The following is a 57,029-nucleotide window of genomic DNA, read 5'->3' as shown; positions in this document are numbered from 1 at the left end:
AGACCAGGCATGCCACGGTCGAGCACGAACGAGAGGATCTTGCGCTCCTCGGGCGGGTTGCCCTCGTCGAGCTTACAGATGAACACGATCGTGTCCGCGTAGGGACCGTTGGTGATGAACGTCTTCGAACCGTTCAACACGTACTCCGAGCCGTCGCGGCGGGCGGTCGACTTCATCGAACCGAACGCGTCCGAACCGGAGTTGGGCTCCGTGATCGCCCAGGCGCCCACCTTCTCCAGCGTGAGCAGCTCGGGCACCCAGCGCTCCTTCTGGCGGATGGTGCCCCGGCTGCTGATAGCTGCCGCGGTGAGACCCATCGACACCCCCATGGCCGTGACCATGCCGGGTGAGTAGCGGCACAGCTCGATGATCGGGATCATGGTGAACGACGGGTCGGTGCCCCCGTCGCGCGCCGGCTTCTCCGGCACCGGCTCGCCCTTGGCCCGGGCCTCCTCGACCCGGCGCTCGAAGTCGATCCGTTTCTTGAAGTTCTCGCGAGCGACGACGTCCATCCCGAAGGTGGAGAACAGCTTGCGGAGGATGGCGTAGGGCGGGAGGTCACCATGTTCGAGCTGATCGTGCACGGGCACGATCTCCTTCTCGATGAACTGGCGGACCGCATCGCGCAGCATCAGCTGCTCGTCGCTCCACTCGAACACGCTGCCCCCTTCCTCGGTCTCTGGCCGAGACCCTCCGATCGATGTGCCGTGCACGCGGACCGCCAACACCGTAGGGGACGAGCTGGACGGCTCCAATCCGACAGCTCGAGCCGGCAGGTCACGTCCACCAGACGCGTCCGGGCCGACCCCCACCATGCGTCCCCGGCCGGCGGGACCCCACTGCTAGCGTCCTGGTTCCCATGGCGCCGCCCACGGCAACGGCCACCGCCACCGACCGGACGTCGATCGTCCGATCCCGACGTCGGTCCCTGGACCGCCGGATCGTACGTGCGGTCACCGCGGCTGCGGCGCTCGCCGCGGTCGCCGCCGGTGGCGAGGCCACCGGGCTCGCGGTGGTCGACGCGCTGTGGCGGGCCGCCCTGGCAGCGGTGGTCACCGCCGCTGCGTCCCGATCACGCCGGTGGTCCTGGTTGTGGATGGCCGGGCTCGCCAGTGCCGCCGCGGTCGGCTCCCCTGCCCTGATCCCCAGCTCGGCCGCGCTCCTCCTGGCACTCCTCGGGGTCTTCCAGGATCGCCGCAACCGGGTGCTCGGAGCATGCATCGGGGCGCTCACGATCCAAGCCCTGCTCCGGCTCCCCGACCTCGGCTTCCACGGCCTGACCGCACTGGTGACGGCGTCGGCCGTCGCGCCAGCGCTGTGGTCGGGCTACGACCGCAGCCAGCTGTCGGCGCAACAGCGGATCCTCCGAGCCCTCGCCGGGAGCGCGCTGGTGGTGTTCGTGCTCCTCGTCGGCCTGGCGATCGCCACGATCAGCGCCCGCAACGAGCTCCAGCGCGGGGTGTCCTCGGCACGGACAGGCCTGGAGATGATCCGTGCCGGTGATCACGAGCAGGCCGCCGCCCGCTTCGAGCGCGCCGCCTCCGCGTTCACGTCCGCGCACGACGCCCTCTCCTCGCCATGGAGCCAGCCCGCCCGAGCGCTCCCGCTCGTCTCCCAGCAGGTCGACGCCCTGGTCGGGATGTCCGAAGCAGGTGGCGAGCTGGCGCGCTCGGCCTCGCGGATGGCCACCAGCGCCCCATACCACCAGCTACGCGCCAAACGGGGCACCATCGACCTGGAGCTCGTGCGGGCCATGCAGCAGCCCGTCGAGGACTCGACCGAGGCGCTGCGGTCGGCCCGAGAGCGGGTGGCGTCGGTGCGATCCCCGTGGCTGGTCCCGCCGATCGGCTCCGAGCTCGACGAGTTCGCCTCGGACCTCGACCGGTCGTTGCCGCAAGCCGAGCTGGCGTCGGAGGGCCTGCGGGTCGCGCCGCGCCTGCTCGGCGGGGAGGGGCGCCGGCGGTATCTCCTCCTGTTCACCAGCCCGGCCGAGACCCGGTTCCTCGGGGGCTTCGTGGGCTCCTACGGCGTGCTCACCGCGCTCGATGGGGAGTTGACCCTCGAGCGCTCGGGTGCGTCGGCGGAGCTGAGCGCCGGGCCCGGCGACGAGTTCCATCTGGAGGGCTTCGAGGAGACCCTCGTCCGGTACGGCAGGTACCAGCCACAACGGTTCGTGCAGAACCTCACCGTGTCGCCCGACCTGCCGACCGACGCCGCTCTCGCCCGCGCCGTGTTCCCCCAGACACCCGGAGGGGAGCCCATCGATGGGGTGATCGTGGCCGACCCGTTCGCGATCGCCGCGCTCCTCGAGCTCACCGGTCCGGTTCCGGTGGAGGGACTCGACACCCCCCTCGATCCGACCAACGCCGCCCGCTACCTGCTCGAAGGCCAGTACCAGCGCTTCGAAGGCGATCTCGACGCGCGCCGCGATCGCTTGGCCGCCGCGGCCCGAGCGACCTTCGACGCCCTCCTCGAAGCCGATCTCCCCGGACCCCGCCGACTCGGCGACGTGCTCGGCCCGATGGTCGAGCAGAAGCGGCTGCTGGTGTGGACCTTCGACGATGCCGAGCAGGCGTTCCTCGAGCACCTGGGTGCCGCCGGGCGTTTCAGCCCCCCCGACCAGAGCGACTACCTGTCGGTACGGGTCGCGAACGCCAACGCCAACAAGATCGACGCGTACCTGCACCGGATCATCGACTACGACGTGAGATTCGATCCCGGCACGGGCCAGCTCTCGGCGACGCTGACGGTGGAGCTGGTCAACGACTCACCGGGCTCGGGCCTGCCCCCATACGTCATCGGCAACCATCGAGGTGAACCACCCGGAACCAACACCACCTACCTGTCCCTCTACACCCCGTCCCTGGTGGTCGGGGCCACCATCGATGGCCGGCCGCTGGCCCTCGAACCGCAGAGGGAGCTGGGGGGAACGGTCTGGTCGGCATTGGTCTCGGTGCCCCCGCAGAGCCGGACGACCCTCCGGTTCCAGCTCGAGGGCCAGCTGCCCGGCGGGACGACCTACCATCTCGCGGCGCTCAGCCAGCCGCTCGCCCACCCCGATCTCCTGCGCGTTCGGGTCAGCTCTGCCGACGGAGCCTTCGGGGTCCGGGAGGGGGAAGGCCTGGAGATCCGCGATGGCTCCGCCTCGGGCGAGCTGACCTGGTCGGCGGATCACTGGTTGCGGGCCGGCTTCCGCCGGCGTTGACCGGGTGAGGCGCAGAGCCCCCGGTGAAGGCGGGGTGCTCGTCCCAGGTGTCAGACTGGGCTGCCCGTACGGGCTGCCCCACACCACGAGTTCGCACTGCACCGCTGCGGAGGATCTGCACACGATGAGTCGGGATAGCCGTGGCGCTCGCTGAGGTCGAGGCCCCGCCAGAGCGACCACGACCGGGGCGTGAACCCGCCACCGGCGCGGCACCGAGGCGAGCACAGCTCCCCTACTTCCCCGCGCTCGACGGGCTCCGAGGGTTGGCCGTCGCCGCGGTGCTGGCCTTCCACGGAGGCTTCAGCTGGATGGTCGGCGGCTTCCTCGGGGTGTCGACGTTCTTCACCCTCTCGGGGTTCCTGATCACCTCGCTGCTGCTGGCGGAGCGCGGCGGCCGCGGCGTGCTCGACCTCCGGGCCTTCTGGGCCCGCCGCTTCCGCCGGTTGATGCCAGCTGCGCTGGCCTGCCTCGCGTTCGTCATCCTCTTCGGTGTCTTCGCCGCAGACGCTACGCAGCGGCGCAACCTCGCAGGCGACGAGTTGTCGGCGTTGGCGTACGTCGCGAACTGGCGATTCATCCTCGCGGACAGCTCCTATGCCGACCTGTTCGCCGCGCCCTCCCCGGTGCTGCACTTCTGGAGCATCGCGATCGAGGAGCAGTTCTACCTGGTCCTGCCCGTGCTGTTGGGTGGGCTGTACACGCTCGGAGCGATGGCCAAGACCTCCGAGGACCCCAGACGCCGTTACTGGCTGATGAGGATCCGGCACTACTACCGAGGGCTCACGGCGGGGGTCATCGGCGCACTCGCCGTGGTGTCGTTCTGCCTGGTCCGCTTCGGCGGCTTCAGTGTCGACCGGATCTACTTCGGGACCGACACCCGGGCCAGCGAGCTGCTGGTCGGTGGCCTTCTCGCCGCGGTGCTGTTCCACGCCCCGGTCACCGCCCGCCTGGCTCGGCCAGGCGCGGTGCGCTCGGCGGCGGCCGGCTTCGGGATCCTGGCACTCATCGCCATGGCCGTGCTGTGGGTCCGTACACCTCAGACCAGCAGCTGGCTGTACGAGGGCGGCTTCACCCTCTACGCGGGGATCTCGGCGTTGGTGGTCCTGGCTGCGATCCTCCCGGCGGGACCCGTCCCGAAGCTGCTCGCGATCGCGCCGATCCGGCACCTCGGTCGCATCTCCTACGGCGTGTACCTCTACCACTGGCCGGTCTTCCTCTGGGTCCGGCAGGAGACGACCCTCGGGCTCTGGCCCCGGTTCGCGTTGAGCGTGGCCATCACGCTGGTGATGGCCGAGCTGTCGTTCCGCTATCTCGAGACCCCGATCCGCGAAGGACGGGGGCTGCTCGATGTACGGCCGGTCCGGCTGGTGCCCTACTTGGTGCCCATGATCGTGGTCGTGGTCCTCACCGTGAGCCTCACGGCCCCCAAGTCGACCCTCGACTTCGGGACCGTCCCGTTCGACTACGACACCGCCGCGGCGCGCGACGGGCGGCACCCGGCAGCAACGACGCCACCACTGCCCAGCGTGGCCTTCTTCGGTGACTCGACCGCCATCACGACCGGGTGGGGAGTCGGCGCCTATCTCCAGGCGACCGGGGCCGGCAGCAACGTCGAAGGCTACGCGGGGCTCGGCTGCAGTGTGATCCGCACCGACGAGCGGCGCATCGAAGGCGTCGTCGACCGCTCGAGGCCGAACTGCCTCGACTGGGAGCATCTCTGGGGCGAGAAGATCGCTCAGGGCAAGCCCGACGTCGCTGTCGTGCAGATCGGACCCTGGGACATCGCCGATCGCAAGGTGCCCGGTGCCGACGGCTGGCGATCCCCGGGTGATCCCCGCTTCGACGAGTTCGCGCTCTCCGAGATGGCGCATGCCGTTGACGTCCTCTCAGGGCAGGGAGCGTTGGTGGTCTGGCTCACCAGCCCGCTGCCCGGGCGGGCGGCGACCATCGATGACAAGCCCGGATGGGACGCGACCGCGCGTATGAAGGCGTTGAACGCGATCATCGACCGGTTGCCGGACCGGCGGCCCGGCAAGGTCAGGGTGGTCGACCTGGCCGACTGGTTTGGCTCGCTGAGCGAGGAGGAGGACGCCCGGCTCCGGCCGGACGGGATCCACCTCACGATGGACACCTCCCGGGAGGCCGCTGACTCGTTCATCGCCGGCGCGATCATCGACGCCTGGCGAGGCTGGTGGGAAGCACGCCAGGAGAGCGAGGCCCAACCATCTCCCGAGACCACGCAGACCCCCACACCGGCCGCCGCCGTCTCGGTGGTCGTGGTCGGCGACGGAACCGCCGAGCAGATCGCGGGGGGTCTGAGCGGCTGGGCGGAGGCCAACGGTGGCATCACGGTGCGCTACTCGGGTGCCCCGACCTGCGGCATCGGCCGGCAAGGAACCCGGCGCGATCCGGTGACCAACGCCGAGGAGGCGCTACCGGCCGACTGCACCAACTGGGAAGACCGCTTCCCCCTGGTGCTCGCCGGCACCCCTGCGGACGTCGTCGTCGCGCACACAGGACTGTGGGACGTGGTCGACCGCAGCCTCGACCCCGGCGTGTGGCGGACGATCAACGACGACACCTACGACCTCTACCTGCTCGGTGAGCTGCTCGCCGCGTCGGATCGCCTGCACGTGAACGGAGCCCGTGTCGTCTGGCTCCTCACCCCGCACGTCGATCCGGGCCGGGCGGCAGATGGCACGCCGGGCGCGCGACCGGCCTCGGAGCCGGAGCGGATCGACCGTCTCAACGACCTCCTACGCGAGGTGGCGGCCAAACGCGACTTCGTGACCGTGCTCGACTACGCGGAGCAGGCACGGTCGTGGCCCGGCGGCGAGTTCGACGCCCGGATGCGCGCGGACGGTGTGGGCCTCACTCCCGACGGGGGGCGTGCCATCGCCGACTGGCTCGCGCCACACCTCATCGACCTGGTGTGGCCAGCCGCCGGAGCACGCTGAACGTGCACGTCCAGGCCTACGACTTCGTCGCCCGCCACGCGGCGGGGACGGCGGGCGCACGGGTCCTCGAGCTCGGCAGCCTCGACGTCAATGGAAGTGTGCGTCCCCTCTTCGCCGGTGCCCACAGCTACCACGGCGTGGACCTCGCCCCGGGCGCGGGGGTCGACGAGGTGGCAGACGCCGCGGACTGGCGGGCTCCAGGACGCTTCGACGTGGTCGTGACCACCGAGGTGCTCGAGCACGCAGCTCGCTGGCGCGACATCCTGTCGAACGCGTGGGAAGCGCTCGCCGCCGGCGGGAGGCTGATCGTCACCTGCGCGACGGACCCCCGCCCGCCTCACAGCGCGATCGACGGCTGGGCGCTGCGGGAGGGCGAGTGGTACGAGAACGTCTCGCCGGCCCAACTGCGGGCGCTGCTCGACACGTGGCGGACGAGCCGCTGGTCCCTCGAAGTGGCGCTCGATCGCGGCGATCTCTACCTGCGCGCCGACAAGCCCTGACATCCCCAGTCCCGCCAGGGCTCCTCAGCGCTCGCCGGTGAGCTCGGTGAGCACGACCTCCGCGATGCGCTCGGCGGCATGCCCGTCCCACAACGCCGGGCATCGTGCCGGCACCCCGTGGCGCAGCACCCGGTCCACCTCGGCCACGATCACCTGTGGTCCACGCCCGATGACCCGGTTGGTGCCCTCCTCGACCGTGATCGGCCGCTCGGTGCTGTCTCGCAGGGTGAGGCATGGCACACCGAGCACCGTCGTCTCCTCCTGCACCCCGCCCGAGTCCGTGAGGACCACTGCGGCACCCGCCTCGAGGGCCACGAAATCCAGGTAGCCGAGCGGGTCGAGGACCCGGATGCCGGGGCCCACCCCGAGCGCGTCGACCACCGAACGGGCCCGGGGATGGACCGGGAACACGACAGGCAGCTGCCTCGACACGCTCGCCAACGCGGCGAGGAGCCCGCGCAGCACGTCCGGGTCGTCGACGTTCGCCGGGCGGTGCAGCGTGACCAGCGCGTAGCCCCCGCGGTCCAGGCGAAGCCGGTCGAGCACCGGCCGGTCGAGCGCGCGATCGAGATTCCCGAGCAGGGTATCGATCATCACGTTGCCGACCAGATGGATCTGCGCTGGCGGGTGACCCTCGGCGCGGAGGTTGTCGACCGCATCGGGAGAGGGCGCGAACAGCACGTCGCTCAACCGGTCGGTGACGATCCGGTTGATCTCCTCGGGCATCGATCGATCGCCGCTGCGCAAGCCGGCTTCGACGTGTGCCAGACGCACCCTCGCCTTGGCCGAGACGAGCGCCGCGGCCATGGTGGAGTTCACGTCGCCGACCACGACCATCATCTCCGGCGCCAGCTCCGCCACCACCGGCTCCAGGGCCACCATCACCCCCGCGGTCTGCTGCGCATGGGTACCCGAGCCGACGCCGAGGTGCAGATCCGGCGCCCGCAGACCCAGCTCCTCGAAGAAGACGTCGCTCAGCAAGGGGTCATAGTGCTGCCCCGTGTGGACCAGGTGCACACCGATGCCGCGAGCTTCGAGCGCGTCGAGCACCGGCTTGACCTTCATGAAGTTCGGGCGCGCCGCGGCGACGCACAGGACCTTCACGTCAACCGAACCGCAACCACGTGCCGTCGATCGGCACTTGACCGACGCCGGGGTGACTCCAGTCGCACACCCCATCGGGGAAGATGACCTCCAGCCTCCGGCGCTGGCCTTCGCTGAGCGTGACGCCGTAGGAGCCGGGATCGATGGGTACGAGGCGGCACTTCCCGATGTCGTTGACCAGCGGTGCACCCGCAGCACGCCGTGGATCACCCTTGACCGGATAGGCACGGGTGCACGCGTTGTCCTCGTCGTTGACGCCAGGACCGCTGAGTCGCTCGCCATCTGGCAGCACGCAGCTGTCCACCGCGCCGGTCGGCCGGTTGGCGGCCAGCTTCTCGGACCACGATCGTCCGGAGGTGTCGCCCGCCGCCTTCGTCAGCCACTCATCCAACACACCGACCGCGTCGGCACCCTGACTGACGGCTCCGATCAGCGTCTGGGCCAACGCGCCCATGCCGGGCACGGTCCAGAGCACCAGGTTGGGGTCCAAGGCACCGTCGGGACCACGGAGCCGCTCCCGGATGGCGAAGAGCCGCTGCCGGTCGTGGATGTCGCCCTGGTCGTCGGTGTAGACGTCGGTGAGGATGATCGGCACGCCCCACAGGCCCTGGCCGTGCAACACCTGACCGGTCGCGTAGGCGACTCGCATGTCTTCCTCGGTCGCGGCCATGCGCTGAGGCACGATCCGACCATCGATGTCGTAGCCTCCGATGTACTCGTTGAGGTCGATGAACTCATCGACGGTTATCGCTCCGTCACGCAGGGCCTCGAGGCCGTACTGGACGCCGGTGTTGTCGAGCGGGCGGCGGGCGAAGCCGGTGACGGGATCGCGGCCGTAGATGTTGACGTTGCTGTCCTGGAAGGTGCAGCGGACCCCGCCGGGGTTGCGGTCGCGGTCGTAGATCTTGCTCGGATCCAGCTCGGCCGAGCAGCCACGGGTGGGGTCGAGGAGCTGGAGGAACGTGTTCACCCACAGCTCGCAGGTTCCGGTCGTTCGGTGACCGTTGATCGCGGCGCGCTGCGTCTCGCTGAGGCGAGCACCTTCGGCCGTGCGGTAGTAGCGGTCGAGCAACCCGCAGTCCGTGACCCCCGGCGCGATGCTCGCGGCATCCGGGAACGGGACGGTGGGCGCGAGCGCATCGAGGATTCCGGGATAGTTCTGCGCGATCTGGAGTTGCTGGATCGCGCCACCGGATCCTCCCTCGCCGATCGTGAACCGCGGCAAGCCGTAACGCTCGATGAAGTGCTCTTTCACCATCAGCGCCACCTCCGCGGACACCACCGAGTTGCAGAGGTTCTGGAAGGTGTTGAGGCTCGACGTCACCACCGCATAGCCCCTGGACAGCAGGCTCGGATCTGTCGCCTCGACCAGCGAGCGACCCTGGCTGTAGGTGCTCCCGCAACCCCCGCCGAAGCGGTAGACCAGCCTGCGGTTCCAGCCCTCACGGGGAACCGCGATCGTGTAAGCGGAGCGCCCGAGGACGCCCCGCTCGACAGTGGTGGCCACCCCACCGACCTCCTCCTGGGTCACCTGAGCCGGCGCCGAGCAGGCGGCGTCGGTGGGTGGCCCGAGCCCGTTCTGCACGGTCGTGCATACGAAGGGTTCGAGCAACGGCCCCGAGAACAACGGCCCAGTGGTGGAATGGCTGGTCACCACCAGTTCGGCGCGATCACGCCCGCGAGTGGCACGGATCGTGCTGTCGCCTTCGGGTAGGCCGGCGACCAGCCCGACGAGCTGGTCACCGTCGAAGGCGAAGGCGGCGGTCACGTCACGGCCGTCCACCTCGACGGCGACGCCGCCGAGATCCTCATCGCCTGCCCGGACGGCGACCAGGACGTCACCGCCGGTCACGTACTCAGGTCGGGTCGAGAGGGCCTCGATCCGCAGCGGGCTCGAGTCGGCGACATCGGCGCCCACCGATCCCGCGCCACCTGACCCGCTCGTGCAACCGGCGAGGGCCAGCGCGGACACCACGACCGCCGGCCAGCGGCGGTCTCGGCGGCGGTCACCCATCGGTCGTCTGCCGATCGAGCCGCTCCCTGGCCTCCATCCAGCCCTGGACCATGGTCGCGAAGTGCGCCGGGTTGTAGACGTCTTCCTCGTAGGACCACTTGCCGTGCCCCGCGTACTTCAGCAGCGTGAAGTTGTACGCCTGGTGCAGGGATCCGTCACCCGGGTCGGCCATGCGGTTCCACACCTGGCACACCACCCAACCCCGCTCCTCGTCGATCACGTACCACTCGACCGGGAAGTGAGGCATCTCCCGGCCGGGGAACGACGACATGGTCTCGGTGATCCATCGCCGGATCGCCTCCCTCCCACCCATCGTGCCGTAGTGGTGCTCGACGTAGGTGGCGTCCTCGGTGAACAGGTCCGCCCAACCGTTCCAGTCACCTGTGGTGCCGGCGACGAGTGCTGCCCGCTGGTACTCCTCGAACGCCTGCTCGATCTCGTCCCGGCTCCATCGACCCATGTCGAGGAGTCTTGCGCAGGCATGCAGAGGCCGCTACCTGCCCGTGAGGTCCAGCTCGGCGAGCACGTCGCGCAGGAGGAGGCCGGTCCCCGTCGCGCGGTCATCGAGCGTCGTGGCGTCACCCACGATCTCCACCCCTGACAGGTCGAGTACGAGGCGTTCGCCTCGCCGCGCCACTCGCCAGGCCTGCGAGCCCAGTCCGTTGCGGACCTGCCAGAGCAGCGTACGAAGTCGGTGGTTGCGCCGCGTGGGTGCGGCTGCGGGCCAGAGCGCCTCGGCCAGCACCCTCGCCTCCACCCCCCGCTCCCCCGCAAGGGCGAGCGCTTGGACCGAGACCTCGGCGTGCCTGGTCAGGAAGACCACCCGCTGACCGCCGAGGTGCACCGAGGGCCGGCCGGTGAGCTCGATGCGCAGCGTGTCGCTCGGGCGGAGGAAGTCGTAGGCGGGGTCAGCGTCGCTGCATGCCCGGGCCCGGGCGATCCACCGTTGTCCCCGGTCTCGCTCCGCTGCGGCCAGACCCGCGCACACCCTCGCGACCCAGTAGCGGGCGTCCGCGGGTTCGACGAGGCCCAACGCCTCCTCGAACGCCGCCCGTGCCGCAGGACGGTCGCCCGATCGCAGATGGGTCTCCCCCATCCCGACCAGGGCTCGCGCCCGTTCGAGGGGGTTCGAGAGGTCCTCGGCCGCGTGGCCGTACCGCTCGATCGCCTCTTCGAAGCGTGCGAGCTCACGCAAGGCGGATGCCTCGGCCAGCACGCTGAGGCTGGTCCACCAGCGGTCACCGATCGCCAGGGCCTCCTCACGGGCCCGGTGACCGTCAGCGAGCGAGCGCTCGGGCTCCCATGCAGCGGTGAACTCGCCACGCATGCACCGGGCCATCACCGCGTACCAGGGGGCCGACAGCTCGTCAGCCCTTGCCAGCGCCTGCGCGAACGCGGCGTCCGACTCCCCCCGGTGACCTCGGAGCGCCTCGAGGACTCCTCGCAGCGCACTCAGCAGCGGACCGTCGTTGCGTACTCCTACGCTCGCGATCTCCTTCCAGATGCCGTCGGCTCGATCGAGCTCTATCTCGGCTCGGGCGAAATCGCCGAGGTTGAGGTCGTACAGCACGAGATAGACGAGCGGGACGAGCTGCGCCGGCCGGTCGCCCGCAGCCATCAGCTTCGACCTGGCTTCCTCAGCCCGGGCGATGGCGCCATGGAGGTCACCCCTGCGGTACGCCTCCACGGAGAGGTGTGCGAGCGCGGTCGCGCCCAGCGGCACGCCGCCATCGAGCAGATCCAGGCACCGCCTCCACCAGGCCAGTGCCTCGTCCAGGTCACCGCGAGCGAAGGCGATGTTGGCTCGCACGTTGGCAGCCACTCCGAGGCCCTGCTCGTCTTGCTGGCGGAGCAACTGCTCCCAGGCTGCCTCCACGAGCTCGACGACCCGGGGGTGACCCCGGTAGACGTCGTGGTAGGCGGCAGCGACGAGCAGGCCGGCGAAGGGTCGCTCCTCGAGTTCCAGACCCAGCAGCTCGTCGAGCTGTGGTGCGAGCGACCGGGGAGCGCCGGTGGTCAGCACCTCGACTGCCATCTGCTCGAGGACCATCGCCGGTTCGTCGGACCCTCCGGCCGTGGTCGCGGACGGCACCTTCGCCATGTCGTGATCCCGTCTCCTCCGTCGAGGCGCGTGCCACCTCGTTTCCCCGATGACTACCGCGCACTGTCCACGGGCCCCACGGTGCGCTGCCAGCCGGCCCTGGACGTCGCCGGAGCCGCTGGTTGAACGACGTTTTATAACCCCGCCAACCTTCATGACGCAACCATCATGAGGCATCAAGCACCGGGGCGCGCCTCAGCGGCCGGAGAGGGCGGAGCAGTCTCAGGGCACGTCCATGAAGCTCGTGAAGCCGTACTTCTCGTGAGGACCGAGGAACAAGTACTCGTGCAGGCCGTACCCAACCTCGCCGGTCGACGACTCGAAGCGGGCCACGCAGTCCACGATCCCGAAGAAGCGATCGCGATCAGCCTCCACGTCGAGCGAGACCCCCTGCACGACGAGGGGCCCCTGCCACATGCCGTGGCGCCAGTCGGCGTCGAAGCCGTACCCGGTCCCGATGCCGATGTGTGCCTCGAGCAAGTGGGTGACGCGGACATCGAACGCTCCCCCTGGTGCCTGAGGGAAGGAGATGACCGCGGAGTCGACCTCCCGGGTGCCGGGCCTGATCGACAGCTCGTGCTCCGGGCGACCCAACCACTCCGGCTCCCGAGCAGGATCGGCCCACACCCGAACCGCCTCGTCCATGACGCGCTGGCCGTCGGCCCACTCCTGCACGATGTAGAGGATCGAGTGGTCGTCGAACTGCATGGGCGCGTAGTTCCAGAGGTTGAAGAACAGCGGCTGGTCAGCACGGATGCCCGCTGGCTCGGGCTCACCGACCGGGCGCACTCCCCATGAGCGATCCCTGGTGCCCTTCCACCGGTCAGGGGTCACCGGGATGTCCTCCCCGTCGACGTGGAGGATGCCGCTCCAGCGTCCCGTCTGTGCCAGGCGCATGGTGTCGAACAGGACGCGGCCGTGGAGCCTGATGTGATGGCGCGGCTCCTCGAAGGCCGGAATGGCGCCCTCCCAGATGAGATCGGCGGCGAGACCCCACTCGTTCGGTTCGAGCACGAAGCGCAGCCGGTGCAGCGGTTCGAGCACCTCGATCCGGAAGGGCCCGACCGTGGTGTCCATGCGATCGCCGAGCTCCCTCGACGCCCGCACGACCCGGTGCTCGGTGCCCCGTCGCAGCAGGCAGAACGCGTCCTGCACCGCGAGGTTGGGATACTGCCCCATCCCCATCACCATGAACAGCTCTCCGCTCGAGGCGTGGAGGTTGAAGTAGTAGCGGTCGTAGAAGTTGCGGTCGCTGGTGCCCGCGTAGCGGACCGGCTCGGCGATCTGGTGGATCGGATAGTCGTCGGCGGCTGAGAGCATCGGGTCTCCTCGGGCGATGGCGCGTCCTCAGCGTGCAGCGACAAGTCGACCAGGAACCGGAGCCGGGTCGCAAGGAGTGCACCGGGACGGCGACAACCCCGCGATCGGCACCCTCGTGTTCGACGGTGTGCGACGGACAGGAAAGAATGGGCGGACGGCGGGAAGATCCCACATCCCCGCCCGCCGGGGTGCAAGGCTGGCGCCCGCCTGCAACACAGCACGACGGAGGTCCAATGAATCGCAGGGAACTCGTGCTCGCACTCGCCGAGCGCAACGACACCGACCGCAAGACCGCAGAGGCGTTCCTCGCTTCCTTCGTCGATGTGGTCACCGAGACGGTCGCGACCGGCGAGCCGGTCTCCATCCCGGGCTTCGCGAAGTTCGCTCGGGTCGACCGCCCCGCCCGCATGGGTCGCAACCCCGCGACCGGCGAGACGATCCGCATCAAGGCCTCCCGCAAAGCGCGGATCACGCCTCTGAAGGCCTTCAAGGACGCCGTCAACACCGGCAAGGTGGTGAAGAAGGCCGCCAAGAAGGCACCAGCGAAGCGGGCGGCGGCCAAGAAGGCACCTGCCAAGAAGGCACCTGCCAAGAAGGCACCCGCCAAGAAGACCGCAGCTCGCCGCCGCTGACCAGGCCGGTAGGGGGCCGTCTCTCAGAGCGCTCGAAACGGCCGCCCCGCACGGTCATCCGTCGTCCTCGCCGGCTGCAAACCGCTTGCAGCCGGCGAGGACGACGATCACGGCGGCATCCCGGCGGCGAATGAAGGGGGCATGCGGCGCATGGGTACGCAGAGCACGCCGTGGGTGGCGTCGTCCGCCGAGGAGCTCCTCACCGGCGCGACACGACGCACTCCTCTCGATCCGAGCGACGGCAAGTCCGGGTCGCGCTTCGAGCGGGTGGTGATCGATGGCCGGCCCTACTTCGTGAAGTCGCTCTCCCACGAGCGCGACTGGATCATGCGGGTCACCGGTGATCGCGACCACCGTCCACTGCTCATCTGGCGACACGGGATCATGGCCGCGGCCCCTGCGAGCATCGACCACACCGTGGTGGGCATGGCGATCGACGGCGAAGGCGAGGCGTGCGAGCTCACGATCCTCATGCACGACGTCGGTCGATGGCTCGTGCCGGAGGGCGACGGTCCAGTGGCGCTCACCCAGCACCTCGGGTTCCTGCATCACCTCGCCGAGTTCTCGGCGACCTTCTGGGGCTGGCAGGACCACATCGGGCTGACGCCGCTGGAGCACCGCTTCCGCTTCTTCGCACCGGACAACATCGCCCCTGAGCTGACACGGCCGCAGGTCCCGGTCCCGCTCCGGGTCGCTGCACAGGGCTGGGAGCAGCTCCGTCGGCGGGCGCCGCAGCTCCACGAGCTGGTGCGAGCGATCCACGACGATCCCGGGCCGCTCGCCGCGGCCTTGCGGCAGACGCCCTCGACCTTCCTGCACGGGGACTGGAAGATGGGCAACCTCGGTTCCCATCCCGACGGTCGGACGATCCTGCTCGATTGGGCCTATCCGGGCTCGGGCCCGGCCTGCTACGACCTTGCCTGGTACCTGGCGCTCAACCGAGCGCGTCTTCCTCAGACCAAGGACGAAGCGATCAGCGTCTTCCGGGACGCACTCGAGCGGCAGGGCATCGTGACGGCGGGATGGTTCGACGCACAGCTCGACCTGAGCCTCCTGGCCATCATGGCGACATTCGCGTGGGAGAAGGCCGTCGGGGAGGAAGCCGAGCTGCGCTGGTGGGAGGCGGCCGCCCGCCGGGGTACCCGGTGGCTACGGTGACCGGTTTGGGCCTCCGCCCCGATCACTACGGGAGCGTCGCGGCCCGGGCATGGTCGGAAGGCGCCTCGCTGGTCTATCGCCCACTCGCCGAGGCCCTCGTGACCCGATGCCCCGACCCGCTCGTCGACCGCCTGGTCGCCGATGTGGGCACCGGCACCGGCGCGTGCACCGACGTGCTCCTCTCCTCAGGAGCGAGGGTGATCGCGACCGACTTCAGCGAAGACATGCTCCGCATCGCGCCGAGCCGGCGGCCGCCTGCCACGGTTGCCGACGTGCGAGCGCTGCCCATCCGGTCACGGGCCCTCGACGCGGTGTTCGCGGCCTTCGTGCTCAACCACCTCGACGACCCGCAGGCCGGCCTCGTCGAGCTGCGGCGAGCCGTACGGCCGGGCGGTGCCGTGCTGGCCGACGTGTTCTCCTCCCGATCACACCACGAGGCACGGGATGCCATCGACGCCGTCGCGGTGGCGGCGGGATGGGAACCTCCCCGCTGGTACGTGGCCCTCAAGGAGTCGGCAGCCCCCTTGCTCGGCTCTGCCGGTCACATGGAGCAGGCCGCTCGGGATGCCGGCCTCGACGTGCTCGGGGTCGAGGACACCGAGGTCGACATCGGTCTGGAAGAGCCCGAGCGATTGGTCGCCTACCGACTCGGCCAGGCACATCTCGCCCCCTTCGTCGCCGGGCTGCCACGCTCCTCCAGGCATCGTCTGGTGGCTGAGGCCACCGCCGCCGCGAGGGAGGTCATGTCCCCGTACCGCCCCCTCGTGGTGTTCCTGGTCGCCCGAGCGCCGGGATGAGTGCGGGGAGACACCGGGGCGCGTCGAAGGCCGGAGCCCGACGGCACCCGACCCTCTCGCCTCGAGGCGAGATCCACCCCGATGCGGGGGCCACAGAACACCCCACCATCACCTAGTGTCCGTGACGATCCCGCGACCCGAGGCTGACGATGACCACACCGAGCACTGCCGGAGCTGGCTACGACACGTTTCGGACACTGCGCTTCGAGCGCCCCGTCGACGGGGTCCTGCGCATCGTCCTCGATGCCCCGAACCTCAACGCGGTCGGCCCCGCCATGCATCGGGAGCTCGCCGACGTCTGGATCACCGTCGATCGCGACCCCGACACCAGGGTCGTGCTCGTCGAGGGTGCCGGGCGGGCCTTCTCCGCCGGGGGGAGCTTCGACCTCGTCGAGTCGTTGCTCGAGGACTACGCCGCGCGGACTCGGGTCCTGCGCGAGGCCCGGGACATCGTGTTCAACGTGATCAACTGCTCGAAACCGATCGTCTCGGCGATCCAGGGGCCCGCAGTCGGCGCGGGCCTGGTCGTGGCGTTGCTCGCCGACATCAGCGTGGCCGCCCGCACTGCCAAGATCATCGACGGGCACACCCGGCTGGGCGTTGCCGCCGGTGATCACGCCGCGATCTGCTGGCCACTGCTGTGCGGCATGGCGAAGGCGAAGTACCACCTCCTGACGTGCGAACCGCTGACCGGTGAAGAGGCCGAGCGCATCGGGTTGGTGTCACTGTGCGTCGACGACGAGAAGCTCCACGATCGGGCGATCGAGATCGCGACCTCGATGGCTCTGGGTGCGCAGAGCGCGATCCGTTGGACGAAGCACACGCTGAATCACTGGTACCGGATGCTCGGCCCAGTCTTCGACGCATCGCTCGCGTACGAGTTCTACGGCTTCGCCGGTCCAGACGCAGCTGAAGGCCTCGCGGCCCATCGTGAGAAGCGGGCTCCGCGGTTCACGGGACCGACCAGCGAATGACGATCAGTCACCACCCGAGCGCGGCAGACGATGTTCCCGTCGCTCGAACTCCGCCAGCTCGTCGACGACCATCTGCCGCGAGCGTGTGCTGGGTGTGTGGTACGCAGCCCGGCCGACCATGTGGACGCCGACCGGCGCGGTGAGGAACTGCAGCGCGACGACGAGCAGGAGCCGAGCGGCGTCGGAGAGATCCGACACCACCAGCGCCGCGCCACCAGCAACGAGCACCAGGCCGAGGGTCGCCGGCTTCGTGGCCGCATGCATCCGGGAGAACAGGTCACCCAACCGTACGACGCCGATCGCGGCGATCAGGGCGAGCACCGAACCGAGGACCATCGCTACCCCGGCAACGATCTCGATCATCTCAGGCTCCTCGCCGTTCGATGAATCGCGCCACGGTGGTCGTACCCAGGAAGCCGAGCACCGCCACGACCAGCATCACCGAGAGGAACGCGCCCGAATTGGTGCGAGCTGCTTCGACGGCCAAGCCGAGCGCCAGGATGGTGATCAGCAGGTCCGTCGCGACGATGCGGTCCGCGAGGCTGGGGCCGCGCACCAGCCGTACCATGGCCAGCGAGGCCGCCAGCGTGAGCAGACCGAACGAGAGGTTCGCCGCCAACGTCATCGCTCCTCCCCCACGGCTCGCCTGACCAGGTGCTCGAATCGCTGCACACGCGCCCGCACGTCGATCGTCTCCCGAGCGGTCAACGCGTGGACGAACAGCGTGGCAGACGGCTCGTCGACATCGACGGTGAGAGTTCCGGGCGTGAGGCTCGTGATGTTCGCCACGATGAACAGCACCACCGAGGACCTGGTGCGCAGTGGAACGGCCACGACGCCTTGGTGCGCGGGGCCGGGCCGGAGCACGAGGAGCGCGACCTCCAGCGTGGAGACCACCAGTGCCCAGGCGAACGCCGCAGCCAGCTTGGCCGTCGCCAGCGGACGGATGTGGACCGGCGCCAGTCTGCTCCCGAGCGGAAGGGCGATCAGCAGTCCCGCTGCCACCAGGACCCCCGACAGGAGGTTCGCGAGACTGACCTCGCCCCAGAGTGCGAGCCAGACGAGGACGAGCCACGCCACGACGCCAGCGGCCCCCATCCACGTCGGTGTCCGCCTGAGCCCACCGCCGGCCGAGGGCCTCATCGCTCCATCACCACCGCCACGTAGCCGTCGGGGTCGAGGAGCTGCGCTCCGGCGCGAACGCTGAGGTCCCACAGGGGCCCCGCGCACAGCGCGATCAGCAGGGTGACCGCCACCAGCCCTGCGCTCGACACGTACAGCAGCCGTGGCACGGGCCCGCCGTCGGTGGCCTCAGGGTCGTCAGGAACGCCCCAGAACACGCCGCTCCAGATCTTCACCATCGAGAACAGCGTGAGCACGCTGACGACGAGGCTCACGGCGACGATCGCCCACGCGCTGGCGTCGAAGCCTGCCTCGACGAGGGCCAGCTTGCCCACGAAGCCGGAGAACGGCGGCAGCCCGGCCAGGCTGAGTGCAGCCAGGCCGAAGAGGGCGGCGATCAGCGGGGCCTTGTGGACCATGCCACCCACCCGGTCGAGAGCCGTGGTGCCGGTGCGCTGCTCGATCAGCCCGCCCACGAGGAACAGGCTGGTCTTCACCGGGATCTGGTGCAGCATGAACAGCACGGTTGCCGCCGCGCCCGCGACGGTGAACAGCGCGAAGCCGAAGAGCATGTAGCCGATCTGGCTGATGATGTGGAAGCTGAGGATGCGCTTCATGTCGTTCTGTGCGATGGCACCCAGCACTCCCACGATCATCGTCGCCGCCGCGATGGCGAGCAGCACCCAGGTCGGCGTCTGGCCCGGGAAGAGCAGCATCTGTGTGCGGACGATCGCGTACACACCGACCTTCGTGAGCAGACCGGCGAAGATCGCGGTGACGGATGTCCGCGCGGTCGGATAGGAGTCGGGCAACCAGAAGAACAGCGGAAAGATCGCCGCTTTGATGCCGAACACGAGCAGGGTGAGCAGGGACAGGGTCGTGCGCACCCCGTCGGGCACCTGTGCCATGCGGTTCGCCAACTCAGCCAGGTTGACGGTGCCCGTCGCCGCGTAGGCGAACCCGATGGCGGCGACGAACAGGGACGACGCGAGCAGGTTGATGACCACGTAGGTCATGCCTGTGCGGATCTGTTCCTGCCTGCCGCCGAGCGTGATGAGCACGTAGCTGGAGACCAGCATGATCTCGAAGGCGACGAAGAGATTGAACAGGTCGCCGGTCACGAAGGCCAGAGCGACCCCCGCCGTGAGCACCAGGTAGACAGGATGGAAGACCGGTGTGTCGTCGTCGGTCGCCGGATGGCCGATGGCGAAAAGCAGGACGGCGAGGATCGTGATGAGTCCGATCACCAGCATCAGGGCGCTGAAGAGGTCGGCGACCAGCGTGATGCCGATCGGCGCTGGCCACCCGCCCACGTCGGTCGCGCCCGCACCGTCACGCTCCACGCGGGCGAGGAGCAACGACGCGGCACCCAGCGCGGCCACGACCGCGAGAACGGCCACCGCCCGCTGTGCAACTATGGAGCGCCACGCGAGCAAGGCGATCGCGGCCCCCACCAGCGGGATGACGACGGGCAGCGTGAGCGTCGCGGCCATCACCCTGTCTCCCGACTCGACGCGCCCCACTCGGTCTGCTGATCGATGACCACCTGATCCTTGCCGCCGTGGGCATGGTCGTGCCGGTGACGCTCGTCTGCCGCCAGCCGTGCGATCCGGCGATCCTCGACGTCGTCTTCGACCTCGTCGTCGCCGGTGAGCTTCCAGCTCCGGTACGCGAGGGCCAGCAGGAACACGGTCATGCCGAAGCTGATGACGACCGCGGTCAGAGCGAGTGCCTGCGGAAGCGGGTCTGACATCTCCGCTTCGTCGGTCGTTCCGATGAGGGCCGGTGCGCCGGGCGGCCCGCCCGCCTCCAGCAGCAGCAGGTTCGCGGCGTGCGCTATCAGCGCCAATCCGAGCACGACGCGCGTGAGTGCCCGCTGCAACAGCAGATAGGTCCCCGCGCCGAAGAGCACGGCGATGGTGGCGGCCATGATGACGCTCACCCCACGACCTCCCGGTCAGACCCGCCGTCGTCGGGTTCACCGAGTGCCCGGAGCATCAGCAGGACCAAACCGACGACCACCAGGTACACACCGGCGTCGAAGACGAGCGAGCTGCTCAGATGGACCGATCCGACGACTGGGAGGTCGACGGTCGCCTTCGCCGATCGGAGGAGCTGGTCGCCTATGGCGAGGGGCACCAGCGCGGTCGCTGCTCCCAGGAGCAGACCGGCGCCGATGATCGCGAACGGATGGAAGCGGGCGGCCTGCTGGACCTCGTCGATCCCGCCGGCCAGGAAGCGCAATCCGAGCGCGGCACCTGCGACGAGCCCGCCCACGAAGCCGCCTCCCGGCTGGTTGTGCCCTGCGAACAGCAGGAAGAGCGAGATGAGCACCAGCGTGTGGAACTCGGCTCTCACGCACCGGTCGAGGATCACGCTGCGTTTCACGGCTGCCCCACGTCCTCGTGGCGACGACCGCGGACCAGCATCACCACGCCCACGGCGGCGACGGCCAGCACCGTGATCTCCCCCAAGGTGTCGAGTCCGCGGAAGTCGACGAGCACCACGTTGACCACGTTGCGGCCTCCCGCTTCGGGTTGAGCGCGCTCGAGGTAGGCGTCGGACACCGGCGGGGTGCTGCGTGAAGCGGTCGACAGCAGGCTGAACACGAACACGAAGGCCGCGACGACCAGCGCCACGCTCGCGGCGACGAGCGAGCTGTGGCGGTTGCGGGGCGGGAACTCGTCCGGCAGCCGGCGCAGGACCAGCATGAACACCACCACGAGCAGGGTCTCGATCACGAGCTGGGTGAGCGCGAGGTCGGGGGCACCGTGAATGACGAAGAGCCCAGCCATCGCGTAGCCGACGACCCCCAGGAGCAGGACGGCGGAGAACCTCCGCCCCTGGCGGCAGGCGACGATCGCGGCGACCGCCGCGACGGCGCCGACGAAGCCCTGGAGCGGGGTGTGGGCCAGGGCCAGCGCCTGCGGCCATCGGGGATCCAGGAGCAGTGCCGCGGCGGGCACCGTCACGACCGTGAGCAGGATCACTGCCAGGTACACCGGCAGCGAGCCGTTCTGCATCAGCCCGGTGGCGTCCGCGGCACGGCGAAGCAGCCCATCGACGAGGCCGTCGTAGGCCCGATCGGCGCTCGGGACGGTCGGCATCGCGTCCTGCGCGGCCTCGAGCCGCGCCCGCACGGCGATCAGGACCGCGCCCCCCGCGAGGGAGACCGCCGAGAGCAGGAGGGGGAGGTTCACGCCGTGCCAGAGCGCGAGGTAGGAGTCGGGCACGGCACCCAGCGATCCGGCCGCCGCCTGTACGAGCCAGTCGAGCGTGGCGGGGAAGAGTCCGCACACGACCGTGATGGCCGCGAGGATCGCCACCGGGGCCACGAATGGTCGCGGCGGTCGATCGACAGGACGGTCCGGTCCCGGTCGGCCGCGGCCGAACGCCCCTAGCTGGAAGCGTGCGCTGTAGGCGACGGTGAGCATCGCCCCCACGACCACCAGAGCCCCAATCAGCACCCGCTGAGGCGCATCGGGCGCCACCACACCTTCCAGGGCGAGCTCTTTGGCCACGAACCCCAACAAGGGCGGGACGCCGGCCATGGATGCCGCACAGATCCCCGCGGCCACCGACAGGGCGGGCATCTTACGGGCCATTCCGTCGAGCAGGCGCAGGTCACGGGTCTTCGCCTGATGGTCGACCACACCTACCGTGAGGAAGAGCCCGGCTTTGAAGGCGGCATGGGCCAGCAGCAACGCGCAACCCGCGAACGTGGCCTGTGGAGTCCCGAGGCCGAACAGCACCACCAACAGCCCCAGCTGGCTCACTGTCCCGAAAGCGAGCAGGAGCTTCAGGTCGTGCTGGCGGAGCGCTCGGTACCCGCCCACGAACATGCTGGCCAGCCCGGCAGTGACGACGATCGGTCGCCACACCGCCACCTCCCCGAACACCGGCGCGAACCGGGCGATCACGAAGACCCCCGCCTTCACCATCGTCGCGGAGTGCAGGTATGCGCTCACCGGTGTGGGTGCCGCCATGGCCCGCGGCAACCAGCTGTGGAACGGCACCTGGGCCGACTTGGTGAGCGCTCCCGCCAGCACAAGGACCAGCGCCACGCTCGTCACCACCCCAGACGGTGGCTTCGCCAGCAGCTCGGAGAGCGTGAAGGTCCCGGCCTGCAAGCCGAGCAGGATGAAGCCCGCCAGCATCGCCAACCCACCCACCCCTGTCGTGAGCAGTGCCTGCAGGGCCGCAGAGCGCGCATCTGCATCGGTGTCCTGGCTGCCGATGAGGAGGAACGAGGTGACGGTGGTGAGCTCCCAGAAGACGAACAGGGCCAGCAGGTTGTCCGAGACGACCAACCCGATCATCGCTCCCGCGAAGGCGAGGAGTGTGGCCGCGAGCCGGCCGTTCGCAGGATCGGTCCGCATATACCACCGGCTGTACACGAAGACCGCCAGCCCGATCCCCGAGATCAGGAAGACGAAGAGCAGCGCGAAGCCGTCCAGCCGCAGCCGGAGGTCGAGGCCGAGACCGGGGACCCACTCGACAGCCTGCACCAGCGATCCGCCGTCCGCGATGGACGGTGCCTGCACCGCAGCCCAGACCAGCACAGCTGCGGGGACGATCGCTCCCGCGAGGAACACTCGGGAGCCGAGGCGGCGGGCCACCGCCGGAAGCACGGCGACGCCGAGCAGATGGGCGGCGAGAAGCACGAACAGTGGTGGGCCTCCTCAGTCGCGGCGAGCTGACGCCGACCAGGCTTCCCGGCTCACCCCTCAGCAGTGTAGGTGCGCCACCGGAACCACCGGCGTCTCACGCCCGTCCTCGACGCGCCCCATCCCATCACCGCCGGGACGGTCTGACGCGACCCTGCCGGGCGTGCGGGCCGGCTACTACTTCGAACCCGACGGGGTAAGTGCCTCCGCACAGGTGTCCGGTCCGTGACAGACCCGATGCACCGGCCTGGTCGAGGGAGCGTGAGATGGGCGAGTTGCGTGAGATGGGCGAGCTGGAGGACCTGGACGTCAGCGCCGAGCTGCTCGTGCGGATCACCGCCACCCGAGAGACCCTCGCCCCGTACAACCCCGTCGAGCCCGTCGTCGACCTCCTGCTCGACCTGCGGACAGCACGTGGCAGCCACCGGATCGTCGAGATCGTCGATGAGCACTTGGCCGCCGTGAGCCACCGCCGCCTGCTCGCTGCCGGTGAGATCCTCCCGATGCTCGCCCACCTCGAACGGCACCTGCACGACCGGCTGCCCGGCTGAGGTTCGATTCAGCACGCGGGGATGTCCGGTTCCCCGGACGCGGTCCGGGGAACGCGGAGACGGAGTTCCAGGCCGTCGCCCCCGGCTGGGTGATCACCCTCCGGATCGATGCCCTCCGGATCGACGCCCGCGCGGGCTCGGCGCTCGAGGGCGAACAGCTGATCCCGGTCGAGCTTGCGCCACAACCGTGGGTACACCTCGGCGTTCATGATGTCGACGTGCTGGCGCAGCGCTGCGACCACATGACCCATGCTGGCACCCTCGTCGTGCTCGCTCTGCCGGGCCAGGAGCGCCGAGCGGATCTCGTGATGTCGTTCGCGAGCCCAGCGCGCCTGCTCCCGACCGAAGGGGACCGAACGCTCGTGCGCGCTCAACACTGCTCGCTCTTCCACCTGCAGGTACCGCTCCACCGCCGCGCTGACCTCATGCCACTCGTCATCAGTGGGCGGGTCCTCGCTGCACGCCACGGCCAGGCGCGCCAACGCGTCGTCCTGGAGCCGGCGCAGCTCCCCGAAGGGCTCGGCTCTCACACCTGCCCGGACCGTCACGGCCGGGACGACCGGCGCCAGTCGATCTGGCGCCACCAGTTGCCGAGACCGAAGCGCCGCCGCCGCTCGAGCTCCACCACGGTGTCGGCCAGCAGGATCGCGCCGAGCAGCATCACCAGATAGCCGACGAAGGCCGCGGCCACGGCGATCGGCAGGAGTCCGACCGTCATCGGGGCCCCCGCCAGCACCGCGCTCGCCCCCGCCACCAGCCGCCGTGCCGCGGTGCGCCGCTCCGTGACGGTGAGTGGGTCCGGGTCGTCCTGCAGGTGGGCCGCGATGTCATCGAGGAGCCGCTCCTCCTCATGGGACAGCCGCAAGCACTCGTGCTCCATGCAACACCTCCCCCAACGCGATGCCGCCTGCCTACCCAGCTCATACCGGGACCATGCCGGCCTGCCCCGGAACGGCGAGGAAGCCGGGCCGGTTCAGATCGCGGCAGGTTGGGGTGGATCACGTGCTCGCATGAGCCCCGACGAGCAGGATGCCGCCGAACAGCTCGACGATGAGGCCTTCGACGCGGCCGACTACGGGCATCGGCTTCTTAGACTCACGGTGGTGACCGGCTCCGACGACCTGGCCGACCTGGCTACGGCGTCGCGGGCGATCGCCGAGACCGGGACGCCCGACGAGCTGCTCGGTGTCCTCGCCGAGCTGGCCCGGGAGCTCATCGGTTCCCGCGAGGCCGAGGTCCGGCACCTCACCGGCGGCTCGAACCTCTGGCGGTCCTCCTCCGTCGTGTCCCGAGAACCCGAAGGGGAGCCCGTTCTTGAAGCACCGCTGTTGCGGGGAGACGGCACGTGCATGGGGGTGATCCGCCTCGCCGGCAAGCGGGATCGGTCAGCGTGGTTCTCTCCGGATGACGAGCGCCTGCTCACCATGCTGGGGCAGATCGCGTCGGCCACGATCAGTCACGTGAGCTGCTCGAACGTGAGCGCCGGACGCGTCGGGAGCTCGAACGCGAGCGGTGCATCGTCGAGTCGCTCTGGGCGGTCGGGCAGGCCATCAGCCGCCAGCTCGATCTCCACGAGATCATCCAGATGGCCACCGACGCCGCCACGACCCTCACGGGCACGGCGTCCGGTGCCTTCTTCTTCCGCGGAGACGACGCGCCGCCCGAGCCGACCCTCTCGACAGGCGCAGCCGCGGTGGTCGGGGCGCCCGACCCGGCCTGGATGACCCCGCTGCTCGCCGAGGTCTTCACCACCGATGAGCTGGTCTGCCACGAGGACGTCACGACCTCCCCGCCGAACGGCTCGATGGCACCCCACCGGGAATCGTCCGGGGACCCACCGGTTCGGAGCTTTCTCGGCGTGCCCGTCAGCCTCGCGGACGGGACCGTCGTGGGGGCGGTCGTGCTCTGGCACGTCGAGCCCGGCCGATTCACGCGCGACGACCAGCGACTCGCGATCGGGATCAGCCGCCAGGCGGCGGTCGCCATCGCCAACGCTCGGTCCCTCGAGGCCGAACGGGTCCTCGCGAGCGAGCTCCGGCGGGCCCACACCCATCTCGAGGTCGCGCTCGCCGCCGCGAAGGCCGGGAACTGGACCTGGAACATGGCCACCGGTGAGGTCTCGTGGTCGCCGGCGCTGGACGATCTACGGATTCGAGCCAGGCTCGTTCCCCGGGACCTTCGAGACCTACGTGGAGCGGATCCATCCGGACCACCGCGCTGCGGCCATCGAAGCGATCGAGCGCGCGGTGGCGGAGCCGCGCACCTTCGAGTACCGGTACCCGATCGTTCGCCTCGACGGGCACCTCCGCTGGCTCGAAGGGGCAGGGCAGCCGATCCTCGACGAGTCCGGAGCGCTCATCGGCATGGCTGGCGTCTGCTCGGACATCACCGACCGGGTGCACAGCGAGCGCCGGACGCGAGCCGAGCTGGCGGTGACCAAGGTCCTCGCCGAGAAGCCACCGATCGTCGACACGCTGCCGCTCATCCTCGAAGCCATCGGTGAGCATCTCGGGTGGGACCTCACCCAGCTCTGGCTCGAAGGCGAGGGGGGCTCGCTGGTCCGCGAGCACGGCTGGACCTCCTCCCCGAGTGCGTACGCCTCTTTCGTGAAGGCCTCCGAGCAGGTCCACTTCACCCGAGGGACGGGCCTCCCGGGACAGGTGTGGGAATCCGGCCGCATGGAGACCGTGACCGATGCCAGCCACGATCCCACCTTCCTCCGCGCACCCGCAGCGCTGGCAGCCGGGCTCCGTGGCGGCGTCGCCCACCCCATCCATGTCGCCGGCGAGCTGGTGGGAGTCCTGGAGTGCTACCGCCGAGCCCCGCTCGACGAGGCGCTGGAGCTGCTCCCTCCCCGGTTGCCCGAGATCCCAGGGCTGTCGCTCGCAGCGCGCTACCGGCCGGGGAGCGAGGAGGTCGGTGGGGACTTCTACGACCTGTTCCCGCTGGCCGAGGACGAATGGGGTCTGTCCATCGGCGACGTCTGCGGAAAGGGGCCCGAGGCCGCGACCCTCACGGCTCTGGCCCGCCATGGCATGCACACCGCGTCGATCATGAACCGCTCCCCGGCGAGCGTACTGATGGCGTTGAACGACTCCCTGCGGAGCAGCGACCCCACCGGCCGGTTCTGCTCGGTAGTGCTGGCTCGGCTGGCCGTGGGATCGGGCGGGGTGCGGGTTCGCTGGGCGTCGGCCGGCCACCCACCGCTCTTGGTCTCCCAGGGCGGCGGCCCCCTCCGTGCGCTGAGGGCCAAGGGAACGCTTCTCGGCGTCTTCGAGGACATCCGCCTCGACGAGCGCGAGCTCCTCCTCGGGCCCGGTGATCTCATGGTCCTCTACACCGATGGCATCACCGAAGCCCGGCGGGGTGTCGAGTTCTTCGGTCTCGAGGGGCTGCGGGAGGCCGTCGAGGCGAGCAGGGGTGAGAGCGTGGAGGCGATCGCGGAAGGCGTCATCGCCGCGGTGGAGGCGTTCGACGCCTCAGCGGATCGGGACGACCTCGCTCTCGTCGTGGTCGGCGTGCCTGAGTGAGCTCCCCACCGTCGATCGGCGGGGAGCCCCGCCGGGACCGTAGCCCGGTCGGGACCGGCCCCGGCACGACGGGCCAACCAGGCCCGGGGCGGGTCCCTGGTCACATCCGGGTTCCGAGGCGACGGCACCACCGAGACGAACCTAGAGTGCGCGTCCGGAGCTGGCCCTCGGCAGGCACCCGTGGGACCAGAGCCCAGAAGGACACGAAGCGGGTGCGATCGACATGACCACGACACCGAGGCGGTTCGAAGCCGATTTTCCGCCCGACCTCGGTAGCGCGCGGGCTGCGCGCCGTTTCGTGCTCTCGGTCGTGGGTCTCGACCATGGCAGCGAGAACGAGGTCGAGTTGATGGTGTCTGAGCTGGCCTCGAACGTGATCCTCCACGCCTGTACGCCGTTCACGATCCGGGTCGATCACGATGAGGCCAACCACGTTCTCCGGGTCGAATGTCATGACGGAGCGCGAACGTTGCCCGTCCTGAAGGACTACGGCCCGCAGGCGGTGACCGGGCGGGGTCTGCAGATCATCGACCATCTCGCCGACCGGTGGGGCGTCGAGGTGGACCACGACGGCAAGACCGTGTGGTTCGAGGTCGGCTTCGACGGACGCCCCGGACCACGTGCCGGCGATCCGATCCACAACGGAGATCGCGCCTGACCCCGCACGCTTCCGTCGCACATCTCGCCACCTCACTCGCTCTCCGTAGCCGTCCTCGGCACCACCGCCCGAAACCCCAGCGCCCTGCCCGGCAGGGCGCGTCAGGCCACAGATCCCTGGGTAGGACCGACGACGTGGAAGCGGGCTCGGCCATCGAGCGGGTGCAACGGACCTACGTCGCCGCGGCGGCGGTGCTCGTCGTGCTGAACGTGGCTGACGTGGTGCTGACACGGGCAGCGATCGCGGCCGGCGCCTCGGAGCTCAACCCGATCTCCCGATCGTTCATCGAGCACGGTGCTCTCGCCTACGGCATCAAGTTCTCGGTTCCGACGCTGGTGCTGCTGGCCGCGTTGCGTCGCCGGACACGAGCTCGCATCGACGTCATCCACGTGGCCGCGATCTGGACGATCGTCGGGGTCTACCTGATGGTCGTCTTCGTCAATGCCGTCACGTGGGCTCACCTGCGCTGAGCGCCCCCGAACGGAGAAGGATCGCCCTCGGCCGCCATGACGATCGTCAGGCGAAGTACCGGTACAGGAGCGCCCCGGCCCGGGCCGCGATCTCATCGGGCACCCCTGGAGCGGTGAACAGTCCGGTGAGCTCCGCCAACAGCTCCTCCTCGGCCATGTCGATCGAGCGGTCGCGATCGGCGGGCACGTACTGCAGCCGGACGATCTCTCGCTCGTCCGTGCCGAAGGAACGCTTGAACCGCACCAGGCCGGGTTGGTCGTCATCGCTGGCCCCGAAGTCGAGGAGCCGACAACCGAGCTCGCAGCCCAGGCGCACGCCCTCCCAGATCAGCAGGTTGTTCGGTCGTAGCGGCAACGCATCCGGGCGCGACGCATTGAACTTGTAGTACAGCGCATCACCGTGGCGAAGGTAGATGGTGGCCGCGATCGGCTCACCGTCGTAGAGCGCGAGGAGCGGGTACCAGCCCTCGATGGCCCGGAACTGATCTCTCATCGACTCGATGAATCGGTCGGGTTGGGCGAGCAGGCCGTACTTGTGCCGGCGAACGCCCCGGTGCATCCCCATGAACGCCGGAATGAACACCTCGTCGGCGACCTGTTTCACCGTCACCCCCAAGCCGACGGCCTTGCGGATCGCACGCCGCACCGACGGCGCGAACGCGTCGAAGTGCTTGTGCGGCCCGTCCGTCAAGGTGAGCCCGTGCCACCGGGCACGGCTCGACACGACGAATGCCGGGTCCGTGACGACCATCGGTGTCCCCAGGGTGCGGATCGTGATGGGCAGGCCTCGAGCCATGAGCGCGTCACGCAGCGGAGGCCAGGCGCGCGGGTCGACGAGCAGGGGCGGGCAGACGTCCGAGAACGGCAGCGAGACCAGGCGCGACGACCGCAGGCCGTCCACCTGGACCCAAGGCACGCTGCCGATGACCTCACCCGACTCGTCGGTCGCCAGTGTCGCCCTGATCTCCAACCCGTAGGTGTCCACCAGGACCCGCCCCCATTCCGGTGTGTGGAACAGCATGGCGCCCGCGCGCCCCATCAGATCACGCCACCGCGAATCCGTGAACGGGTCCACTCCCTCGATCAGCATCTGCGCTTGCGGTACCCAGCTCCCCCCCACGGCATACAGTTCGCGCGGAAACCGTCACATGAGCTCCGCGGCGAGACCCGAGGGGGCACCGGCACGCCGGCGGCAAGCGAGCGTTCTGCGCTGGCCCACCACGGGTAGTGAGCGGACTCGATGGTGCTGACCTGCTCACCGAAGGCGGGATCCCGCTCGCGGCCCGGCCCGTGACGGCGATCGCGCCCCGCAGAGAACGTTGACCGATGCGCTACGGGGTCGTCTCGGACATTCACGGCAACCTCCATGCGCTCCGCGCCGCCGTGGCCACCCTGGAGGGTCGCGGCGTCGACGGCTGGCTGTGCCCCGGCGACATCGTCGGGTACGGGGATCCCACCCGGCGACCGGGTACTGGTGAACCCCGGGAGCGTCGGCCAGTCCCGCCAGCGCGAGCCGCGACCGCTGGCCCGGTTCGCCTTGATCGACACCGGCGACCGCTCGGTCGAGCTCTTCGCCGTCCGTTACGACGTCGAGGGATGCCTCGAAGCACTCACTCATCACGGCCTGCCCCCCGCCAGCATCCACCTCGAGCCCCGGCTCTCGCGGGTCTGGTCGCAGCAGGCCCGCCGTTGGTGGCGGGGTGGCCCAGCGTGAGGCGGCAGCCGGCCTCGCCTGCCGTGGTGCTGGGGGCCGGCGTCAACCTCATCGAGGTCGTGCGGTCGCTCTCCCTGGCGGGGATCGACGCCGCCATCGTCGCCCCCCCGTGTGATCCCACGAGCCGCTCCCGGCACGCCGCGAGCATCACGACCTGGGACTGGCCAGCGCGGCGATCGGTGATGGAGGAGACTCCTCTCGTCGAGGCCCTCCTGGCCTTCGCGGCGCGGCAGCCCACGCCCCCACCGTTGCTCTCCACCAGCGACGAGGCGTTGCTCTTCTGCTCCCGCCACCGCGACCCGCTGGCCGGCGGCTTCGAGCTCAACCTCCCTCCGGTCGAGCTGGTCGAGGCACTCGTCGACAAGGCCAGGTTCACCACCGTCGCCGAGCGATTCGACCTTCCCGTACCGAGGACCGTGGTCATCGAGCCATCCGCCGGTCCACCTCCGGATGTGTCGTGCCTCCGCTTCCCGGTGGTCGTGAAGCCTCACTGGCGCAGTCCGAGCTGGCACGAGGTGATCGATGCCAAAGCGTGTGTGATCGAGGACGACGCAGCACTGCGGTCACTGTGGTCACGGATCACGGGGGCCTGCACGGCGCTCGTGATCCAGGAGCACATCCCAGGGCCCGAGAGCCGGGTGGAGAGCTACCACGTCTACCGGGATCGGCAGGGCGCGACCCTGGCGGAGATGACAGGACGCAAGATCCGGACGTTGCCGCTCGTCAACGGGCACACCACCTCGCTGGTGGTGACCGCCCGCCAGGACGTCTCGTGCTGTGGTCGGGCCATCGTGGAACGACTCGACCTGCGGGGGATGGCGAAGCTCGACTTCAAGCGAGCACCTGACGGCCGGCTCGTCCTGCTCGAGGTGAACGCCCGCTGCAGCCTCTGGCACCATCCTGCGGCCCGTGCCGGGGTCAACTTCCCGGCCGTCATGCACGCCGATCTCGCCGGTGCCCCCGGTCCGCCCACGACCTCCCGGCCGGGGCTGCGATGGGTGCATCCACTCGACGCGGTCGCGGCACGCCGGTCCGGCCAACCCCTGCGCACCTGGGCCCGATGGGCCCGTACGTGTGACGCGTGGGCCTTCTGGGATCGGGACGACCCGCTCCCCCTGCTCCACGCACTCGCCGCCACGACCGGAGCCCGGCTACGTCAGGTCGCCGGGCGCCGGCCCTCCCGCGAGAAGACCCGCGGCACGCGGTAGGAGGGCCCCCGGTCGCGCGCACCGCGCCGGGAGGTCCAGCGCCACTGCACCGACACCCGACCAGCCACCAGACCAGGCACCCGGGGCACCGAGTGCTCCCAAGCCACCTGGCAACGCCCGCCCATCACGATCAGGTCCCCGGCACCCGGAGCGAGGTCGTGGGTCGCCCCACCACCCGGTGCGTGCTGCCCCCATCGCTCGGTGCGAGGCCGCAACAGGAACGGCCGCCGCGCCCCCAGGGTCAGGACCGCGATGATCGTCTCGTCGAGCCAGCGCATCTCGCGATCGCGATGGAACGCGACCCCGTCACCGCCGTCCCGGTACCAGGCGAGTGCGCAGCCGTCGAACCGGACCCGGTAGCGGTGCTGGAGCCAGTCCCGCGCCTCGTCCAGCACCGCATGAGGCGGTGCTCCGGCCGGGTACCAGGCGCCGAGCCGGGGCTCGTCCAGGTAGCGCTCGTAGCGGAAGACCCGGCCCTGTGACCACGGGACCTGCGCGGTGAGCATCTCGAAGAGCGCGCTGGCCCCCTGCAGCCAGCCTCGAGCCAGGTCCACCCAACACTGCTCGTCGAGCTCGATGCGCTGCACCTCGACCTGCGGAGCGAGGCGAGGCGGGCACTCGGCGGGAACGGCTGTCACGAGGATGGGATCCGCCATCTCAGAGCGGGGCGTGCTCGCCGTCGAACTCTTGCGAATGCTGCCAGAGGTGGGCGTCGATCCGCTCCACCAGTTCCATCACCTGCGCGAAGCGGTCGTCCTCCCAGAAGCTGCCGGTCACGTCGACGGTGACCACCACGTCGGAGGTCGGCAGGTAGAGAGCCAGCGTGTGCCCACCGGCGTACCCCATGCCGAACCAGTGGGCCCCACCGTCTGGATCCGTACGGCACGGGCAGAACCCGTTCACCCCTGCGCCCATGGCGGAGTCGCGGTCGATGTCGGTCATCGCCCGGTAGGACGCATCACTGATGCCGACGTGGTCCCGGAGCAGCGCGAGCACCCCCCGGCCGAGGTCGGCGAGATCCGTGACGATCCCAGCAGCACCGGTGCGGGGCAACCCGGCCTGGGGCGGCAGGATCGCGGCCGACTCGAGGCCCAAGGGCCGGAGCAGCTGCTCGTCCACCAGCACGTCGAACGGCTGGCCGGTGACCTGCTCCAGGAGCACTCCGAGGACGATGTAGTTCGTGCTCGAGTAGCGGCTCTCGGAGCCCGGTTCGAACTGCAGGGGCGACGCCGCGGCGATGGCGAGCGCGTCGAGCGGGGAGGTCAGCGACTCGGGATCGGCGACGTACTGCTCCGATTCCCAGTAGTTCAGCAACCCGGATCGATGGGTCAGCAGCTCCCGGACCGTGATCGGGCGTGGCAGCGCCGGGTAGGCGCCGAGCCCGGGCAGCGGCTCGTCGAGCTCCAGCAGGCCTGCTTCCGCCGCGCGGAACACGAGGTTCGCGGTGAACAGCTTGGTGATCGACATCACGTCGATGCGATCAGCCGCGTCACGAGCACGGCCCTCTTCGTCGACCCCGAGGGCCGTGACCCATGCAGGCCCATCCGGGAAGGCCAACCCCACGGCCACACCGGGAACGCCGTGCTCGAGGGCCCAGACGGCCACCAGCTGGTGCACGCCATCCTCGTCGAGCGCCTGGCCGAGCGCCACGGGGGCACGAGCGGTGCCGCTCTCGCCCGCCACCATCTCGTAGCGGGCGTCGACGGGGTCGAACGTCGGCTTGGGAGGCGCCTGGGAGGGCACCCCGGGACGGAACGATCGCTCCTCCGAGGTCGGGTCTCCAGCCCGGGGCATCACCACCCAGACCGTGAGGACGGTGACCAGCAGCGCCGACGCCACAGCCACCGGAGCATGTCGGCGCCGGGCAGGGGCGGTCGGCAGCGGCCAGAGCTTGGGAGGTCGTTTCGCACCGAGGTCTTCGATCCACCCGAACAGCACGCATGCCACCACCACACCGCCGGCGATGAGCACGACGTAGCTCAACCCCCACCCCAGGCGCGGGGACCGGCCCTGGTGGTCGAGGATCCACAGAGCTACGACGATCGCCGACGTGTGCCAGAGGTAGACGGTGAGGGACCGCTGCCCGAGGAACCGCACGACCGGTCGGGCCAGGTGGTGGTCCGCCAGCCGGCGCAGAGCGGGGACGGACGCGAGGGCCAGGGCGAGCCAGACCGTACCGACGAGCAGGTGCATCGGGTGCGAGTTGTTGACCACGCCTGAGGGGACGGGCTGGGTCAGCCACCAGGCGACGGCGCCAATCGTGGCCACCGACGCGACCAGCGCCCAGTTGCGTGGGCGGACCCGGTCGAACGAACCGTCCGCGACGCGGACGCCGAAGAGGAAGAAGGTGCCGTAGAGCGCGAGGTCGCCGAGCTGCCAGACGAGACGGTCGGCGAACGCGGGCCGGAGCCAGCCGGCCCGATCGGCGAGGTCGAGCGCCACGACCGCGAGCCCGGACACGGCGAAGGTTCGCACCGGCCAGCGACGCACCGCCCTGATGGCGAGCGGCGCGAGCAGGAAGATCCACAGGAGGGTCCGCAGGTACCACAGCGGGGTCGCCAGCCAGCCGCCTTCCCACGGCGAGCCTGCGGGGTCCGAGATGGGGACGATCCACAGCACCACGTGTCGCCAGTCGAGGCCTGTGCCACTCCGGCTGGCACCCACCCACATCGCCGTCCACGCGACTGCCGCGAACACCCAAAGCGACGGCGCGATCCGCCGGAGCCGGTCCGCGATCGTGGTTCGGGCTCCGTGCCGGTCCGCCGACCGCGCGAAGAGCGAGCCGGTGACGAAGAACATGGCTGGCATCGCCGCGATGACGTAGGTGATCACGGCCGCACCGAACGCGTGCCACACGATCACCCGCAGCGTCGCCACCGCCCGGATCAGGTCGAGGAACCCGTCCCGCCCCGACGGGGTCAGCCCGGGTCCCTCCTGGTGGACGGTGTCGGCCGCGTCAGGTGGCATGGCCTCGTAGACGATAACGGTCGCTGACGCCGGTCCAGGATCGCTCCGGTGGGAGCGGTGGGCCGGATCCGTGGCCCGCGAGCGTGTAGCGTGGCGGCTTTACAACGTTCAGCGAGGTCAGCCTGTGACGCCAGCACGTGTCCCCCCGGCCCATCCCCTCGTCGCCCACGTCCAGTGGGACCGCCGCCAGTTCATCGAGCGGGTCGCCGCTGCCGCCCTCGCCCTCGGTGGCGCACCGTCGCTCCTGGCCGCCTGCTCCTCTTCGCCGCGATCGACCGACCCGGCCATCTCGCCGAGCACGTCCCCACCCCCGACCCTGCCCTACGACCCGGCACTCCCCTACTGGATGCAAGGCGGGTTCGCTCCTGTCCACGATCAGGTGGAGGCGTTCGATCTCGAGGTCTCTGGAGCTCTGCCCCCCGAGCTCGACGGCCTGTACGTCCGCAACGGCTCCAACCCGGCGAGCGGACCGTCACCTCACTGGTTCCTCGGCGACGGGATGGTGCACGGTGTCCGACTGGCGGCTGGCAGGGCGCAGTGGTACCGAAACCGCTACGTCGACACCCCACTGCTGCGGGAAGGCACCGGCCTCCTCGGGAGCTCGGCTCCCGGCGGGGCGCGCAACCAGAGCAACGTGAGCGTCTTCCACCACGCCGGTCGGCTCCTCAGCTCGGGAGAGGTCGGGCTCCCCTACGAGCTCTCGACGACCGACCTGTCGACGAATGGCCCCTACGACTACGCCGGCCGTCTCACGACCTCCATGACCGCGCATCCCAAGATCGATCCCGTCACCGGCCGGATGCACTTCTTCGGGTACGGGTTCGTCCCGCCCTACCTCACGTATCACGTGGCCTCGGCCGACGGTGAGCTCGTCTACACGGGTGACATCGAGGTGGCCGGCCCCACCATGATCCACGACTTCGCCATCACCGAGCGCGATGCGGTGTTCTGGGAGCTACCCGTGGTCTTCGACCTCGATCTGGCGATGAAGCTGGTCAGCGGTGAGAGCACGGCATTCCCGTTCCGCTGGGACGAGAGCTACGGGGCCCGCCTCGGCATCATGCCGCTCGAGGGACCGACCTCCGCCATCCGCTGGGTCGAGATCGAGCCCTGCTACATCTTCCACGGGGTCAACGCGTACCGCAGGGGCGACGAGGTGGTGATCGACGCGTGCCGCCTGCCACACATCTTCCGCGAGGGTGGTGACACGGGATCGTCTCGACCCCACCGTTGGCTGGTGAACACAGCGGGCCCGCAGCTCACCGTGTCGGACGAGCCCTTGAGCGACGTCCCGATGGACCTCCCGGCCGTCGATCGGCGCTTCACCGGTCGCCGCAGCCGCCACGGCTGGTACCTGATGACCGAGGCCGACGGGGACTTCCCGATCGAGTTCGCCGGCCTCGCTCATCGTGACGAGACGACCGGGGAGCTGGACCGCTACGCACCCGGAGGCAGCTACCGCCTGAACGAAGGTTTCGTCGTCGCCAGCGGCGATGGCGAGGGTGAGGGCTGGCTGCTCAGCTATGCGTGGGACAGGGAACGGGGAGCCAGCGACCTCGTCGTGCTCGACGCGCTCGATCTGGCGAGCGGACCCGTGGCCCGGGTGCACCTCCCGGTGCGGGTGCCCTACGGCTTCCACGGGGTGTGGGTGCCGGCAGCGTCTGATTGAGACCGCGCACCGTCGCGAGCGCACGTCATACTCAGGTGGGGACTGCGAGCCCAGCGCTTCGGTCAGCGGGCAGCTGGCCGTGCGGGGTGTGCAGCGACACCCGGCCGGAGTGGTGCTTCTCCACGACGGCCACGTCGTCGATCCACGCGCAGGGCAGGTCTTCGCGGGCTCGCACGGCGTTGAGCGCCGCCTGCGCACCGTAGGGGCTGTCGAATGTCAAGGTGATGAGGTCCGCCATGCTTCCGCCGATCGTTCGGCGCAGGGGTCGAGCCACGTTCACGGACCGCACCTCCTCCGGGCCGGAGACCGCCGACGACGAGCACGGGCGCACGCGCCACCCTCCCCTGCTTGTCGGCTCTCCAGACCGGCGGCGAACATGGAGCCCGTCCCGCCAGCCCCGAGCGAGCTCGAGTGACGACGATCCCGACGCGATGACGCAGACCCCCGACGGCAGCCCGAACCGGTTGATGGCGAGGTGTCGGGCGTGCACGACCTCATTCACCCTCGAGTCCCTCGCGATCGAGCGCACCGGTCGCTGTCCCGGCTGTGGCCGGGAGCTGAGCCCCGGCTGGACCACCCTCCTCGTGGAAGAGGCCGAGAACATCGAGACCCTGCGCGCCGCGTTCATCCGCGCGCTGCGACGGCTCGCGGGGCTCCCCGGGCTGTTGGAGGTGGTGCCCGACGCGGTCATCCGGGACATCGAGGAAGTCCCCTGGCAGCGGAACATCACCACCGAACCGGCCCGCCTCTCCGAGCAGGTCCGCCGGGTGCGTGTGTCCTGGGAGCGCGACCGGGCCGAAGGCGTCGATAGCGCGGAGTCGGAGATCCCCACCCAGCTCCAGGCACTCGCCGACGACTTCCTCGAGCTCGGACGGGTGATGGACCTCCACCAGGAGGCGACCGGGCTGGCCGGCTCACCGGCGGGGCAGGTCGCCCGTGAGCTGGCTGAACGGCTGTCCGACGACGCGACGTCGATCAGCCGCCATCGCGGCACCCCCGATGTCACAGCCCGGCTCGACCAAGCGGACGCCGCCACCGATGCTGCCGAGCAGCAGGCCCGTCGCGGGAGTGGGGACTGAAGCGCTCGCCGGCTCGGCGGTCCCCGACCACCGTGCTGGCAGAATCACCACATGCCCGCAACCGAACCAGACCGGACCACGCTGCAGCCCGGGCCCGGAGGGCCAGGCACTCCTTCTCCGTGGGCCCCCGCCGGCCCCGTCGCCTCGCTGGTCACCGAGACCGGGCTCGTCACCATCGTCGAGGGCTCCAGCTTCTGTGTGTCCGGCCGAAGCGGTGACATCCTGGCCGACCTGCCCCATGGCCTGTTCGTCCTGGACACGCGGTGCCTTTCGCGCTGGGAGCTCACCGTCGATGGCCACCCCCTCGAGCCGCTGACGGTCGCCTCCGACGCACCGTTCGAAGCCACCTTCGTCGGCCGGGTCCATCCCGGCCGCCAGCAAGCCGACAGCGAGCTGCTGGTCTTCCGCCGGCGGCACGTGGGACATGGCATGCGCGAGCGGTTGACCATCCACAACTTCGGCACGAACCCTGCTCGGATCGAGGTCGCGATCGAGCTCGACAGCGACTTCGCCGACGTCTTCGAGGTCAAGGAGTCACGGGTCTGCCGTCGTGAGTCCTATTCGATCACGTGCACGCCCACCGAATGGCGATCGGTGCTCGAAGCCGAGGGGCTCACCAAGGCGGTGGCCCTGCACCTGTCTCGAGCCGCCACCACCGAGCCCGGCCGGCTCTCCTGGGCCCTCGACATCCCGGCCCGTGGTCAATCGGAGCTCTGCCTGGAACTGGACCTGGCAGTGGGTGACCACCTCATCGAGCCCCGGTTCCGGTGCGGGCAGCCCGACGAGCACGCCGAACCCACCCGCCGGCACACGGCCTGGCGTGCCGGGACACCCGTGCTGGAGACCGACCATCCAGCACTCGGTCAAGCAGTCACCAGGGCGATCGAGGACCTCGGGGCGTTGCGCATCTTCGATCCCGAGCACCCCGAGCTCCCCGTGATCGCGGCCGGCGCCCCTTGGTTCATGACCCTGTTCGGTCGTGATTCCCTGATCACCGGGTGGATGGCGCTGCTCTTCGAACCGTCCCTCGCCCTCGGCGTCCTCCAGACGCTGGCCCGCCTCCAGGGGACACGGGTCGACGACGCCACCGAGGAAGAGCCCGGGCGCATCCTCCACGAAGTCCGCTTCGAGAAGGCTGCATCGCTCGCCCTGGGAGGTGGCGCCACCTACTACGGCACCGCGGACGCCACGGCGCTGTTCGTGATGCTCGCCGGCGAGCTGCGCCGCTGGGGGGTGGCCACCGACGTCATCGACGGTCTCGTGCCCCACCTCGATCACGCCCTGGCATGGATCGAGGGCTGGGGCGACCGTGACGGCGACGGCTACGTGGAGTACCAGCGACGGAACCCCTCGGGCCTGGTGAACCAGGGGTGGAAGGACTCCTGGGACGGGGTGAGCCACGCCGACGGGCGGATCGCCGATCCACCCATCGCGTTGTGCGAGGTGCAGGGCTACGTGTACGCCGCCTACCGGGCGCGGGCCCACCTTGCGGCCGAGGTCGGAGACCTCGCGACCGCCGAGCTCTACGACAGCAAGGCAACAACGCTCAAAGAGGCGTTCAACCGGGATTTCTGGCTGGACGATCGTGGCTGGTTCGCGATCGGCCTCGACGCCGCCAAGGAGCCCATCGACGCGCTGTCCTCCAACATCGGCCACTGTCTCTGGACGGGGATCGTCGACGAGGACAAGGCAGCACAGGTCGCGGACCACCTCCTGTCACCCGAGATGTTCACGGGGTGGGGCATCAGGACCCTCGCCAGCTCGATGGCCCGGTACAACCCCATCAGCTACCACAACGGATCGGTCTGGCCGCACGACACCGCGATCTGCGCCGCCGGTCTCATGCGTTACGGCTTCGTCGACCACGCCACCACCGTGATCGAGGCCCTACTCGAGGTCGCCCACCTCCTGGGCGGCCGCCTACCCGAGCTGTTCGCGGGCCTCGACCGCCGCGACCTCTCCGTTCCCGCGGCCTATCCCACGTCGTGCTCGCCACAGGCGTGGGCCGCGGCATCTCCGCTGCTGCTCCTGCGGACCATGCTCCGGCTCGACCCGTCGGCCCACCGCCAGCAGGTCAACCTCGCGCCGACCATGCCGCAGGGCATGACCCGCCTGGAACTGCACGGCGTCCACGTAGGGGACCGGACGCTGGACATCCGCTGGGAGCGAGGCGAGCTGACCGTCGACGGCCTCGGCAGCCTGGATCTCCTGGCGACACCGCGCCCGCCGGTCCACGATTCCTGAGCCATCGCCCCCTCACCCGAGGCGCGAGCCGGGCGCGCCGCGGCCGACCGACGATCACCGCGCTCGACCCCGCGTCGAGGGCATTCCTGTGCACAGACTGTCGCTGATGCGCATCGCCCTCATCGCCCCGCCGTGGCTCCCCGTCCCCCCACCGGCGTACGGCGGCACCGAGACCGTGCTGGATCAGCTGGCCCGAGGCCTGTCCGAGGCCGGCCACGAGGTGGTGCTGCACACCACGGGCGACAGCGCCTGCCCGGTGCCCACCGCGTGGGTGTACGAGCAGTCGCAGGCCCCGCGGATGGGCGACGCGGCTGTCGAGCTCCGGCACCTGCTGCATGCCTACCGCCGGATCGACGCGGAGGGGGCTGACGTGGTCCACGATCACACGCTGGTGGGCCCTGTCCGCGCCGCCGCCGAGGGGCGCCCGAACGTGCTCACGACGGCGCACGGCCCGTTCGACCACGAACTGGCTGCCATCTATTCGGAGATCGCGACCCGCGTCTCCATCATCGCCATCTCGAGGGACCAGGCTCGATCGGCTGGCAGCACCCCGATCGCGCGGGTCATCCACCACGGAGTGGATCCGGGTGCCTACCCGGTCGGGCAGGGCGACGGCGGGTACGTGGCCTTCCTCGGCCGGATGGCACCGGCGAAGGGGGTCGACCTCGCGATACGAGCAGCACGAGAAGCGGGCATACCGCTGTTGATCGCAGCCAAGATGCGCGAGCCGGCAGAGGTCGAGTACTTCGAGACCTGCGTGCGCCCACTGCTCGGTGGGGAGGTGGAGTACCTCGGCGAGCTCGAGCGACCGGCAAAGCTGGAGTTGCTCCGCCGGGCACGCGCCCTCCTCAACCCGCTCCGCTGGCGGGAGCCGTTCGGCATGGTCATGGTCGAGGCCCTCGCCTGCGGTACGCCGGTCGTCGCCTTCGCCCGCGGGTCGGCGCCGGAGATCATCGATGACGGTCGCACCGGCTGGCTGTGCGCCGACGAGCCGGCGCTGGTGCGAGCCCTCCATCGCACCGACCGGCTCGACCGAGCGGCCTGCCGCCGTGCCGTCGAGACCCGGTTCTCGACCCGCCGGATGGTCCAGGAGCACCTAGAGCTGTACCAGGCGGTGGCGTGCAGAGCCGGCGAGCGGGGCACCGCAGAGCGAACGGGTTCCAGCGAGCGCGCTGAACCGGATCTTGACCCGGTGAGCTCAGCGGGGACGCGATCCGTAGTCGCCGAAGGGGTCATCACGCTCGCGCACCGCCTCCCGGAAGCCGATGGCCATCGAACGATCGACGAAGTCGAGACCTTCCTGGGTGTGGCGGGCGATGCCGTCGAACAGGGTGCCGAGTAGCCGGCTCGAGGCCATCCCCATGTTCTCGGCAGTCTGGTTGCACAGCAGCTTCAGCATCACGAGCTGGCTGGCCGGCACGAGAGCGATCCTCGCCGCCAGAGCCTCGGCGCGCTCCTGCAGATCCTCATCCGGGACCGCTTCGAGGATCATGCCCATGCCGGCTGCGTCGGCCGCGGGGATCTCGTCCCCGGTCAGCAGGTAGCGCTTCGCCCGCTCGAGGCCCAAGCGATACACCCACATGGCGGTCGTCGGCGTCCCCCACACCCGCGACGGCGGGTACCCGAAACGGGCGCTCTCCCCGGCGATGATCAGGTCCGCGCAGAGCACGAGATCGGTGCCGCCGCCGATGCACCACCCCTGCACCGCGGCGACGGTGGGCTTGGCCGCGTACCACAGCTTCAGGTAGGCATCGACGAAGCTCTTCATGAACCGATAGTCGGAGACCGAATCCCAGACCCGGTCACCGTCGCTCGCCCGCCACGGTGCCTCGCGCTGCCCGGCGGGCGTCGAGCGGTCGGCCGGTCGAGACTCCCGCGACGCCTGAGCTTCGGTCGCCCAGTCGAGGCCGTAGCCGGCGCAGAACGCGGGGCCCTCCGCCCGCAGGAGGATGACTCGCACCTGCGGGTCGGCATCAGCGGCGTCGATGGCGTGGGAGAGCTCGTCCCTCAGCGCCGGTGTGATCGTGTTGTACTCCTCCGGGCGCGCCAGCCAGATGGACCGCACGCCAGCGGAGGTCTCCGTCCGCAGCGTCGTGTACCGGTCCACGACTGTGTCCCCGCCTACTCCTGCTCGGCGTCGCCGGCTCGGGGCCAGTCGTCCTCGTCGCTGGGCCCAGCCGGTATCGACTGCTCGAAGACATCGGCCTCGGGAGCCTCGTCCGGCACGGTCAGCGATCGCACCGTCGCCGGCAGCTCCTCCTCGGGACTCTCACCTGCCGGTGGGAGTTGCTGCTCCACTGCATCCACCTCAGGTGCTTCCAGATCCTCGGGTGGCCGCGGTCGCTCGTCGGGGGTGGTGTCCATCCACTCGAACCTACCGAGAGATCCGAGCTCCCACCGCACGGGCCGACAGGTTTCTGCTCGATCGCCCCGGCCCGCACATCCCACCCACCGGTCAGTCGGCTGTCAGCTCGATCCTGCCGCCCGTTCCCGGAGCACCCGCCGGAGGATCTTGCCCGACGCGGACTTGGGGATCTCCTCGACCAGCGTGAGCCGGCGGATCTGCTTGTAATGGGCGACCCGATCCGCCACGTACTGCGTGAGCTCCTCGGTCGTCGCCTCGTGCCCCGGCTTCAGCACCACGTAGCCGACAGGGATCTCGCCAGCCTCCTCGTCGGGAACACCGATCACCGCCGCGTCGGCCACCGCCGGATGGGTCAACAACAGCGCCTCCAGCTCGGCCGGAGGAACCTGGAAGCCCTTGTACTTGATGAGCTCCTTCAAGCGATCCACCACGTACAGGTGACCGTCACGGTCGATGTGGCCGATGTCGCCGGTGTGCAGCCAGCCATCGGCGTCGATCGTCTCGGCAGTGGCTCGCGCGTTGTTCAGGTAGCCCTTCATCACCTGCGGGCCCCGGATCCAGACCTCGCCGTCCGCATCGACGCCGAGCGACTCGCCACTGATCGGGTCGACGATCTGCACCTCGGTGTTGGGCACGGTCAACCCCACCGAGCCAGGCTTGCCCATCCCCTCCGGGGTGAGGTGGCTGACCGGCGACAGCTCGGTCATGCCGTAGCCCTGCACCACTTCGCACCCCAGCCTCGCACCGGCCTCGGCCGCCAGTTCCGCGGAGAGTGGCGCTGCACCCGAGAACACCTGCTTCACCTTCGACAGGTCGAAGTCCTCGACGATCGGATGCTTGGCCAGCGCGACCACGATCGGCGGTGCCACGAACGACCGGGTGATCTTGTGGTCCTGGTGGGCTGCCAGGAACTGCTCGAGGTCGAACCGGGGCAGGGTGACGATGGTGGCGCCAGCGCGCAGCCCGGTGTTCATCAGGACCTGCATGCCGTAGATGTGGAAGAAGGGCAGCACGGCCATCACGACATCGTCCTCACCCATGCCTGTGGGCTCGAGCACCTGCGCGATGTTGGCGACCAGGTTGCGGTGGGTGAGCATCACCCCCTTGGAGAGCCCGGTCGTCCCCGACGAGTACGGGAGCACCACCACGTCATCCGGGTCGACCTCCACCTGCTCGGCCAGCGGTGGGCCGGCGAGCTCGAGCACCGAGGGTGCGTCGTGCGTGCGGTCGCCGAGCACGACGATCTCCTCGACCGTGGTACCCGTGGCTGCCTCCCGCGCGGTGGCGAGGAACGGCGGGACGGTCACCAGCACCGAAGCCCGCGAATCCGCGAGCTGGTGGTGCACCTCGCGGGCGGTGTACGTCGGGTTCACGGTGGTGACGGTGCCACCGGCCATGGCCGCACCGTGGAAGACCGTCGCGTACTCGGGGACGTTGGGAGCCATGATCGCCAGCACGTCTCCCGGGCCGAACCCTCGGCCCGCGAGCCCGCCTGCGAGGACCCGGACCTGCTCGTCGAGCTGGCGGTAGGTGAGCACCCGCCCGCTCGGCCCGTCGATGAATGCGGGCTTGGCATCCAGCTCCGCGACCCGCTCGAGCACGAAGGGTGTCAGCGGGGTCTCGGGGATGTCGATCTCCGGGAACGGGCTGCGGTGGATCATGTGGTCTCCCCCCGACGGTCAACTCGCCCGAGCAGCGAGCCGGTGGGCAGCCGCAGGGCACGCTCAGCGCCCCAGACAGTAGGGCAACCGTCGCCGTGTCGAGAGGACTGGTCTGCCCGACTCGGACCTGCGAGGATGCCCGGCTCATGCGACGACTCCTTGACCGGGTCGCGGTGGTGACCGGTGCTGGCAGCGGCATCGGGCGGGCGACGAGCGTGCTGCTGGCCCGCCATGGCCTCGACCTCGCGCTGGTGGACCTCCGCCCGGAGGGGCTGGAGGAGACTGCCGCGCTGGTTCGCGCCGCGGGCCGCACCGCCACGACTCACCTCGCCGATGTCGCCGACGCGGACCGGATGGCCGAGTTACCCGCCGAGGTGCTCGATGCGCACGGCGCCTGCCACGTGCTCGTGAACAACGCCGGCGTCACGGCCGCCGGACGGTTCGACGCGGAGGCGATCGACGACCTGGACTGGATCGTCGGCATCAACGTGTGGGGAGTCGTGCACGGTTGCCGGGCCTTCCTGCCGGTGCTCCGCCGGATGGACGAGGCCCACATCGTGAACCTCTCGAGCATGGTCGGCCTCCTGGGGCTTCCCCAGAACGCGTCCTACTCCCTCACCAAGGGGGCGGTGCGCTCCTTCAGCGAAGCCCTCCGAGCCGAACTGGTCTCCACGTCGATCGGTGTCACGGTGGTGCTCCCGGGAGCGATCCGCACCAACATCATGTTCGGGGCCCGAGGCGCGGAAGCCGACCGCCTGGCGCGGATGGGAGCCTCGAGGCTCGCGCCCCTCGCCCTCCGCCCCCCGGAAGCCGTCGCCCGTCGGATCGTGCGGGCTATCGAGAAGAACCAGGCTCGAGTGGTGGTGGGACCCGACGCGCGCGCCGTGGACCTGGTGGCGCGGGTCCTGCCGGGCCGGTCAGGCCTCGTGGGCCGGCTCCTCGACCGGCTGGCGCCTGCGAACGGGCCCACCGGAGCCGAGCCGGCCGCGCGGCACTGAGGGGACGGCGGGATCACACCTCCGACCCCCCGGCAACGAGCACCGCGTTGTCGACCAGCGGCGTGCGCAGCGCAACGATCATCATGGAGAAGTCGGCCACTGCGACGAGGTGACCCTGCTCGTCGACCACCTCACAGCCGACCACGATCAGCTGGCTGCCTCTCCGGATGACCTCGGCTCTGGCCAGCACGGTATCGGTGCGGGCCCGACCAAGGTAGCGGATGTGCATGTCCACGGTGACGAGCGACTCCCGGGAAGGATCGAACCCACTGCTCCCCACGGCAGCCAGCGCACAGGCGAGGTCCACCATGGTGGCGATCGCGCCACCGTGCAGGCTGCCGGTGGAGCCGAGCGCCTCGGCCTTCACGGGCATTCGGACCTGCGCCCGTCCCTCCCCCGGCGTGGGGGGCTCATAGTCGAGCGCCAGCATGCGGTGCAGGGGGATCTCGTCGATGGCGGCTGGTTGGGACTCGACCACGGGCACCCTCCTTCGAGACATGCCGACAGGGCTAGCACCGGTCCGGCGCCGGATGCAAGACATATTCTAAGAGTGTCCTGGCAACCGGATCGCGGGGTGAGTGGGACCTGCGGAGAGGGCCAGGTGTTCGATCCCGCGGGAAGCCGGTTCGCCAGCCTGTGGGGTCAGCCCTCGAACGCCGAGCGCAGAGCCGCGATGGCCTGATCCTGGTAGGCCCGGGCCGACGGGAGCAGGCGGGTGAAGGCGAACGACGGGTGGATGTGGCCGTCGAGGCGCACGTGCGTCGCCGGCACACCGGCCGCGGCGAGCGCCGAGGCGTAGGCCTCGCCGTCCCCTCGCAGCTTGTCGTACTCGGCGGTCATGATCCACGCCGGCGGCAGGCCCCGATGGTCGTCGGCCAGCAGCGGGGAGCAATAGGGCTCGCTCGCCTGGGCCGGGTGAGCCAGGTAGTGCTCGAGGTAGTCGTCGATGGCGGCACGGTCGAGCAGGTAGCCGTCGGGCACCTCCCGGAATCCCGATTGCGAGCAGGTCGCGTCGGTGGTCGGTACGTCGAGCCATTGGTGCACGAGGCGGGGACCGTTTCGATCGCGGCTCATCAGGCAGGCCACCGCCGCCAGGTTCGCTCCGGCGGACTCGCCACCGATCGCCACCCGACCGGGGTCGACGTCGAGCCGGCCGGCATGCTCCACGAGCCACTCGAGCGCGGCGTAGCAGTCCTCGGGCGGGGTCGGGTACTGGTTCTCGGGGGCCAGGCGGTAGTCGACGGAGGCCACGACACACCGGGCGCCCGCGGACACCGCCCGGCAGCGCTGCTCCCGCTCGTCGAGGGTCCCCATGCAGAAGCCACCGCCGTGGAGGAACACGTAGAGCGGGAACGGTCCGGCGCCGTGCGGGCGGTACAGCCGGACCCTGATCCGCCCACCGGCCACGGGCACCGCGACGTGCCCGATCGCGGCGGGACTCGCCTCCGGCGCGATCAGCAGACCCGCGCCCCGGTACGACAGGCGCGCCGCCTGCTCCCGGCGGGCCGCCATCGGCACCGACCGATCGTCAGGGCGGAGCTTGGCGATCCGGATCAGCAGCGACAGTCGGGGATCGATCGGCATCGCCCAGGCACGGTAACGCAGCTCACCATCACCTCAGCAGGACGAGACGCCCTCGAGGAGTGTCTTGTGTCCGCTTCCGGGCCGCGGCTAGGCATGGGGCGGTGAGCGAGGCGGTCCCGGATTGGAAGGCGCGCCCCGGAGGCCCCGAGTACGAGGCGGTGCGGGCCCGGCTGGTCGATGCGGCGGAGTCGATCGTCCGCGACCGCGGGGTGAGGGCGCTGCGCCTCGATTCCGTCGCCGAGGTCGCGGGGCTTCACCGCTCCTCCGTCTACCGCTACTTCGGATCGAAAGAAGAGCTGCTGACCGCGGTCGTGGCCCGCTCCTCCCTGCAGGTCCGCAGGAAGGTGGTGCGCAAGCTGGGCCGCGACGCACCGCTGGAGCGCTTCCTGGGCGAGGGTCTGGCGATGGCCATCGCCGAGGTGGCCACCGACCCCGTACACCGGTCGCTGCTGTCACCGTCGGCCAGCGAAGCGCTGGCCCGCGCCGGGGGGAAGGCGCTGACCTCCGGCCTCCGCCCGCTCGTGGATCCCGTGTTCGAGCGCGCCGCCGAGCAGGGCATCCTCCGGGAGGGGGTCAGCCCCGAGGATGCCACCTGGTGGCTGCAGATCGTGGCTGCGGGGCTGGCCCGCTCACCGGAGATCGTTCCCGAGCGTGCGGAGCTGGTGCGCCTCCTCGAGCTGATGCTGGTGCCAGCGCTGCTCGCGACCGATCGAAGGTCGCGCAGGGACACCGGCGCCTCCTCCTAGCGCTGGTGGGCTCGGTCGGCCTCGCTCGCCGTCACGCGCTTTCCTCTGGGGGCCCGTCGGGGTGACCAGGGCGATCTCGTGATCCGTTGCCCTCGTAGAACTGCGCATACCACCGCCGGAACTCGGCGATCGGCCCGTCTCCCTTCACCAGGACCGGGCGCTCGCGGTAGGAGAGGTCACGCCAGATGGGCACGTCGGCCTGCAGGCCGTAAGGACCGGTGACCTGCACGATCAGGTCCTCCGCGGCTGCTTCGAGCTCGCGGGGGAAGTAGAAGTGCCACAGCAGGCGGCAGTTCCCCCGGTCGATGGGGGTGGTCGCGGCCACGATGGTCATCAGCGACGGGAACCGCAGGATCGCCACCCCGGGCCCGTAGGAGTGCCGGGTGAACGACACGCCGTCACCGAGCGACTCCTCGACCCAGGAGCATGGCCCGTCGAAGTGGAACGCGGAGATGTCGCGCGGGATCACGTCCTTGCCGTGGACGTAGCGGAAGTGCGCGTAGTCGACGTTGTTCTCCGCCATCTCCTGGAGCGCGGCGACCAGCTCGAAGCGCCAGGGGTACGCCTCGCTCCACGACGGGTCGGAGGCCTCCGGTACGGCCGGGATCTCGAAGTTCGGCGGCGCGTCAGCGGCGTGGTACCAGAAGTAGACGAGGCCGTCGGCCTCGTGCACCGGGTAGCTGCGCACCCGAGCTCGGGAGGGGATGCGGGAATCGGAGTAGGGGATGCGCACGCAGCGGCCGTCAGCCCCGAACTCCCACCCGTGGTACGGGCACTTGACCCGCTCCCCGATCACCCTGCCGCCGCCGAGGTGGGCGCCCATGTGCGGGCAGTGAGCGTCGAGCACGCTCGCTCGCCCGAACTCGTCGCGCGCCACCACGAGCTCCCGATCCACCAGCCGGATCGACACCAGATCGCCCGCGGCGAGCTCGTCGCTGGCGACGATGGCGTACCAGCCGTTGGGGACGGGCAACACGTGAGACCGGGGAGGCAGTGACGACTCGATGCGGCGGCGTCGGCGCGGACCGCCCCCCGCCAGCGCCTCCCGGACCCGTCCGAGATCCGGGAGCGCGATGCCGTTGATCCGCCCGTAGAGCTGATCTCCAGGGCTGCCGGCAGCGACCGCCTCCGCGGCGGGCGACGCGGCCGGCGGGTCGGACTCCTCGCTCATCGACTCCTCATCGCAGAAGACCTCCGGGTGACCGGCGCCGTGGTGGTCATCGCCGGTGGGACACCGCTCCCGCGAGGTTCTAGCACCGCCGCCCCGAGGTCACAAGACGCTCTCAGAATCTGTCTCGTCACGTTCGGCTGGAGCACACCTGCCGTTCGGCCCAGCAGGTACCTTGCACGCAGCGCCTGCATCCGAGCCACTGCGATGGCCAGCAAGGAGGTCGCCATCCGCCACCAGACCCGCGCCAGCGTGCCCGTGCGGGGCGCCGGCCACCCGCACCGGGAGGCCAGCTCGCCCCACACGGTCGAGGCCGTGGAGGAGACCATCGGCGACGACCGGACCGCGACCGCCCCAGCGGCGTTCCACGTGCTGGCGAAGCCCACCGGCGCTATCTGCAACCTCGACTGCCGGTACTGCTACTTCCTGGCCAAAGAAGCGCTCTACCCCGGCGATCGCTTCCGCATGAGCGACGAGGTGCTCGACACCTACATCCGCCAACTCCTCGAAGCCCACCAGGCACCCGAGGTCACGATCGCCTGGCAGGGCGGCGAGCCGACGCTGATGGGGGTGGAGTTCATCCGCCGCTCCCTCGACGCGGTCGAGCGACACCGGCGCCCGGGCCAACGCATCACCCACACCATCCAGACGAACGGCACCCTGCTCACCGACGAGTGGTGTGAGCTGCTCGCCGACCACCAGTTCCTGGTCGGCATCAGCATCGACGGCCCGAGGGAGCTGCACGACGCCTACCGGCTCGACAAGCGCGGCGCTCCGACGTTCGACAGGGTGCTGCGAGGCCTGGACCTGCTGCTCGCCCACGGGGTCGAGGTCAACGTGCTGTGCACCGTGCACGCCGCCAATCAGGACTATCCGATCGAGGTCTACCGGTTCTTCCGCGACGAGCTGGGGCTCCGGCACGTCCAGTTCATCCCCATCGTCGAGCGTGACAACACGACAGGCTTCCAGGAAGGGGACACGGTCACCGACCGGTCGGTCGATCCGCACTCCTGGGGACGGTTCCTGATGACGGTGTTCGACGAGTGGGTCACCGGCGACGTCGGGGAGGTCTTCGTCAGCCACTTCGACGCCGCCCTCGCCTCCTGGCTCGGCATCCCCCCTGCCCTGTGCATCTTCCGGGAGACCTGTGGCGACGCGCTGGCCCTCGAGCACAACGGGGACGTGTACTCCTGTGACCACTTCGTCGAACCCGACCACCTGCTCGGCAACATCACCACCACCCACCTGGTCGAGCTCGCGGGCTCACCCCGGCAACGCCGGTTCGGTGAGGCCAAGCGCGCCAGCCTGCCCGCGTACTGCCGGCGTTGCGAGGTGCGCTTCGCCTGCCACGGCGAGTGTCCGAAGAACCGCTTCGTCCTGACCCCCGACGGCGAACCCGGTCTCAACTACCTCTGCCCGGGCTACAAGGCCTTCTTCGAGCACATCGACGGCCTGATGCGGCTCATGGGGGGCCTGCTGCGCGCCGGGCGACCAGCGAGCGACGTGCGAGCGGTGCTGGCCGCGGCGGGGCGGAACGATCCCTGTCCGTGCGGCAGCGGGCGCAAGGCGAAGCTCTGCCATCCCGCCCGCTGACGGCCGCCGCGAGGCCGGCTGGCGCTCTGGCGTCGATGCGGGGCTGGAGACGGGCCTAGGCTGCGGTCGACGTGATCACCCCTGTCTCCCTGCGATGACCATGGACGCTCCCGAGACCGTGACCGAGGCTGTCGAGCTGCTGCGGTCCCTGGGGTACACCGACGACTTCGAGCTCTCGGCGACCGGCCTGACCACCGCCGTGGAGGTGGATCCGCACACGCTGGAGAGCGCGACGGTCGACTACACGTTCCGCTTCGAGGGCCCGAGCGATCCCAGCGACGAGGCGATCGTGCTCGGGGTCACCTGCCCCGACTGGGGCCGACGGGGGATCGTGGTCTCCGCCTACGGTCCGGACGTGGACCCCGAGCACGCCGAGCTGCTGCTGGCGCTGGCCCGGGGATCGGGCGACGCCGGCTGAGCGGCGGCTGAGCAGCCCGGTCCCGGTTCACCCGAGACCGATCGTCACGGCGCCGGTCGGGGAACGACGACAGTCGGATGGTCGCATTGCTCCGCGAGGTAGCTGGCGGTGCTACCCATCAACAGCGAGGCGATCGGCCCCGTGCCCCGTGACCCGACCACGACCAGTCGGGCATCGAGCTCGTCCGCGGTCTCGGGGATGAGCGCCCGCGGATCGAGGGCTCTGACCACCGTGCGCACCTCGACACCGGCCTCGCGCGGGGGGCGTGACTGCTCCTCGGCGAGGGCCTGGCCGGCGCGGTCCATCGCGTCGCCGAACGAGTACGGGGAGCCCGGCAGCTCGTAGGACACCGCGTGCACCACCACCATCGGGCTGGAGAGCGCCAGCGCCACCTCGGTGGCCCATTCGACGGCGGCGGTCGCGCTCGCCGATCCGTCCACCCCGACCACCACCGGCCCCTCGTGGGCCCCGAGGGGTGAGGGGATCACAGCCACGGGGCACGTGGCGCCTTCCACGACCCGCCGGCTCACCGAGCCGAGCAGCCGGCTCGCGACGGCTCCGAGCCCGCGCCGCCCTACCACGATCAGGTCGGCTCGCCAGCGCTCGGCCGCCCGCAGCACCGCGACGTCCGCGACGCCCGGCTCGACGATCGCCTCGACGCCCTCGGCGCCCTCCGCCAGCTCGTCACGGAGGAAGCGGGTGAGCTCCGAGGTGACCTCGGCGGTGACCTCGTCCTGCCCCCGCAAGGACGGCCCACCGGGCAACACCGCCGAGGCCGGGTACTCCCACGCCCGAATCGCACCCATCGACGCACCCATCTGATCGGCGAAGCGACGGGCCCATCGCAGCGCTGCCGCCGACCCCTCCGAGCCATCGACCGCGACCAGGATCATCATCAGCAGAACCCTTGATTGGAGTGGCGACGAGTGAGCAACGATCACACCCTCGGTGGGAGCCGGCATCCCATCGATCCCATCGGGTGACGGGCTCCGATGCTCCCGCTGCACGAGCGCTCGCCTATCGTGGCATGCGGCGCGCCGGGAAGCCTGGTCGGCGAACGTTTCAGTCGCGGATCTCGTCAAAGGGAGCGCTCCATCGTGGCCACCCCATCTACCGACACCACCCGGTCGGCTCCGGCTCCCGGGACCAACGCGCATCACGCGCTGGCCGCCCACGAGGTGCTGCTGCTGCTCGAGACCGACCGCCGCGACGGTCTGAGCGAATCCGAGGCCGCTCACCGCCTCGAGCGCTACGGACCCAACCAGCTCCCTGTGGTCGACACCGCGGGACCGCTCGCCCGGTTCCTCCGGCAGCTCAACCACCCGTTGATCTACGTTCTCCTCGCCGCGGGCACGGTGACGCTCCTGCTGCGCGAGCTGGTCGACTCCGCCGTGATCTTCGGCGTCGTGCTGGTCAACGCCGTCGTGGGCTTCATCCAGGAATCCAAGGCCGAGGCGGCGCTGGACGCGCTCCGGTCCATGGTCCGCACCCATGCCCGGGTGCGCCGTGACGGCCAGGTGCGCACGATCCCGTCCGAGGAGCTGGTACCCGGTGACATCGCGCTGATCGAGGCCGGCGACAAGGTGCCCGCCGACCTGCGACTGATCGAGGTCGCCGAGCTGCAGGTCGACGAGTCGGCGCTGACCGGCGAGTCGCTGCCGGTGGTGAAGGACGAGGTGGTCCTGGCCGACTCCACCCCGGTCGCGGACCGGCGCAACATGCTGTATTCGGGCACCCTGGTCACCAGCGGCACCGGCACGGGCGTGGTGGTGGCGACGGGCGCCGAGACCGAGCTCGGCGAGATCCACCGGCTGGTCGGCACCGCGGAGACCCTGGCCACTCCCCTGACCCGCAAGCTCACCGCCTTCAGCAAGCTGCTCACGGTGGTGATCCTCGGCCTGGCAGCAGTCACCTTCGCGGTGGGGCTCCTGCGCGGCGAGCGTGCCACCGAGATGTTCACCGCCGCGGTGGCGCTCGCGGTGGGGGCGATCCCCGAAGGGCTCCCCGCCGCGGTCACCATCACCCTGGCCATCGGGGTGAACCGCATGGCCCGGCGCCGGGCGGTCATCCGGCGCATGCCCGCGGTGGAGACGCTCGGAAGCACCACCGTTGTGTGCTCCGACAAGACCGGCACCCTCACCGAGAACCAGATGACGGTGCGCGCCCTGTGGACTCCCCACCATCACTACGAGGTCACCGGGGCCGGATACCAGCCGGACGGCGCCGTCCTCGACTCGGGTGGGGCGCCGGCCGCCCTCGACACCGACCAAGCGCTGCGCTGGACGCTCGTGGCCGGCGCCCTGTGCAACGACGCCCGGCTCGACCACACCGACGGTACCTGGGCGGTCCTCGGCGACCCGACCGAGGGGGCGATGCTCGTCGCCGCCACCAAGGCCGGGATCGACCCGAAGAACCTGCGGGACGAGCTCCCCCGGGTGGCGTCGATCCCGTTCAACTCCGAGCGCAAGTACATGGCCACCCTGCACACCGGCAGCGACGGTGCGGTGGCGCTGGTGAAGGGGGCTGTCGAGCGGATCGTCGATCTGTGCGCCGACCAGATGGGGCCCACCGGTCGAGCCGAGCCACTCGACCGTGAGCAGATCCTCGCCGCCGCCGAGGATCTCGCCCACCGCGGCCTGCGGGTCCTGGGAACCGCGCACGGTCACCTGGCGAGCGAGGGCGACTTCGACGTCGAGGCGATCCGCGGCAGGCTCACGTTCACCGGCCTGCACGCCATGCTCGACCCACCCCGACCGGGAGCGATCGACGCCGTGCGGTCGTGCCACACCGCAGGCATCGACGTGAAGATGATCACCGGCGATCACGCCGCCACCGCCACCGCGGTGGCCGAGCAGCTCGGCATCCTCACCGGCGACGAGCCCGGTCGGGTGCTCACAGGCACCGAGCTCGCCTCGCTCACCCCCGAGGAGTATCCCGCCGCCGTCGAGCGGGCGTCCGTGTTCGCCCGGGTGTCACCGGAGCAGAAGCTGCGTCTGGTGGAGGGTCTCCAGGGTCGCCATCACATCGTGGCCATGACCGGTGACGGGGTCAACGACGCACCTGCACTGCAACAGGCCGACATCGGTGTGGCCATGGGCCTCGGGGGGACCGAGGTAGCCAAGGAAGCGGCCGACATGGTCCTCACCGACGACAACTTCGCCACCATCGAAGCGGCGGTCGAGGAGGGCCGCGGGGTGTTCGACAACCTCACGAAGTTCATCGTGTGGACGCTGCCAACGAACATGGGTGAGGGCCTGGTGATCCTCATCGCCATCGTGCTCGGCAGCACCCTGCCGATCCTGCCGGTGCAGATCCTGTGGATCAACATGACCACCGCCATCGCGCTCGGGTTGATGCTGGCCTTCGAGCCCAAGGAAGCCGGCATCATGCAGCGACCACCCCGGGACCCGCAGCGGCCGCTGCTCACCGGGGCGCTGGTGATCCGCATCCTGGTGGTCTCGGCCGTGCTCATCGGCGGAGCCTGGTGGGTCTTCGAGTTCGAGCAGACCACGGGGTCCACCGCGGAGGAGGCCCGCACCGCAGCCCTCAACCTCTTCGTGGTCGTCGAGGCCTTCTACCTGTTCAGCTGCCGGTCGCTCACCCACTCGGTGTGGCACGTGGGGGTGTTCTCCAACCGCTGGATCCTGGCAGGGGCTTCCGTCCAGGCCCTGGGCCAGATCGCCATCACCTACCTGCCGATCATGAACACCGTGTTCCAGACGTCGCCCATCAGCGCGGGGGTCTGGCTGCGGATCTTCGCCGTCGCCGCGGCCACCACAGTCATCGTCGCCATCGACAAGCGCCTCCGGCGGCAGCTGGCCTGGACCTCCTGAGCGGGAGCGCGGTATCGACCGCTCCGGGCGGGGATGAGGGAGAATGCGCTCTCGTCCCGGGCCCGGCCGCCTCCGCGGGGAGCACTGCCTGCATGAACGACACCACTCCCGAGGCAGCCCGCGAGACCGCTCCCCCTCATGCGGGCGCGGTGCTGGCCACCCTCATCCTCGTCGCCGCCATCGCGAACCTCCCCCTCGCCACCGCGAACGTGGCGTTGCCCAGCGTCGGGCAGCACTTCGACGCCTCCCAGACCGGGCTGAACCTCGTCGCCGTCGGCTACTCCCTCGGCCTGGCCGCCTCGGTGCTGTGGCTGGGCGCGCTCGGTGACCGTCACGGGCGGAAGTCGATGCTGCTGGCCGGGGTGGTGATCTCCGTGCCCACCTCCCTGCTGGCGGCGTGGCCCCCGGACCTCACGACGCTGGTGGTGGCCAGGATCGCGGGCGGGGTCGCAGCGGGCATGGCGTACCCGACCACGCTGGCGTTGATCACCGCCCTATGGGCTGCAGGGCCGGCCCGCACGAGAGCGATCGCGCTGTGGTCCGCGACCGGAGGGGCCATCTCGTCGCTGGGGCCGCTCATCGCCGGCCTGCTGTTGAGCCGCTACTGGTGGGGGTCGGTGTTCCTGGTCACCGTGCCGCTGGTCGCGCTCGGCGTGCCGCTGGCCGCCAGGCTCATCCCGGCGCACGCGAACGAGAGCTCCGACCCGGTGGACAACCTCGGGGGCATCCTGTCCGCCATCCTGGTGGGAGCGACGGTCCTGGCGATCAACTTCGTGCCCATCCCCGGCGCGGGTGCCACCGTGACCGGGCTGGTGGTGGTCGCGCTCGCTGCACTGGTGGGCTTCGTGATCCGCCAGCGCCGCACCCCGAGCCCGCTCTACGACCTGCGCATCGCGGCTCGCCGGGTGTTCTGGGTGGCGGCCTGCGCGGGCATCATCGTCTTCGGCTCCCTGATGGGTGCGTTGTTCATCGGCCAGCAGTTCTTGCAGAACGTGCTCGGTTACTCGACCCTCGACGCCGGGGTGTCCATCCTCCCGGCGACGGTGGTCATGGTCCTCATCGCCCCGCGCTCGGCCAAGCTCGTGGACTCCCGCGGTTCACGGTTCACGCTGCTCGTCGGCGTCGGGTTCGTGCTCGCCGGCTTCCTCACCATGCTGGCCTTCTGGAAGGAAGGCGCGTCGGTCTGGACGGTCGTGGTCTGCTACGCGTTCGTGGGAGCGGGCGTGGGCTTCGCCGGCACCCCGGCCTCGCGGTCGCTGACCAGCTCGGTGCCGGTCGCCCGCGCCGGGATGGCATCAGGCACCGCCGATCTGCAGCGGGACCTCGGCGGGGCGATCATGCAGTCGATCTTCGGGGCACTGCTCACGGCCGGCTACGGGGCGACCGCCTCCAGGCTCATCGCCGGCAGCCCGTCCGCGCCGCAGGTCACCGACCGGGTGCAGGCCGAGCTGACGAAGTCGTTCGCGAGTGCCGCCGACACCGCCGCCCGGTACCCGCAGTACTCGAGCCAGATCATCGAAGGCGCCCGGCAGGCCTTCGCCGACGGCCAGCGCTGGGCCTACCTCGCCGGCAGCGTGGGGGTGCTCGCCGGTGGCGCGCTGGTGTACTTCCTGTTCCCGAAGTGTGACGCTGAGCGCCAGCTCCTCGCGCAGTACCACGCCGAAGAAGTCGGCGCCGAGGCGCCAACCGCCCGAGGGTGAGCCGGCATGATGAGCGGGAGCCTCGATCCGGCGCGGATCGCGGCCATCACCGCGGCGTTGATGTTCTTGGGGGTGCTCGCCAGCAAGGTCTCATCACGGTTGCGGGTGCCGGCGCTGCTGCTCTTCCTGGCGATCGGGATGTTGGCCGGCTCAGAGGGCATCGGGGGTATCGCCTTCGACGACCACCAACTTGCCCAGACGGTCGGGGTGATCGCGCTGTCGTTCATCCTGTTCGCGGGTGGGCTGGACACCACCTGGACCGAGGTCCGCCCGGTGGTGGGCCTCGGTGCGCTCCTGGCGACCGTCGGCGTGCTGGTCACGTCGATCGTGGTGGGGTTGTCGGCTGCGGTGATCCTCGACGTGCCGGTGGTGGTCGGGCTGCTGGTCGGGGCGATCATCTCGTCCACCGACGCGGCGGCGGTGTTCTCGGTCCTGCGGTCCCACAGTGTGGGGTTGCGGGGAACGCTACGACCGCTGCTCGAGCTCGAGTCCGGGAGCAACGACCCGATGGCGGTCTTCCTGGCCGTCGCTTTCCTCGAGCTGGCGACGAACCCGGACGCCTCGGCGCTGGGGATCGTGCCGGTGTTCGTGCTGCAGATGCTGGTGGGCGGCGGAGCGGGTTGGGTGCTCGCCCGAATGGCGGTGCTGGTGATGAACCGGCTGCGTCTCGAGTACGACGGCCTCTACTCGGTGGTGCTGATCGCGCTGGTGCTCGGCACCTACGGCCTCGCCAGCCTGCTCGGGGGGAGCGGGTTCCTAGCGGTGTACGTGGCCGGGATCGTGCTCGGGAACTCGGTGTTCGTCCACAAGCGGAGCCTGGTGCGGTTCATGGACGGTCTGGCCTGGCTCATGCAGATCTCCATGTTCCTCGTGCTCGGACTACTCGTGTTCCCGTCGGACCTGCTCCCGATCGCGATCGAGGGCCTGCTCGTCGCCGCGGTGTTGATGTTCCTGGCCCGGCCCCTGGCGGTGCTCGCGCTGCTGCTCCCCGCTCGCTACGGGATCCGCCAGAGCGTGCTCGTCTCCTGGGTCGGGCTCCGGGGTGCGGTGCCGATCATCCTGGCCACCTTCCCACTGGTGAAGAACCTGCCCGAGGCGGAGGTGATCTTCGACGTCGTGTTCTTCGTGGTGCTGACCTCGGTGCTGATCCAGGGGACCACGATCCCCAGGGTGGCGTCGTGGCTCGCGGTCGACGTGCCCGCCGCCGAACGCCCGGCCGCACCGCTGGAGCTGGTGGGCCCGCCGGGGGACGCCACCGACCTCTACGACCTGGTCGTCGCCGCCGACGCAGCGGCCGCGGGCAAGCAGCTCGTGGATGTCGGTCTTCCTTCGGGGGCGCTGATCGTGCTGATCGGCAGAGGTGACGACTTCGTTCTCCCGCAGGGCTCCTCGATCCTCCAGCCGGGCGATCGGGTCCTGCTACTCGCCCAGCAGGACGTCCTCACCCACGCTCGCCGTCTGCTCGAAGGTCCCGCGCCGAGCTGAAGTGGCTCACGAGAGCCGATCGCCTTCCTCGGTGGCCGCAGCCTCGGCCGCTGCCGTCAGGGCGTGCCGGAGTTGGGCCTGGGTCGGGCAGCCTGCTCGACCGTCTGGTGTCTCGTAGGTGCGGCAGGCGAGACCCACGGGGGCATTCTGCGAGGCAAAGGGGTCCCGACCGTTCACCCGGACCGACGGCGAACCGAGAAACCCGTACTCATCGGCATCCTCCGGTGACTGGATGACCCGATGGGTGAGCTCGAAGCCGAGCTCACCCTGCAACTCGGTAAGCATCACGTCGAGCTCCCGCCAGTGCGGACAGCCCTCGAAGTAGGACAGCTCCACGAGCAGAGGTCGGGTCATGCGGTCGCTCCTTCCAGTTCCTGGCTTCCACCGCCTGAGCTGATGGCGTGACCCCACCCTCGGGCTCACGCGCCAACTGGGGTCGCCCCACGCTAGTGAACCGCCCTGGGTCTGATGGAGGCTCGGGCTATTGGTTTCCAACCCCGACGGGTCGGGTCTGTTGGGCAGCGTAGAAGGCTGCTTCGAGCTCTGCTGGTGGGACGTCGTCGCAGTAGCTGTGGTGCCGGTCCTCGTTGAACCAGTGCATCCAGGAGAGGGTGGCGAGCTCGAGCTCGTCGACGTTCTCCCAGGGTCTCGGGGTGTCGGGCCCGTAGACGCGCTCGGTCTTGTAGAGCCCGTTGGTGGTCTCGGCGAGCGCGTTGAAGCTCCTATAGATGTCAAGCGCGTCTACGCGGCTGACGCGAGTTCTGCGGTCGAGCAGGGTTCGGGCAGCAGCCGGTAGACCTCGCGGATGAGGTAGCGCTTGAGGCAGCGGATGATCTC

Annotated in this window: 52 protein-coding genes and 3 pseudogenes (1 of these 55 running past the window's edge); 26 read left to right on the top strand and 29 right to left on the bottom strand. The window is 70.1% G+C overall.

Annotation, left to right across the window (positions count from 1 at the left end):
* Positions 1-659 carry the 5' portion of an acyl-CoA dehydrogenase family protein gene (locus HZF19_RS05440; RefSeq protein WP_208027743.1) on the bottom strand. 580 nt of this gene lie to the left of the window's left edge, so only the first 659 of its 1,239 coding nucleotides appear in the window; the start codon lies at positions 657-659; its stop codon lies beyond the left edge, outside the window.
* A gap of 200 nt (positions 660-859) precedes the next feature.
* On the opposite strand from HZF19_RS05440, the gene HZF19_RS05435 reads away from it, so the two are divergent.
* From HZF19_RS05435 to HZF19_RS05425, 3 genes are all read left to right on the top strand, one after another.
* Positions 860-3,205 carry a DUF4012 domain-containing protein gene (locus tag HZF19_RS05435; protein WP_208027742.1) on the top strand — a complete coding sequence of 782 codons (2,346 nt, stop codon included), beginning with the start codon at positions 860-862 and terminating at the stop codon, positions 3,203-3,205.
* A gap of 140 nt (positions 3,206-3,345) precedes the next feature.
* Entirely contained in the window at positions 3,346-6,162 is a 2,817-nt protein-coding gene (locus HZF19_RS17070; RefSeq protein WP_208027741.1) for an acyltransferase family protein, read from the top strand.
* Positions 6,138-6,662, top strand: a complete 525-nt coding sequence (locus HZF19_RS05425) for a class I SAM-dependent methyltransferase (RefSeq protein WP_208027740.1) — start codon at positions 6,138-6,140, stop codon at positions 6,660-6,662. The genes HZF19_RS17070 and HZF19_RS05425 overlap by 25 nt, the downstream gene beginning before the upstream one ends.
* A gap of 24 nt (positions 6,663-6,686) precedes the next feature.
* On the opposite strand, the gene wecB is transcribed toward HZF19_RS05425, so the two are convergent.
* The 5 genes from wecB to HZF19_RS05400 form a co-directional block, all read right to left on the bottom strand.
* Entirely contained in the window at positions 6,687-7,766 is a 1,080-nt protein-coding gene (gene wecB / locus HZF19_RS05420; protein ID WP_208027739.1) for a non-hydrolyzing UDP-N-acetylglucosamine 2-epimerase, read from the bottom strand.
* Position 7,767: 1 nt separating this feature from the next.
* The gene (locus HZF19_RS05415) at positions 7,768-9,780 is read right to left on the bottom strand and encodes a DUF6351 family protein (RefSeq protein WP_208027738.1); all 2,013 of its coding nucleotides are present in this window, start codon (positions 9,778-9,780) and stop codon (positions 7,768-7,770) included.
* Entirely contained in the window at positions 9,773-10,240 is a 468-nt protein-coding gene (locus HZF19_RS05410; protein WP_208027737.1) for a nuclear transport factor 2 family protein, read from the bottom strand. The genes HZF19_RS05415 and HZF19_RS05410 overlap by 8 nt, the downstream gene beginning before the upstream one ends.
* Before the next feature lie 33 nt (positions 10,241-10,273).
* Positions 10,274-11,881 carry a hypothetical protein gene (locus HZF19_RS05405; RefSeq protein WP_208027736.1) on the bottom strand — a complete coding sequence of 536 codons (1,608 nt, stop codon included), beginning with the start codon at positions 11,879-11,881 and terminating at the stop codon, positions 10,274-10,276.
* A 222-nt stretch (positions 11,882-12,103) separates the two neighbouring features.
* Positions 12,104-13,201: an Rv3169 family protein gene (locus HZF19_RS05400; RefSeq protein WP_208027735.1), complete on the bottom strand. Its 1,098-nt coding sequence runs from the start codon at positions 13,199-13,201 to the stop codon at positions 12,104-12,106.
* 233 nt (positions 13,202-13,434) lie between these two features.
* Between HZF19_RS05400 and HZF19_RS05395 the strand changes: the two genes are divergently transcribed.
* The 4 genes from HZF19_RS05395 (at position 13,435) to HZF19_RS05380 (ending at position 16,762) form a co-directional block, all read left to right on the top strand.
* Positions 13,435-13,833, top strand: a complete 399-nt coding sequence (locus HZF19_RS05395) for an HU family DNA-binding protein (RefSeq protein WP_208027734.1) — start codon at positions 13,435-13,437, stop codon at positions 13,831-13,833.
* Positions 13,834-13,974: 141 nt separating this feature from the next.
* Positions 13,975-14,991, top strand: a complete 1,017-nt coding sequence (locus HZF19_RS05390) for a phosphotransferase family protein (RefSeq protein ID WP_208027733.1) — start codon at positions 13,975-13,977, stop codon at positions 14,989-14,991.
* Entirely contained in the window at positions 14,988-15,788 is an 801-nt protein-coding gene (locus HZF19_RS05385; protein ID WP_208027732.1) for a class I SAM-dependent methyltransferase, read from the top strand. The genes HZF19_RS05390 and HZF19_RS05385 overlap by 4 nt, the downstream gene beginning before the upstream one ends.
* Positions 15,789-15,937: 149 nt before the next feature.
* Complete coding sequence (locus tag HZF19_RS05380) at positions 15,938-16,762, top strand: enoyl-CoA hydratase/isomerase family protein (RefSeq protein ID WP_208027731.1); 825 nt, start codon at positions 15,938-15,940, stop codon at positions 16,760-16,762.
* A gap of 3 nt (positions 16,763-16,765) precedes the next feature.
* On the opposite strand, the gene mnhG is transcribed toward HZF19_RS05380, so the two are convergent.
* From mnhG to mbhE, 7 genes are read right to left on the bottom strand one after another with little or no spacing between them, the layout of a single operon-like run.
* The gene (gene mnhG, locus HZF19_RS05375) at positions 16,766-17,125 is read right to left on the bottom strand and encodes a monovalent cation/H(+) antiporter subunit G (RefSeq protein ID WP_208027730.1); all 360 of its coding nucleotides are present in this window, start codon (positions 17,123-17,125) and stop codon (positions 16,766-16,768) included.
* Between the two features lies 1 nt (position 17,126).
* Positions 17,127-17,387 (bottom strand): MrpF/PhaF family protein, encoded by a 261-nt coding sequence (locus tag HZF19_RS05370; protein ID WP_208027729.1) that lies wholly within the window; start codon positions 17,385-17,387, stop codon positions 17,127-17,129.
* Positions 17,384-17,860, bottom strand: coding sequence for a Na+/H+ antiporter subunit E (locus HZF19_RS05365; protein ID WP_208027728.1), 477 nt, complete (start codon positions 17,858-17,860; stop codon positions 17,384-17,386). The genes HZF19_RS05370 and HZF19_RS05365 overlap by 4 nt, the downstream gene beginning before the upstream one ends.
* A 41-nt stretch (positions 17,861-17,901) precedes the next feature.
* A complete protein-coding gene (locus HZF19_RS05360) occupies positions 17,902-19,377 on the bottom strand; it encodes a proton-conducting transporter transmembrane domain-containing protein (protein WP_208027727.1) in 1,476 nt (491 codons plus the stop codon).
* Positions 19,377-19,814 (bottom strand): Na(+)/H(+) antiporter subunit C, encoded by a 438-nt coding sequence (locus HZF19_RS05355; protein ID WP_235979427.1) that lies wholly within the window; start codon positions 19,812-19,814, stop codon positions 19,377-19,379. The genes HZF19_RS05360 and HZF19_RS05355 overlap by 1 nt, the downstream gene beginning before the upstream one ends.
* A gap of 8 nt (positions 19,815-19,822) precedes the next feature.
* Complete coding sequence (locus HZF19_RS05350) at positions 19,823-20,272, bottom strand: MnhB domain-containing protein (protein WP_208027725.1); 450 nt, start codon at positions 20,270-20,272, stop codon at positions 19,823-19,825.
* Positions 20,269-22,548, bottom strand: a complete 2,280-nt coding sequence (mbhE, locus tag HZF19_RS05345) for a hydrogen gas-evolving membrane-bound hydrogenase subunit E (RefSeq protein ID WP_208027724.1) — start codon at positions 22,546-22,548, stop codon at positions 20,269-20,271. Before mbhE ends, HZF19_RS05350 begins: the two co-directional genes overlap by 4 nt.
* A gap of 269 nt (positions 22,549-22,817) precedes the next feature.
* Here mbhE and HZF19_RS05340 point away from each other — a divergent pair, with 269 nt between their 5' ends.
* Positions 22,818-23,102: a hypothetical protein gene (locus tag HZF19_RS05340; protein WP_208027723.1), complete on the top strand. Its 285-nt coding sequence runs from the start codon at positions 22,818-22,820 to the stop codon at positions 23,100-23,102.
* Positions 23,103-23,110: 8 nt separating this feature from the next.
* Here the strand turns inward: HZF19_RS05340 and HZF19_RS05335 are convergent, their stop codons facing one another.
* The 3 genes from HZF19_RS05335 to HZF19_RS05325 all read right to left on the bottom strand — a co-directional run bounded on the left by HZF19_RS05335 (position 23,111) and on the right by HZF19_RS05325 (position 24,346).
* The gene (locus HZF19_RS05335; RefSeq protein ID WP_208027722.1) at positions 23,111-23,632 is read right to left on the bottom strand and encodes a hypothetical protein; all 522 of its coding nucleotides are present in this window, start codon (positions 23,630-23,632) and stop codon (positions 23,111-23,113) included.
* A 14-nt stretch (positions 23,633-23,646) separates the two neighbouring features.
* The gene (locus HZF19_RS05330) at positions 23,647-23,982 is read right to left on the bottom strand and encodes a DUF3040 domain-containing protein (protein ID WP_208027721.1); all 336 of its coding nucleotides are present in this window, start codon (positions 23,980-23,982) and stop codon (positions 23,647-23,649) included.
* Between the two features lie 118 nt (positions 23,983-24,100).
* On the bottom strand, positions 24,101-24,346 hold the full coding sequence (locus HZF19_RS05325) for a hypothetical protein (protein WP_208027720.1): 246 nt from the start codon (positions 24,344-24,346) through the stop codon (positions 24,101-24,103).
* 341 nt (positions 24,347-24,687) lie between these two features.
* Here HZF19_RS05325 and HZF19_RS17395 point away from each other — a divergent pair.
* From HZF19_RS17395 to HZF19_RS05305, 4 genes and pseudogenes are all read left to right on the top strand, one after another.
* Positions 24,688-25,032 (top strand): annotated as a pseudogene (locus HZF19_RS17395) (GAF domain-containing protein); the annotation flags it as partial.
* 181 nt (positions 25,033-25,213) lie between these two features.
* Positions 25,214-26,632, top strand: coding sequence for a PP2C family protein-serine/threonine phosphatase (locus HZF19_RS05315; RefSeq protein WP_208027719.1), 1,419 nt, complete (start codon positions 25,214-25,216; stop codon positions 26,630-26,632).
* A gap of 223 nt (positions 26,633-26,855) precedes the next feature.
* Entirely contained in the window at positions 26,856-27,290 is a 435-nt protein-coding gene (locus HZF19_RS05310; protein WP_208027718.1) for an ATP-binding protein, read from the top strand.
* A 134-nt stretch (positions 27,291-27,424) separates the two neighbouring features.
* A complete protein-coding gene (locus HZF19_RS05305) occupies positions 27,425-27,760 on the top strand; it encodes a DUF5658 family protein (protein ID WP_208027717.1) in 336 nt (111 codons plus the stop codon).
* A gap of 46 nt (positions 27,761-27,806) precedes the next feature.
* On the opposite strand, the gene HZF19_RS05300 is transcribed toward HZF19_RS05305, so the two are convergent.
* Positions 27,807-28,850, bottom strand: coding sequence for a GNAT family N-acetyltransferase (locus HZF19_RS05300; RefSeq protein WP_208027716.1), 1,044 nt, complete (start codon positions 28,848-28,850; stop codon positions 27,807-27,809).
* A 236-nt stretch (positions 28,851-29,086) separates the two neighbouring features.
* Here HZF19_RS05300 and HZF19_RS17570 point away from each other — a divergent pair.
* The 3 genes and pseudogenes from HZF19_RS17570 to HZF19_RS05290 form a co-directional block, all read left to right on the top strand.
* Positions 29,087-29,155 (top strand): annotated as a pseudogene (locus HZF19_RS17570) (hypothetical protein); the annotation flags it as partial.
* 79 nt (positions 29,156-29,234) lie between these two features.
* Complete coding sequence (locus HZF19_RS05295) at positions 29,235-29,474, top strand: hypothetical protein (RefSeq protein ID WP_208027715.1); 240 nt, start codon at positions 29,235-29,237, stop codon at positions 29,472-29,474.
* Positions 29,471-30,682 (top strand): carboxylate--amine ligase, encoded by a 1,212-nt coding sequence (locus tag HZF19_RS05290; RefSeq protein WP_208027714.1) that lies wholly within the window; start codon positions 29,471-29,473, stop codon positions 30,680-30,682. Before HZF19_RS05295 ends, HZF19_RS05290 begins: the two co-directional genes overlap by 4 nt.
* Here HZF19_RS05290 and HZF19_RS05285 read toward each other — a convergent pair.
* Together HZF19_RS05285 and HZF19_RS05280 are read right to left on the bottom strand one after the other, a co-directional pair.
* Entirely contained in the window at positions 30,631-31,338 is a 708-nt protein-coding gene (locus HZF19_RS05285) for an alpha-ketoglutarate-dependent dioxygenase AlkB (RefSeq protein WP_208027713.1), read from the bottom strand. The genes HZF19_RS05290 and HZF19_RS05285 overlap by 52 nt on opposite strands.
* Before the next feature lies 1 nt (position 31,339).
* Entirely contained in the window at positions 31,340-33,649 is a 2,310-nt protein-coding gene (locus tag HZF19_RS05280; RefSeq protein ID WP_208027712.1) for a serine hydrolase, read from the bottom strand.
* A gap of 124 nt (positions 33,650-33,773) precedes the next feature.
* Here HZF19_RS05280 and HZF19_RS05275 point away from each other — a divergent pair, with 124 nt between their 5' ends.
* On the top strand, positions 33,774-35,318 hold the full coding sequence (locus tag HZF19_RS05275) for a carotenoid oxygenase family protein (RefSeq protein ID WP_208027711.1): 1,545 nt from the start codon (positions 33,774-33,776) through the stop codon (positions 35,316-35,318).
* A 31-nt stretch (positions 35,319-35,349) separates the two neighbouring features.
* On the opposite strand, the gene HZF19_RS05270 is transcribed toward HZF19_RS05275, so the two are convergent.
* Complete coding sequence (locus tag HZF19_RS05270; protein ID WP_208027710.1) at positions 35,350-35,556, bottom strand: hypothetical protein; 207 nt, start codon at positions 35,554-35,556, stop codon at positions 35,350-35,352.
* Between the two features lie 193 nt (positions 35,557-35,749).
* Between HZF19_RS05270 and HZF19_RS05265 the strand changes: the two genes are divergently transcribed.
* From HZF19_RS05265 to HZF19_RS05255, 3 genes and pseudogenes are all read left to right on the top strand, one after another.
* Complete coding sequence (locus HZF19_RS05265; protein ID WP_208027709.1) at positions 35,750-36,397, top strand: hypothetical protein; 648 nt, start codon at positions 35,750-35,752, stop codon at positions 36,395-36,397.
* A 51-nt stretch (positions 36,398-36,448) separates the two neighbouring features.
* Positions 36,449-38,641, top strand: a complete 2,193-nt coding sequence (locus tag HZF19_RS05260) for an amylo-alpha-1,6-glucosidase (protein WP_208027708.1) — start codon at positions 36,449-36,451, stop codon at positions 38,639-38,641.
* Positions 38,642-38,747: 106 nt separating this feature from the next.
* Positions 38,748-39,647: pseudogene (locus tag HZF19_RS05255) on the top strand (glycosyltransferase); the annotation flags it as partial.
* 192 nt (positions 39,648-39,839) lie between these two features.
* Here the strand turns inward: HZF19_RS05255 and HZF19_RS16245 are convergent.
* The 3 genes from HZF19_RS16245 to HZF19_RS05245 all read right to left on the bottom strand — a co-directional run bounded on the left by HZF19_RS16245 (position 39,840) and on the right by HZF19_RS05245 (position 42,667).
* The gene (locus HZF19_RS16245) at positions 39,840-40,748 is read right to left on the bottom strand and encodes a crotonase/enoyl-CoA hydratase family protein (RefSeq protein WP_307781140.1); all 909 of its coding nucleotides are present in this window, start codon (positions 40,746-40,748) and stop codon (positions 39,840-39,842) included.
* A gap of 14 nt (positions 40,749-40,762) precedes the next feature.
* A complete protein-coding gene (locus HZF19_RS05250) occupies positions 40,763-41,005 on the bottom strand; it encodes an Rv3202a family protein (RefSeq protein WP_208027706.1) in 243 nt (80 codons plus the stop codon).
* A gap of 102 nt (positions 41,006-41,107) precedes the next feature.
* Positions 41,108-42,667 (bottom strand): 4-coumarate--CoA ligase family protein, encoded by a 1,560-nt coding sequence (locus HZF19_RS05245; RefSeq protein ID WP_208027705.1) that lies wholly within the window; start codon positions 42,665-42,667, stop codon positions 41,108-41,110.
* Positions 42,668-42,813: 146 nt separating this feature from the next.
* Between HZF19_RS05245 and HZF19_RS05240 the strand changes: the two genes are divergently transcribed.
* Positions 42,814-43,665 (top strand): SDR family NAD(P)-dependent oxidoreductase, encoded by an 852-nt coding sequence (locus tag HZF19_RS05240; RefSeq protein WP_208027704.1) that lies wholly within the window; start codon positions 42,814-42,816, stop codon positions 43,663-43,665.
* A 13-nt stretch (positions 43,666-43,678) separates the two neighbouring features.
* Here the strand turns inward: HZF19_RS05240 and HZF19_RS05235 are convergent, their stop codons facing one another.
* Together HZF19_RS05235 and HZF19_RS05230 are read right to left on the bottom strand one after the other, a co-directional pair.
* Entirely contained in the window at positions 43,679-44,143 is a 465-nt protein-coding gene (locus tag HZF19_RS05235) for a PaaI family thioesterase (RefSeq protein ID WP_208027703.1), read from the bottom strand.
* A gap of 164 nt (positions 44,144-44,307) precedes the next feature.
* The gene (locus tag HZF19_RS05230; protein ID WP_208027702.1) at positions 44,308-45,249 is read right to left on the bottom strand and encodes an alpha/beta hydrolase; all 942 of its coding nucleotides are present in this window, start codon (positions 45,247-45,249) and stop codon (positions 44,308-44,310) included.
* Positions 45,250-45,350: 101 nt separating this feature from the next.
* Here HZF19_RS05230 and HZF19_RS05225 point away from each other — a divergent pair, with 101 nt between their 5' ends.
* The gene (locus HZF19_RS05225) at positions 45,351-45,995 is read left to right on the top strand and encodes a TetR/AcrR family transcriptional regulator (RefSeq protein ID WP_208027701.1); all 645 of its coding nucleotides are present in this window, start codon (positions 45,351-45,353) and stop codon (positions 45,993-45,995) included.
* 31 nt (positions 45,996-46,026) lie between these two features.
* Here HZF19_RS05225 and HZF19_RS05220 read toward each other — a convergent pair whose 3' ends face one another.
* The gene (locus HZF19_RS05220) at positions 46,027-47,166 is read right to left on the bottom strand and encodes a Rieske 2Fe-2S domain-containing protein (protein ID WP_208027700.1); all 1,140 of its coding nucleotides are present in this window, start codon (positions 47,164-47,166) and stop codon (positions 46,027-46,029) included.
* A gap of 204 nt (positions 47,167-47,370) precedes the next feature.
* Here HZF19_RS05220 and HZF19_RS05215 point away from each other — a divergent pair, with 204 nt between their 5' ends.
* Both HZF19_RS05215 and HZF19_RS05210 read left to right on the top strand, forming a co-directional pair.
* A complete protein-coding gene (locus HZF19_RS05215; protein WP_208027699.1) occupies positions 47,371-48,756 on the top strand; it encodes an anaerobic sulfatase maturase in 1,386 nt (461 codons plus the stop codon).
* Positions 48,757-48,874: 118 nt separating this feature from the next.
* On the top strand, positions 48,875-49,174 hold the full coding sequence (locus HZF19_RS05210; protein ID WP_208027698.1) for a hypothetical protein: 300 nt from the start codon (positions 48,875-48,877) through the stop codon (positions 49,172-49,174).
* 44 nt (positions 49,175-49,218) lie between these two features.
* Here the strand turns inward: HZF19_RS05210 and HZF19_RS05205 are convergent, their stop codons facing one another.
* Positions 49,219-50,070, bottom strand: a complete 852-nt coding sequence (locus HZF19_RS05205; protein WP_208027697.1) for a universal stress protein — start codon at positions 50,068-50,070, stop codon at positions 49,219-49,221.
* A gap of 201 nt (positions 50,071-50,271) precedes the next feature.
* Between HZF19_RS05205 and HZF19_RS05200 the strand changes: the two genes are divergently transcribed.
* The 3 genes from HZF19_RS05200 (at position 50,272) to HZF19_RS05190 (ending at position 56,192) form a co-directional block, all read left to right on the top strand.
* On the top strand, positions 50,272-53,007 hold the full coding sequence (locus HZF19_RS05200; RefSeq protein WP_208027696.1) for a cation-transporting P-type ATPase: 2,736 nt from the start codon (positions 50,272-50,274) through the stop codon (positions 53,005-53,007).
* A 92-nt stretch (positions 53,008-53,099) separates the two neighbouring features.
* Positions 53,100-54,707, top strand: coding sequence for an MFS transporter (locus HZF19_RS05195; protein WP_208027695.1), 1,608 nt, complete (start codon positions 53,100-53,102; stop codon positions 54,705-54,707).
* 6 nt (positions 54,708-54,713) lie between these two features.
* Complete coding sequence (locus HZF19_RS05190; RefSeq protein WP_208027694.1) at positions 54,714-56,192, top strand: potassium/proton antiporter; 1,479 nt, start codon at positions 54,714-54,716, stop codon at positions 56,190-56,192.
* A 6-nt stretch (positions 56,193-56,198) separates the two neighbouring features.
* Here the strand turns inward: HZF19_RS05190 and HZF19_RS05185 are convergent, their stop codons facing one another.
* Together HZF19_RS05185 and HZF19_RS05180 are read right to left on the bottom strand one after the other, a co-directional pair.
* The gene (locus tag HZF19_RS05185; RefSeq protein ID WP_208027693.1) at positions 56,199-56,546 is read right to left on the bottom strand and encodes a thioredoxin family protein; all 348 of its coding nucleotides are present in this window, start codon (positions 56,544-56,546) and stop codon (positions 56,199-56,201) included.
* 127 nt (positions 56,547-56,673) lie between these two features.
* A partial coding sequence (locus tag HZF19_RS05180) for an integrase core domain-containing protein (RefSeq protein WP_208027692.1) occupies positions 56,674-57,029 on the bottom strand: 356 nt, incomplete at its 5' end.

The organism is Rhabdothermincola sediminis (genome assembly GCF_014805525.1).
GTDB lineage: Bacteria > Actinomycetota > Acidimicrobiia > Acidimicrobiales > Acidimicrobilacustridaceae > Rhabdothermincola > Rhabdothermincola sediminis.
The sequence above is the reverse complement of the archived record's forward strand: the minus strand, read 5'-3'. Positions and strand labels throughout refer to the sequence as shown.

Bases quoted from the DNA above. Each gene is read 5' to 3' on its own strand.
- HZF19_RS05435 (WP_208027742.1), top strand. From the start codon at position 860: ATGGCGCCGCCCACGGCAACGGCCACCGCCACCGACCGGACGTCGATC.
- HZF19_RS05415 (WP_208027738.1), bottom strand. From the start codon at position 9,780: ATGGGTGACCGCCGCCGAGACCGCCGCTGGCCGGCGGTCGTGGTGTCC.
- HZF19_RS05410 (WP_208027737.1), bottom strand. From the start codon at position 10,240: ATGGGTCGATGGAGCCGGGACGAGATCGAGCAGGCGTTCGAGGAGTAC.
- HZF19_RS05405 (WP_208027736.1), bottom strand. From the start codon at position 11,881: ATGGCGAAGGTGCCGTCCGCGACCACGGCCGGAGGGTCCGACGAACCG.
- HZF19_RS05400 (WP_208027735.1), bottom strand. From the start codon at position 13,201: ATGCTCTCAGCCGCCGACGACTATCCGATCCACCAGATCGCCGAGCCG.
- HZF19_RS05395 (WP_208027734.1), top strand. From the start codon at position 13,435: ATGAATCGCAGGGAACTCGTGCTCGCACTCGCCGAGCGCAACGACACC.
- HZF19_RS05390 (WP_208027733.1), top strand. From the start codon at position 13,975: ATGCGGCGCATGGGTACGCAGAGCACGCCGTGGGTGGCGTCGTCCGCC.
- HZF19_RS05380 (WP_208027731.1), top strand. From the start codon at position 15,938: ATGACCACACCGAGCACTGCCGGAGCTGGCTACGACACGTTTCGGACA.
- mnhG (WP_208027730.1), bottom strand. From the start codon at position 17,125: ATGATCGAGATCGTTGCCGGGGTAGCGATGGTCCTCGGTTCGGTGCTC.
- HZF19_RS05370 (WP_208027729.1), bottom strand. From the start codon at position 17,387: ATGACGTTGGCGGCGAACCTCTCGTTCGGTCTGCTCACGCTGGCGGCC.
- HZF19_RS05365 (WP_208027728.1), bottom strand. From the start codon at position 17,860: ATGGGGGCCGCTGGCGTCGTGGCGTGGCTCGTCCTCGTCTGGCTCGCA.
- HZF19_RS05360 (WP_208027727.1), bottom strand. From the start codon at position 19,377: ATGGCCGCGACGCTCACGCTGCCCGTCGTCATCCCGCTGGTGGGGGCC.
- HZF19_RS05355 (WP_235979427.1), bottom strand. From the start codon at position 19,814: ATGGCCGCCACCATCGCCGTGCTCTTCGGCGCGGGGACCTATCTGCTG.
- HZF19_RS05340 (WP_208027723.1), top strand. From the start codon at position 22,818: ATGGGCGAGTTGCGTGAGATGGGCGAGCTGGAGGACCTGGACGTCAGC.
- HZF19_RS05330 (WP_208027721.1), bottom strand. From the start codon at position 23,982: ATGGAGCACGAGTGCTTGCGGCTGTCCCATGAGGAGGAGCGGCTCCTC.
- HZF19_RS05310 (WP_208027718.1), top strand. From the start codon at position 26,856: ATGACCACGACACCGAGGCGGTTCGAAGCCGATTTTCCGCCCGACCTC.
- HZF19_RS05300 (WP_208027716.1), bottom strand. From the start codon at position 28,850: ATGCTGATCGAGGGAGTGGACCCGTTCACGGATTCGCGGTGGCGTGAT.
- HZF19_RS05285 (WP_208027713.1), bottom strand. From the start codon at position 31,338: ATGGCGGATCCCATCCTCGTGACAGCCGTTCCCGCCGAGTGCCCGCCT.
- HZF19_RS05280 (WP_208027712.1), bottom strand. From the start codon at position 33,649: ATGCCACCTGACGCGGCCGACACCGTCCACCAGGAGGGACCCGGGCTG.
- HZF19_RS05270 (WP_208027710.1), bottom strand. From the start codon at position 35,556: ATGGCGGACCTCATCACCTTGACATTCGACAGCCCCTACGGTGCGCAG.
- HZF19_RS05265 (WP_208027709.1), top strand. From the start codon at position 35,750: ATGACGCAGACCCCCGACGGCAGCCCGAACCGGTTGATGGCGAGGTGT.
- HZF19_RS05260 (WP_208027708.1), top strand. From the start codon at position 36,449: ATGCCCGCAACCGAACCAGACCGGACCACGCTGCAGCCCGGGCCCGGA.
- HZF19_RS05250 (WP_208027706.1), bottom strand. From the start codon at position 41,005: ATGGACACCACCCCCGACGAGCGACCGCGGCCACCCGAGGATCTGGAA.
- HZF19_RS05245 (WP_208027705.1), bottom strand. From the start codon at position 42,667: ATGATCCACCGCAGCCCGTTCCCGGAGATCGACATCCCCGAGACCCCG.
- HZF19_RS05240 (WP_208027704.1), top strand. From the start codon at position 42,814: ATGCGACGACTCCTTGACCGGGTCGCGGTGGTGACCGGTGCTGGCAGC.
- HZF19_RS05230 (WP_208027702.1), bottom strand. From the start codon at position 45,249: ATGCCGATCGATCCCCGACTGTCGCTGCTGATCCGGATCGCCAAGCTC.
- HZF19_RS05220 (WP_208027700.1), bottom strand. From the start codon at position 47,166: ATGAGCGAGGAGTCCGACCCGCCGGCCGCGTCGCCCGCCGCGGAGGCG.
- HZF19_RS05215 (WP_208027699.1), top strand. From the start codon at position 47,371: ATGGCCAGCAAGGAGGTCGCCATCCGCCACCAGACCCGCGCCAGCGTG.
- HZF19_RS05205 (WP_208027697.1), bottom strand. From the start codon at position 50,070: ATGATGATCCTGGTCGCGGTCGATGGCTCGGAGGGGTCGGCGGCAGCG.
- HZF19_RS05195 (WP_208027695.1), top strand. From the start codon at position 53,100: ATGAACGACACCACTCCCGAGGCAGCCCGCGAGACCGCTCCCCCTCAT.
- HZF19_RS05190 (WP_208027694.1), top strand. From the start codon at position 54,714: ATGATGAGCGGGAGCCTCGATCCGGCGCGGATCGCGGCCATCACCGCG.
- HZF19_RS05185 (WP_208027693.1), bottom strand. From the start codon at position 56,546: ATGACCCGACCTCTGCTCGTGGAGCTGTCCTACTTCGAGGGCTGTCCG.